The organism is Hyphomicrobium sp., from assembly GCF_036780825.1.
In the GTDB taxonomy this organism is placed as follows: Bacteria; Pseudomonadota; Alphaproteobacteria; order Rhizobiales; family Hyphomicrobiaceae; genus Hyphomicrobium_C.
In genome coordinates, this window is record NZ_DAIQCD010000007.1 from 75,080 (window position 1) to 117,661 (window position 42,582).

A 42,582-nucleotide genomic window follows, 5' to 3' on the forward strand; every position below is an offset into this window, starting at 1 on the left:
GTCGCGCCGGGCTGCCTACGGCTCGCGATCTTTCGCAAGCTTCTCGATGCGTTGCTGCATGACGGACAGCTGCGCCTTGAGCTCGTCGATTTCGCCCTTGCCACTCGCGCCCTCCTGTGCCGCATCGCGAGGTGTCGCCTCTCCCGCAGGCTGTTCGCCTTTCTTGGCTTGATTGGCAGCGGCTCCGCCAAAGGAAGTCCACATCGAGATCGCCTGCTCGAACATCGCCATGTTCTTGCGCGCCTGGTCCTGATAGGCCTCGAAAGCGGCCGCAGGATTGGAGAACGCCGTGGCGAACATGGAGCGGAATTTCTCCTGCTCCTTGACGAGGTTTTCGAGGCTGAATTGCAAATAGCTCGGCACCATGGTGCCGATGTTGTCATCATAGAAGCGTATGAGCTGGCGTAGGAACGGGATGGGAAGCAGCGTCTGGCCGCCCTCGCGGCTCTCCTGCTCGACGATGATCTGCGTGAGCACGGCGTGCGTGAGATCATCGCCCGACTTGGCATCGTAGACGACGAAATCTTTGTCGTTGCGAACCATCTGGGCCAGGTCGTCCAGCGTCACATACGTGCTGGTCTCGGTATTGTAGAGACGCCGGTTGGCGTACTTCTTGACGACGACCGCCTCTTTTTTATCGGGCTTGGCGTCTGATTTGTTGAGCATCGGCTGAGCCATCAAACTAACACCTCGTTGCGCTGCGGCATCGTAGCACAGGGGGGAGAGCGGCTGCCACACCTAACTGCACCGCCACTCGGCAATGCCCGCGTACTATGAGCCAATTGCGGGTGCTGATTACCTGCTGCTATCGTAATTCGGGGGTCACCCGCGCTTGATGCATATCAAAAATGGGTGGCGCACCTCGACGCCAGAACTCGTCCCTGATCGCCCCCGAGGAGGAAGCACGCATGAGTGCTGAGAACACCACAATCGTCATCGCTGGCGCAGCCAGAACACCTGTTGGCTCGTTCAACGGATCGCTTGCGAGCCTGCCCGCGCACGAGCTCGGCAAGGTCGCCATCTCAGCCGCTCTCGAGCGCGCGAGGATCGAGCCGGGCGATGTGTCCGAAGTCATCCTCGGTCAGATCCTGACTGCGGGGCACGGCCAGAACCCGGCCCGGCAAGCCGCCATCGCCGCCGGCATTCCCGTCGATACGCCGGCATGGGGCATGAACCAGATTTGCGGATCGGGCCTGCGGGCGGTGGCGCTTGGCATGCAGCAGATCCAGACCGGCTCCGCTGCCATCGTTGTCGCCGGCGGCCAGGAGAGCATGAGCCAAGCCAAGCATGCCGCGCATCTGCGCGACGGCACGAAGATGGGCGACGTCAAGTTCGTCGACACGATGGTCAAGGACGGCTTGTGGGATGCCTTCAACAACTACCACATGGGCACGACGGCAGAGAACGTAGCCCGTCAGTGGCAGATCAGCCGCGAGGAGCAGGACGCCTTCGCCGTAGCCTCGCAGAACAAAGCGGAGGCCGCGCGCAAGGCCGGCAAGTTCAAGGACGAGATCGCCCCCGTCACCGTGAAGGGGCGCAAGGGGGACACGGTCGTCGATGCCGATGAGTACATCAAGGAGGGCGTGACGCTCGAAAGCGTCGCCAAGCTGCGGCCTGCATTCGATCCGAAGGAAGGCAGCGTCACCGCCGCCAACGCCAGCGGCATCAACGATGGCGCCGCAGCAGTCGTCCTCATGACGGGCGACGAAGCAAAGAAGCGCGGCGTCACCCCGCTTGCGCGCATCGTCTCGTGGGCGCACGCCGGCGTCGATCCGTCCATCATGGGCACCGGCCCCATTCCGGCCTCGAAGAAAGCTCTGGAGAAGGCGGGCTGGTCCATCGACGACCTGGATCTCATCGAAGCCAACGAGGCGTTCGCGGCCCAGGCTATCAGCGTCAACAAAGGGCTCGGCTGGGATACCGGCAAGGTGAACGTCAACGGCGGGGCGATTGCCATCGGCCATCCCATCGGGGCTTCGGGCGCGCGCATCCTCGTGACGCTGCTCTACGAGATGCAGCGCCGTGACGCCAAGAAGGGGCTCGCCACACTCTGCATCGGCGGCGGCATGGGCGTTGCCATGTGCGTGGCTCGCGACTGACCCCGGGCCCTTTCCGGCACCCGGCTGGAAAGGGCTTTGCGCCTCGCTGCGAAGCGGGTGGCGTATCGACACAGCATCGTTTTGGCGGCTCGAACGGCACCCGCGGCACAGCTACTCACCCTACCGAACACAATTCAGAACCCGGCTCTAGGGAGTACAATCATGACGCGCGTTGCTTTGGTCACCGGAGGCACGCGTGGCATTGGCCACGCCATATCCATCGCGCTCAAAAACAAAGGCTATCGCGTCGCCGCCAACTATGCCGGCAACGACGCCGCCGCCCAGCAGTTCCAGGCCGAGACTGGCATTCCGGTCTACAAGTGGAATGTCGGCGACTACGACGCCTGCGCCAAGGGCGTCGCCGATGTCGTCAAGGCATTGGGACCGATCGACGTCCTGGTCAACAACGCCGGCATCACCCGCGATGCGATGTTGCATAAGATGACGCCCGAGCAGTGGCGCGAGGTGATCAACGTCGACCTCGATGCCGTCTTCAACATGAGCCGCCTCGTGATCGATTCGATGCGCGGCCGCAACTTCGGCCGCATCATCAACATCTCCTCGATCAATGGCCGCAAGGGCCAGATGGGCCAGACCAACTACTCGGCCGCCAAGGCTGGCATGCACGGCTTCACCAAGGCGCTAGCCTTCGAGACGGCCTCGAAGGGCATCACCGTCAACACGATCGCACCCGGCTACATCAACACCGAGATGGTTGCCGCCGTGCCGAAAGAGGTCCTCGAGACGAAGATCATCCCGCAGATCCCAGTCGGCCGTCTCGGCACCGCCGAGGAGATCGCCCGCGCCGTCGTCTTTGTGGCGGCCGACGACGCCGGCTTCATCACCGGCGCCTGCCTGGATGTGAACGGCGGGCACTACATCGCCCTTTGAGCGAGTCGTTCTCGTGCCGATGGAAGGCCGCGACGGGCAACCCTCGCGGCCATTTTTGTCGCCAATCGCCCCATGACGAGAGTGCTTGCGGAAAGAAGCACAAAAAACAAACACTGAGAGCCGTCCCGGATGCCACTTAAAGCGGAACGGCTCGAGGCGCCCAAAACGAAAAAAGCGCCCGGTAGAGGGGCGCTTTCCGTCTCTGTCTTGATGAGCTTTCCGCCTACGCCTTGAAGCGCGAGAGCGTCTCCACGGCGTGGTTTGCGAGCAGCCGCTCGGCATCATCCTTGGCAGCCGCGAGGTCCGCCTCGGCTTGCGCCAGTTCCTCGGATAGAAGGCCGCCGGTCAGCTCCCTCACGTCGTAGGCCTTCTCGGCCAGGATCGTCACCCGCTCAGGCTCGACCTGTGCGAACGCCTGGCGCACGAACACGCTCGACTTGGCGCCGTCGAGCAGCACCTCGACCACGCCGGGGCGCAGCGTCGAGATCAACGGCGAATGTCCAGGCAGAACCGTCATGTCGCCTTCCGAGCCCGGCAGCTGCACTTGCTCCGCCTCGCCCGAAAGCAGCACCTTCTCGGGGCTGACCAGCTCGAATGTGAACGTCTGAGCCATCGGCTTCCTGTCCTCGCTCTGCTTCCGGCAGGCCGGCCAACGGGCTCAGCGCCCCCCGGCTGCCGAAGCTTTACGCCTCGTCTTCGTCTTCTTCCTCGTCGTCTCCGACCTTTGCCTTCACCTCTTCAGGTGTTTGCAGGCCCTTCCCGCAGAATGGGCAGAAGAAGACCGGGTGATCGACCATCCCGGGCTCATCGTCCTCGAGCTCGACGAGCCCGACGGACATATAGAGGATCCCATCGTCGCCGACCGTGATAAGCGGCTCGAATTCCTCGCCGCTCATCGCGTCTGCAAGCTCCGTGCAGCACGATCCGAAGCCGTTCGCCTCGTCCGTCGTTTCCATCGTCATGCGATCTCCCGCTTCTTAGCCAGATTCACAATCTCATAGTGTGATTCGAGGCAGTTCATTGAGACGGAAGACGCACCCACGGAGCGCTGCCGCCTTATGCCGCTTCGGCGAGCTTCTCCGCCTTGGCGATCGCCTCGTCGATCGAGCCCACCATGTAGAAGGCCGGCTCGGGCAGATGGTCGTAATCGCCGTTGCAAAGCCCTTTGAAGCCCTTGATCGTATCGGCAAGCGACACGAGCTTGCCCGGCGAGCCGGTGAACACCTCGGCAACCGTGAACGGCTGCGACATGAAGCGCTCGATCTTCCGCGCGCGGGCCACCGTGAGCTTATCCTCTTCCGAAAGCTCGTCCATGCCGAGAATGGCGATGATGTCCTGCAGTGCCTTGTAGCGCTGAAGGATGGACTGCACCTGGCGCGCCACCTGGTAGTGCTCCTCGCCGACAATGCGCGGATCGAGCATACGCGAGGTCGAGTCGAGCGGATCCACAGCCGGATAGATGCCCTTCTCGGCGATGGCGCGTGAGAGCACCGTCGTCGCGTCCAAGTGGGCGAACGACGTGGCCGGCGCCGGGTCGGTGAGGTCGTCGGCCGGCACGTAAATCGCCTGCACCGACGTGATCGAGCCCTTCTGCGTTGTGGTGATCCGCTCCTGCAGCGCGCCCATGTCGGTCGCGAGCGTCGGCTGGTAGCCCACTGCCGACGGGATGCGGCCCAGAAGCGCCGAGACCTCAGAGCCCGCCTGCGTGAAGCGGAAGATGTTGTCGACGAAGAACAGCACGTCCTGGCCCTGGTCGCGGAAATGCTCGGCAACCGTGAGGCCGGTCAGCGCCACGCGGGCGCGCGCGCCCGGCGGCTCGTTCATCTGGCCATAGACCAGCGCGCACTTGGAGCCAGCGGCCGAGCCGTTGTTCTCCTTCGGGTTCACGTTGACCTTGGACTCGATCATCTCGTGATAGAGATCGTTGCCCTCGCGCGTGCGCTCGCCAACGCCGGCGAACACCGAATAGCCGCCGTGGGCCTTCGCGATGTTGTTGATCAGCTCCATGATGAGCACGGTCTTGCCGACGCCGGCGCCGCCGAAGAGGCCGATCTTGCCGCCCTTGGCGTACGGCGCCAGCAAGTCCACCACCTTGATGCCCGTGACCAGGATCTCCGCTTCCGTGGACTGCTCGGCAAACGTGGGCGCCGGCTGGTGGATCCCGCGTGCCGCCTGGGTGCCGATCGGACCCGCCTCGTCCACCGGCTCACCGATCACGTTCATGATGCGGCCCAGCGTCTCCTCGCCGACCGGAACCGAGATCGGCCCACCCGTGTCGCTGACGTCCTGTCCGCGCACAAGACCCTCGGTCGAGTCCATCGCGATGGTCCGCACCGTGTTCTCGCCGAGGTGCTGCGCCACCTCGAGCACAAGGCGGTTGCCCTGGTTCGTGGTTTCGAGAGCATTGAGAATCTCCGGCAGATGCCCGTCGAATTGGACGTCGACGACGGCGCCCATCACCTGGCGAACCTTACCAACCTTGCTTGCCATTTTTCTCTCCAGCCAAAATGCTCAGGCGACTGACAGGGACACGGGAATATTCCCGCGCGTCGCCTTTGAATACGGGCACATCTGATGGGCTTCAGCGACGAGGGCCTCGAGAGCGGCCTTATCCGCGCCGGGAAGCGAAACCTTGAGATCGACGGCCAGCGAGAAGCCGTCGTCGGTGTTGAGCGTGACGTCCGCGGTCACGCGCGCGGCCTGGCCGTCGAGCCCGTGCTTTTTGGCGAGCACGAGAATCGCCTGTCCGAAGCAAGCCGAGTAACCGAGCGCGAAGAGCTGCTCCGGATTATGACCCTGGCCCGAGCCTCCGAGCTCCTTGGGCAGCGCCATGGCGAGTGCCAGGCTGCCGCCATCGAGGATTGCGCGGCCATCCCGGCCGCCCGTCGTCGTTGCTGTCGCTTTGTAGGCCATGGGTCTCTCCTCAACGCTGAAACGATTAGAGGGCCTCGGCACCGGAGATGATCTCGATCAGCTCCTTGGTGATGTTCGCCTGCCGCTGACGGTTGTACTGCACGGTGAGCTTGTTGATCATCTCACCCGCGTTCCGCGTTGCGTTGTCCATGGCGCTCATGCGTGCGCCCTGCTCGGAAGCGGCGTTCTCGAGCAGACCGCGGAAGATCTGAGTCGCGATATTGCGGGTGAGCAGATAGCCGAGGATCGTCTCCTCATCCGGCTCGTACTCGACCACCGCCCGCGCGCCGCCGTTCTCGGCCGCTGCGTCGTCACCTTCCGGCAGCTTCGCCGGAATGAGCTGCAGGGCCGTCGGCGTCTGCGCGATCACGCTCTTGAATTCGGAGAAGTAGAGCGTCGCCACGTCGAACTCGCCCGCCTCGAACATTGCGAGCACCTTGTCGGCGACCTCTTCCGCGTTCGAGAAGCCGATCCGGCGCGCGCCGCGCAGATCCAGGCGCTCGATGATATGCTGCCCGAGATCGCGCCGCAGGTTGTCCGCACCCTTGCGCCCGACGGTCAGGATCTTGACCGTCTTACCCTGGCCGAGAAGGCGCAGTGCGTCAGCGCGCGCGAGCTTGGCGATGTTCGAGTTGAAGCCGCCGCAAAGGCCGCGCTCCGCTGTCATCACGATCAGGAGATGCACCTGATCGCGTCCCGTACCCACCAGCAGCGGCGAGGCGTTCTCGCGGATCGCCCGCCCGCCGAGTGCCGACAGCACAGCGTCCATGCGCACGGCATAGGGACGAGCAGCCGTGGCTGCCTCCTGCGCGCGCCTGAGCTTCGCCGCGGCCACCATTTGCATGGCCTTGGTGATCTTGCGCGTCGCCGTCACCGACGAGATGCGGTTCTTGAGATCCTTCAAGCTCGGCATTCGAGCATCCTCAGAATTCGGCCCCAGCCCGCGCCCCGGAAGGGCGATACCGGCTGAGGAAGAGAGGCTACGGCAGGCGCCGCATTCCCTCTACCCCTGACTCTTCCCCACACCCTGCCGAAGCCAGGCTTCGCCCACGGCGAGGAGGAAAGCGCATTAAGCGACGAAGCTTTTCGCAAACGTATCGAGGAACGCGACGAGCTTCTTTTCCGTTTCATCCGAAACGGCCTTGTCCGTGGCGATGGCGGATAGAATCGACTTCTCGTCCCGCAACGCCGTAAGCAGGCTGGCTTCGAACTTCCCGACCGCCGAGACCGGCAGAGGATCGAGATAGCCGCGCGTTCCGGCGAAGATCACCGAAACCTGCTCTTCCATCTTGAGCGGCGAGAACTGCGGCTGCTTCAGAAGCTCCGTCAGACGTGCGCCGCGGGCGAGCAGCCTCTGCGTCGCCGCATCGAGGTCCGAACCGAACTGAGCGAAGGCGGCCATCTCGCGATACTGGGCGAGCTCACCCTTAATCTTGCCGGCAACCTGCTTCATCGCCTTGGTCTGCGCCGAGGAGCCCACGCGCGACACCGAGAGGCCGACGTTCACAGCCGGACGGATGCCTTGGTAGAAGAGGTCCGTCTCAAGGAAGATCTGGCCGTCGGTGATGGAGATCACGTTCGTCGGAATGTAGGCCGACACGTCGTTGGCCTGCGTCTCAATCACGGGCAGGGCCGTGAGCGAGCCATTGCCCGACGCGTCACCGAGCTTCGCAGCCCGCTCAAGCAGACGGGAGTGGAGATAGAACACGTCACCCGGATAGGCTTCGCGGCCCGGCGGACGGCGCAGCAGCAGCGACATCTGGCGATAGGCGACGGCCTGCTTCGAGAGATCGTCGTACGCGATCACGGCGTGCATGCCATTGTCGCGGAAGTATTCGCCCATGGTGCAGCCGGTGAACGGCGCGAGGTACTGCATGGGCGCCGGGTCGGAGGCCGTGGCGGCGACGACGATCGAGTACTCGAGCGCGCCGCGCTCTTCCAGCACCTTCACGAACTGGGCGACGGTGGAGCGCTTCTGGCCGACAGCCACATAGACGCAATAGAGCTTGGCGCTCTCGTCGTTGCCGGCGTTGATCGGCTTCTGGTTGAGGAAGGTATCGAGAATGATGGCGGTCTTGCCGGTCTGGCGGTCGCCGATGATGAGCTCGCGCTGACCGCGCCCGATCGGAATCAGGGCGTCCACAGCCTTGAGGCCCGTGGCCATCGGCTCGTGCACCGACTTGCGCGGCAGGATGCCCGGCGCCTTCACGTCGACGCGCATGCGCGTGTCGGACTGGATCGGGCCCTTGCCGTCGATCGGATTGCCGAGGCCGTCCACAACGCGGCCGAGAAGGCCTTTGCCAACCGGAACCTCAACGATGGCGCCGGTGCGCTTCACCGTATCGCCTTCCTTGATGGTCCGGTCGTCGCCGAACACCACGACGCCGACGTTATCGGCTTCGAGGTTCAGCGCCATGCCGCGGATGCCGCCCGGGAACTCCACCATCTCGCCGGCCTGCACATTGTCCAGACCGTAGACGCGCGCGATGCCGTCACCCACCGACAGCACCTGCCCGATCTCGGAGACTTCGGCTTCCTTACCGAAATTCTTGATCTGATCTTTCAGGATCGAGGTGATCTCTGCAGCCCGGATGTCCATCACTTGACCTCGTCTCTAGGGGCGTTTGTCTCTATATTCTGATCTCTGGAGCACACCCTGGTGCGCCCACTGTCGTTGTGTCAGGGCGCGTCAGCCCGAAGCGCCCGTCAGGCGCCTCCCTTGAGCGCCATGCTGAGATTGGCGAGCTTCGTCCGGAGCGACGAATCGACCATGCGGCTTCCGAGCTTCACGATCAGCCCGCCGATCAGCGAGGGGTCGACCTTGGTGGCAAGCTTTACCTCCTTGCCGACCGTCTCGCGGAGCGCTGCCTTGAGGGCCTCGGCTTGGGCATCTGTCAGCGCGTGCGCGCTCGCCACCTCGGCCGTCACCTCGCCGCGCGCCTTGGCCGCGAGAGCAAGAAAGGCCCGAATCATGCCGGGCGCTGCAAAAAGCCGCCGGTTGCGTGCCACAAGCGAAAAGAAATTCTTCGCGAGCTCCCCCATCGCCGCCTTGTCGAGCACGCTTGCGAGCGCACGCGCCTGCTCCTCCGCGGCGATCACGGGGCTTTTAACGAGGCGCTGAAAATCCGCGCTCATGTCGTAAAGTTGCTGGAATTTGGCAAGATCCTGCTCGATCTCCGCGACCTTGTTCTGCTCGATAGCAAGATCGAACAGGGCTGCCGCATAGCGCCCCGCCACACCGGCTACGATTGGTTCTTCTGTCGCCACGTCAGGAACTCTCGCGCGCTCAAGGGGTTGAATGGAGCCCGCGGCCGAAGCCACAGCTTGAATTGTCAGGGAGACGCGGACGAAGGCGGACGCACCGCCAGCACATGGCTGGCACGTGCGCTCCCCCGGCCGGAACCCGCGGTTCTGTATCATGTGCGTCACTGCGCATCAACCGGCCTCGAAAGGGCCGGAACGCCGCATTCCGCGGCCATTCATCACCCCGCCCCGCACGATGCGGACAAAAACCATGGAACCTGAAGCGGCATCGGTGGGATTCGAGATGTGGAGCCCCCACATGGTAGCCAAGGCTGGGTGGTCACGCGGGAAGCCGAGGAACATGAGCAAACAGGAGTATTGAGGATGAGAAGCACCAGATTGCTTGCCCTCGCTGCATTGGCCGCCCTGCCATTTACGGCAACGGCAGCAAGCGCCGCGCCGGCAAGCCCTAACACGGGTAATGCCTTGTCGCAGATCGACACCCGCGCTCCCGTGATCGACGTTCGCAGCAGGGGCGGCGGCGGAGGCGGCGGGGCTATGCGCGGCGGAGGCGGATTTCGCGGTGGCGCGATGCGCGGCGGCGGTGGCTTCCGCGGCAGCGCCATGCGTGGAGGCAGCTTCAGAGCCTATCGCGGCGGCGGTCCTCGCGTCGGCATGAGGCGCGGCGGTCCCCGCGTCGCCGGATTCCGCGGCCGCGGACCGGGCCCGGCCTACCGTGGACGCCATTGGCGCGGCGGCCATGGGCATCACTGGCGCGGCCATCGCGGGTTCTATCCGGCCTGGTACGGTGTGCCGTACTTCTATGATTACGGGCCCGATTATTACTACGACGACGTCTACTATGACGATGCGGGTTACGCTGGATACGACGACGATGCCGTTGCACGCTGCGCGGCTCGCTACAAATCCTTCGACCCCGCAAGCGGGACCTTCCTGCACGTGAGCGGCGAGCGCCGCCGCTGCCCGTATCTTTAGAGCCTAATCGTTTGTGGCGGGTGCGGGCACGCACCCGCTGAGAACATGAAACAGTCTCTCAAACAACGATCTAGAGCACGTTCGCGCCGCAAAGACGGGTTCATCAGCGAACGTGCTCTAGAGTGCTTTCGGGTTATCGACTACCTATAGGAAGTTGTAAGGATCCACATCTATGGTGAGCCGCAGGTCCCCCACGATCTTCGGCAGCGCCTCACCCCACGCCTTGAGATAGCTCTGGATGTTCCTGTCACGGGGCGCCTTGACGAGCAGCCGCCAGCGGTGCCGGCCGCGCACGACGGCGATGGGCGCCTCTGCCGGACCCAGTACTTCGATGTGCTCGTCCCGCGGCGCGCGCCTGGCCACTTCCCGCGCATAGGCCTCAGCGAGATCCCTGTCACGCGCCGACACGACCAGGGCAGCGAGCCTCCCGAAAGGAGGCAGGAGGCCCCTGCGGCGCATCTCGATCTCCCGGTCGAGAAAGCTCTCCCGATCCCCCGTAACGATGGCTTCCATCACCGGATGCTCGGGCATGTGCGTCTGAATGAAGCCGCGTCCCTTAGTGAGCGCGCGCCCCGCGCGCCCCGTCACCTGATGGAGAAGCTGAAAGGTCCGCTCGCCGGCACGCGGATCAGCACCCATCGACAGCCCGAGATCGCCATCCACGATCCCGACGGTCGCAAGCAGCGGAAAGTTGTGTCCCTTCGCGACGATCTGCGTGCCAATGATGATGTCGACCTCACCGGTCTCGATCGATCCGATGATCCGGCGCATTTCCTCGAGCCCCGGAATGAGATCCGACGAGAGAAGCGCCACGCGCGCCTCGGGAAAGCGCTCGCGAACCTCCTCCGCGACACGCTCGACGCCCGGGCCGCACGCCACCAGCGTCCCTTCCTCACTGCACTTGGGGCAGGTCTCCGGGATCGGCAGCGAGAAGCCGCAGTGATGGCAGTTGAGGCGCCGGCGAAACCGGTGTTCGACGAGCCAGGCGGTGCATTGCGGACATTCGAAACGATGCCCGCAGCTTCGGCATAGCGTCAGCGGCGCATAGCCTCGCCGATTGAGGAACAGGAGCGACTGCTGCTGCTCGGCAAGCGTTGCCGTTACCGCCTCCACCAAGACCGGAGACAGCCATTGCCCCTTCTCCGGCGGATACACCCTGAGATCGATCGGCTTGACGTCGGGCAGCTCCGCTCCGGTGAACCGCCCCGGCAGCACGACGTGCCTGTAGCGTCCGTTGCGCGCGTTGACATGGCTTTCGATGGAGGGCGTCGCCGACGCGAGCACGACCGGAAACTTGCCGAGGCTGCCGCGCACGACGCTGAGATCGCGCGCCTGGTAATGCACACGGTCGTCCTGCTTGAAGCCTGCGTCGTGCTCTTCGTCCACGACGATCATTCCGAGATCGCGATAGGGGAGGAACAGCGCCGAGCGCGCCCCCACAACGACGCGCGCCTCCCCCGTTGCCACGGCACGCCAGACCCGACCGCGCTCGGCCGGCGATAGCGCCGAATGCCATTCGGCCGGCTGGCAACCGAAGCGGGCCACGAACCGGCTCATGAACTGCCCTGTGAGCGCGATCTCGGGCAGCATGATCATCGCCTGCCGTCCGCGCTTCAGCGTCTCCGCGACGGCCTCGAAATAGACTTCCGTCTTGCCCGAGCCCGTCACACCGTCGAGAAGCGATACCGAGAAACCTCCGCCATGCACCGCGGAAATGAGGGCATGCACCGCCTCCGCCTGGGCCGGGGTGAAATCCGTATCGCGATGTGCTGGATCGGGCTCCGGAAACCGCCGCTCGGGAATGACCACATCCACGAGACAGCCCGCTGCGACGAGCCCGTCCACCACGCCCGTGCTGCACGCCGCCTCGGCCGCAAGCGCCGATTTGGCTCGGATCCGCCCATCCTGCGCGATATCGAGCGCCCGCCGTCGCGCCGGGGTCATGCGCGCAGGCTCCGGCGCGCCCGCAACGGCACGGACCCCGAAGCGCGGCTTTGCCGGCTCGAATGCCGCCTGGGCGCTCATCATCATGCGCACCACCATGCCGAGCGGCGCCAGCGTGTAGCCGGCGATCCATTCGGCAAACCTCAGCCCTTCGAGCGGCAGCGCGGGCACATCGAGGCGCTCCGCCAGCGCCTTCATCTTCTTTGGATCGACGGGCCGCGCCCCGGCCCCGATTGGCTCGTCCCAGACGACGCCGATGCGTGTCTGCGCACCGAATGGCACCAGGACGAACGCCCCCGGCTCGATGGCAACCGTGGGCGGCACCAGATAGTCGTAGGTCTGGCTGAGCGGGGCACCCGGCATCAGCACCGGCGCGACCGCTCGCGTGGCGCTTTCACCCTTTTCATTAAGGCCAAGAAGGCTATCCAAGTGGGCCGTTACCGGATTAGAAGCTACCAATCACACGCGAGTGTCAGCATAGACATGAGGATAGGGCGAGCTGACGGCCGCCGTGTGATCCCCTATGCATGAGGCTCCCATCTGCGGGGAGCGCGAAGGACCGAGAATGAAGTTTTTTGTCGATACTGCCGATATCAACGAAATCAAGGAGCTGGCGGCAACCGGGCTCCTCGATGGCGTCACCACCAACCCCTCGCTGATTGCAAAATCCGGCCGGGAGTTCAAGGAGACGATCGCCGAGATCTGCGCCGTCGTGTCCGGCCCCGTGTCGGCCGAGGTGGCCGCAACCGACTACGACGGCATGATGCGGGAAGCCGGCGTGCTGCGGAAGATCGCCCGCAACGTGGCGATTAAGGTGCCCCTGACCCTCGATGGCCTCAAGGCGTGCAAGGCGCTCTCCTCAGACGGCGCCATGGTCAACGTCACACTCTGCTTCTCGGCCAACCAAGCTCTGCTGGCGGCGAAGGCCGGTGCCACGTTCGTCTCGCCATTCATCGGCCGCCTCGACGACATCGGCTTGAACGGGATGGACCTCATCCGAGAGATCCGCACCATCTACGATAACTACCAGGACCTCGAAACCGACATCCTTGCCGCCTCGATCCGCACCGTGAACCACGTCAAGGATGCGGCGCTGATCGGTGCCGACGTCGCCACGATCCCGCCCGCGATCCTGAAAGCGCTGGTCAAGCACCCGCTGACGGACACCGGCCTCGCCCAATTCGTCGCCGACTGGAAGAAAACCGGCCAGACGATCTGAGGGCATCGAGCTGGGCGGACCTCTTAGAGTGCTTCCGAAAAAGTGGAACCGGTCATGGCGAAGCCGTGCAAGCAAGGTGTCCGACAAGAAGCACGAAGAAATAAAAACTTAGAGCCGTTTCCCGTTTCCACATAAACCGAAACGGCCCTAAGCCCCGCACAGGGGCTGACGAAGCCAGTCCTGTTTAGAAAAACGTAAGCTGCTGCTGCGGCGCACGCATACGACAAAAGAAGGCGAGCGGCCCGGGCTGGCCCTCTCGCCTTTTCATCCGCACCGGACGAATGCGCGGCCAAGATCGCTTCGGACACTCGCCCGAAGCCGGATCCTCGGCGCACTGAAACTTTAGATCTGCTCTTTGAGATCCTTGGCTGCGCGGAAGGCCACCTTCTTGCTCGCCTTGATCTTGATCGCCTCGCCCGTCGCCGGGTTGCGGCCCATGCGCGCCGGACGCTTGCGAACCTGCAGGATGCCGAGACCGCCAATGCGAATGCGATCACCCTTCTTGAGGTGCTTCGCGATCATCGACACCATGTCCTCGAGCACGGCGTTGGCCTGCTTCTTCGAAAGATCATGCGCTTCCGAAAGAGCCGTACCGAGATGGCGCAGCGTGACGGTATTCACGGCTGCTGCCGACTTTGCTGCCGCAGCGGTTTTTGTCGCGGCGGCTTTTGTTGCAGTGGCGGTCTTTGCCGCTGCGGCGGGCTTCGCTGCTTTCGTAGCTTTCGTGGCCTTCGCAGCTTTCGTGGCTTTGGCTGCCTTCGGAGCAGCTTTGGTTACGGTCTTAGCCATGTGTATTTCCCCAGAGAAAGAATCAGAATCAATGACCGCGAAAACATACAATAGCGAGTGAAGTTTCGCGGCTACGGAACCAGAAAGGCTATGTTTTTTCGACTCGCATAGGAGTTTAAGTCACGCTTGCACCCGCAACGGAGCGTCATTCCTGCGATAGCGCCTGCGGTGAGTGCGCCGCACGCGCCTGGCAACGGCCATCAGGTTGCATAGCGCCGCCTGCTTGCCCTCGCAATCAGTCGAACGCTGAGAATGCTGGTTTGTACGCATGAATCCGGGCTTAAAGCGCTGCGGCCGAGCTCCGGAACAACGAAAAGCACCGTCTTTACGCGCTTTTTGAGCCTCACATCGAGCCGCTTCGATAGAACGTAAAGTGTCGCAGCACGCCAACCATGGGCGCGCAAATCATCTACGATAGAGGAATGTGGCCGTTCCCTCGCATTACGCTTCATCCGGACAAACAAAGGGCGGGCGTTCGTTTGCAACGTAAAACGGGCCTTCGACGCAGCACGGATTGTTCCCATGACTAAGGACGCGATCGCACGTTTGCTCAACGCCGAGGGTGAGCTGCCGCTTGCGGATGATCTCGTTCGCGCCGCCGCGGCTTGGTTCGATTACCTCACACACGAGCGCGCAGCTTCGCCCGCTAGTGTCGCGTCCTACGAGCGCGATCTCCGTCAGTTCCTGGAATTTCTCGCGCGCGATCTCGGCCATCCGCCATGCCTGGCCGATCTCGCCCGCATCGATGTGAAGGTTGTCCGCCGCTTTCTGGCGGCGCGGCGCCGAAAGAGAATCGCAAGCCGCTCGCTCGCGCGCACCGTCTCCGCGCTCCGCACGTTCTACCGCTGGCTCGAAGCGACGGGAAAGGTTTCAAACCGCGCACTGACGCAAGTCGCGATGCCACGCCTGCCGCACACAGTGCCGAAGCCGCTGACAGTGGACAAGGCGGCCGCCCTCGTCAGCGACGAGGCTCAGGCGGATGACTGGATCGACGCCCGCGACGTCGCCGTGATGCTGCTGCTTTATGGTGCCGGCCTGCGCATCTCGGAAGCGCTGAGCCTCCTGCGTCGCGACGCACCGATCCCGGGCCGCGACGTTCTTCGCATCGTGGGCAAAGGCGGCAAGGAGCGTCTGGTTCCAGTGCTGCCGGTAACCCAGCGCGCCGTGGAACGCTATCTCGCCCACTGCCCTTATCCGCTTACACCCGAGACACCGTTGTTCGTAGGCGCCAAGGGCGGTCCGCTTTCCCCTCGCATCATTCAGCTCAGGATCGCGCGCATGCGCGATGAGCTGTCGCTGCCGGAAACCGCGACGCCGCACGCGCTACGCCACTCGTTTGCGACACATCTCCTGGCCGCGGGCGCAGATCTTCGCCAGATTCAGGAGCTTCTCGGGCATGCGTCCCTCTCGACGACGCAGGTCTATACCGAGGTCGACCGCGAGCGCATCCTCGCCGTCTACGACAAAGCGCATCCTCGCGCCTGATCGGATCCTTCGCGCATCGCGCATGCGATTGACGGCGCTGACAACGCAAAACGCCTGAGGCTCTCCCGCAATTAAGATAAAGCGGAAGCGCCTCAGGCGATGTTATAGGCTCACGCCGGCCAGCCCGCTTACATGTGGAGCGCGCGCTTGGCGACGGAGAGCGCCGCCTCCTTCACCGTCTCAGACAGTGTCGGATGAGCGTGACACGTGCGTGCCAAGTCCTCGGCCGAGCCGCCGAACTCCATGATCACCACGGCTTCGGCAATCAGCTCGCTCGCGTTCGCGCCGATGATGTGCACGCCAAGGATACGGTCCGTCTCCTTGTGCGCCAGCACCTTGACGAAGCCGTCGGTGGTCTTGTTGACCTTGGCGCGGCCGTTGGCCAGGAACGGGAATTTGCCGATGTTGTAGGGAATTTCGGCGGCCTTCAGCTCCTCTTCCGTCTTGCCAACGGAAGCAACCTCGGGCGCCGTGTAGATCACGCTCGGGATCAGGTCCGGATTCACGTGCCCGGTCTGCCCGGCCAGGATCTCCGCCACCGCGACGCCCTCATCCTCGGCCTTGTGCGCGAGCATCGGCCCAGGAATGACATCACCGATGGCATAGATGCCGGTGACGTTGGTCTCAAACTGCCCGTTGACGAGGATCCGGCCCTTGCCGTCGCGTACGACACCCACCTCGTCGAGGCCGAGCCCGTCCGTATACGGCACGCGCCCGATGGACACCAGAACCGCATCGGTCGTGACGCGCTCCTGCTCACCGCCCTCCGCCGGCTCGAGGGTCACCTCGAGAGCGCCGTCCTTGCGCTCGACGCCAACCACCTTCGTTGCGAGACGGAAGGAGAAGCCCTGCTTGGTGTAGATGCGCTGCAGCGACTTCGCCACGTCGCCATCCATGCCGGGCAGGATGCGGTCGAGATACTCCACCACCGTCACGGAGGAGCCGAGCCGGCGCCAGACGGACCCGAGCTCGAGCCCGATCACGCCCGCACCGACGACGAGCAGCCGCTCCGGCGCCTTTTCGAACGACAGCGCCCCCGTCGAGGATACGACGTCACGCTCGTTGATCTCGACGCCCGGAAGATTGGCGACGTCCGAGCCGGTAGCGATGACGATCGCACGCGCCTCCACGACCTGCCGCGCGCCATCCTCTCCCGTCACCTCGACCTGTCCGGCCTTGAGGATGCGGCCGGTGCCGTGGAACGTAGCAATCTTGTTCTTCTTCATGAGGAACGCGACGCCGTCGACGTTCCCTTTCACGCCGTCGTCCTTGAACTGCAGCATGCGTCCGAGATCGAGCTCCGGCGCCACCTTGATCCCGAGCTTCTCGAAATCGCGTCCGGCCTCTTCATAAAGCTGGGAGGCATGCAGCAGCGCCTTGGACGGAATGCATCCGACGTTGAGGCAGGTGCCACCGAACGTTGCCCGCTTCTCGACGAGTGCGGTCTTGAGACCGAGCTGGGAAGCGCGGATCGCGCACACATAGCCACCCGGGCCGCTTCCTATCACGATGAGATCGTACGAATCCGCCATCTGCTTCCTTCCACAAAAAAGCCCATGTCCTCCCACGGCCCGTGGGGGGACGCAAATTCTGCCGGAGTGGAGTAACCCAGCCCTTCAAGACATTGAAGGGGGAAATCGCACCCTTATAGCTCTAGGATGAATCGCTGCGGATCCTCGAGGCACTCCTTCACGCGCACGAGGAACGTCACCGCTTCCTTCCCGTCAACTAAGCGGTGATCGTAAGAGAGAGCCAGATACATCATGGGCCGTGCGACGATCTCGCCATTTTTAACCACGGGCCGCTCCTCGATCCGGTGCATGCCGAGGATGCCGGACTGCGGCGCGTTGATGATTGGCGTAGAGAGCATCGAACCATAGACACCCCCATTCGAGATCGTAAAAGTGCCGCCCTGCAGCTCGGCAATGGAAAGCTTCCCGTCACGCGCGCGCTTGCCGAAGTCGGCGATCTGGGCCTCGATTTCGGCGATCGACATACGGTCCGCCTCGCGGATCACCGGCACCACGAGCCCGCGGTCCGTCCCGACCGCAACGCCGATATGGTAATAGTTTTTGAATATGATCTCGTCGCCGTCGATCTCGGCGTTGACGGCCGGGATCTCGCGCAGGGCCTGGATGCAAGCCTTGACGAAGAATCCCATGAAGCCGAGCTTCACGCCGTGCCGGCGCTCGAACAGCTCCTTGTACTGCGCCCGAAGCGCGATCACCGCCGACATATCGACATCGTTGAACGTCGTCAGCATCGCCGCCGTATTCTGCGCCTCCTTGAGACGCAGCGCGATGGTCTGCCGCAGGCGCGTCATGCGCACGCGTTCCTCGCCGCCGGCTTCGCCCAGTCCGACCGGCGTGCGCGGTTCGGATGGAACTTCCCGTGTGCGCTGCGCGACAGCAATCTGGGCCGGCGCAGCAGACGGTTCAGGTGTCGGCCTCTCGCGCCCCGGCTCGGGCTCGATCGTTTGCGGCGATGACGCCGCCTTCGTAATGGCGGCCACGACGTCCTCCTTGAGCACTTGCCCATGCCGGCCGGTTCCCGTCACCTCGTCGGCACCGAACCCCGCATCTGCGAGGCGTTTTCGCGCCGCGGGACTAGGAGGCACGCCTTGCTCAGCCGCGGCCGGCTCGGTGGAACGAGGCTCAGGGGCGGGAGGCTCTGGTGCTCGCGCCGGAGCGCGCTTGCCTCCACTTGCGGATGTTCGCGCCGGGCTCTCTGCTTTTTTTGCGGCAGGCTTCGCGCGCGCATCGCCCTCCGCCAGCGCGCCAAGCACGGCGCCGATCGCAACCGTGGCACCCTGATCGGCCAGGATTTCGGAAAGCCGCCCGGCCGAGGGTGCCGGCACCTCGACAGTAACCTTGTCCGTTTCGAGCTCCACCAGAGGCTCGTCGGCCTTCACCGCATCGCCGGGCCGCTTCAGCCATTTGCCGACGGTGGCCTCAGTCACCGATTCCCCAAGTGTCGGCACGCGGATCTCAATCGTCATCTTCGTCCTGCCTTTTGCTCGCCTGCAGCCGTCACATCGATCCCGTCGCCATGACACGCTCCCTCATCCGCTCAGCGCGTCGGCCACGAGGGCCTTCTGCTCGTGGATGTGCTTGCTCATGAGCCCCGTCGCCGTGGAAGCGGAGGCCGAGCGGCCCGCATAGCGCACCCGCCGGCCGGCCGGCTCGGCGCGATCCAGCACCCAGTTGATGTTCGGCTCGATGTACGTCCAGGCGCCCATGTTCCTCGGCTCTTCCTGACACCAGACAACGTCGGCGTTCGGAAAGCGCCCGAGTTCATGAAGGAGAGCCCGCGCCGGAAACGGATAGAGCTGTTCGAGCCGCAGGATATAGGTGTCATGCCGCTCTTCCGCATCACGCGCCTCGGCGAGGTCGTAGTAGACCTTGCCCGAGCACAGCACGACGCGTTTGATCTCGGCGTCTGTTTTGCGCTGATCGTCCCAGAGGATGCGATGGAATCCCGTCCCCGGTCCCATCTCATCGAGGCGCGAGACAACGCGCTTGTGCCTGAGAAGCGATTTCGGCGTCATCAGGATCAGCGGCTTGCGGAACTGGCGATGAAGCTGGCGCCGCAGGATATGAAAATAGTTCGCCGGCGTCGTGCAGTTGGCGACCTGCCAGTTGTCCTCCGCCGAAAGCTGGAGGAAGCGCTCGAGCCGCGCCGAGGAATGCTCGGGACCTTGCCCCTCGTAGCCGTGCGGCAGGAGGCAGACGAGGCCCGACATACGCAGCCACTTGCGCTCGCCCGACGAGATGAACTGGTCGAACACGACCTGCGCGCCGTTGGCAAAGTCGCCGAACTGCGCTTCCCAAGCGACGAGAGCGTTCGGCTCGGCCAGCGAATAGCCATACTCGAACCCGAGCACCGCCTCCTCCGAAAGCATCGAGTTGATGACCTCAAAGCGGGCCTGATCGGGCGAGATATATCTCAGCGGCGTGTAGCGGCGCTCCGTTTCCTGGTCGATCAGCACCGCATGGCGCTGCGAGAAGGTGCCGCGCTCACAATCCTGGCCGGAGAGGCGCACCGGAAAGCCCTCGCTGACGAGCGTGCCGAAGGCGAGGTGCTCGGCCATCGCCCAGTCGATACCCTCGCCCTTGGCGATCATCTCGCGGCGGCGCTCGAGCAGGCGCAGGATCGTCTTGTGCGCCTTGAAGTCGGAAGGGATCACCGTCAGGCGCCGCCCTACCTCACGCAACATCGCGATCGGGGCGCCCGTATTGGCGCGCCACTCGTCATCACCTGCGAGACCGAGCTTGCTCCAACGCCCGTCGAGCCAATCGGCCTTGTTGGGCTTATAGGATTCGGCGGCGATCAACTCCGCGTCGAGGAACGAGCGGAACTCGCCCTTCATGGCTTCGACGTCGTCGGGCGTGACGACGCCTTCCTCCACAAGCTGGTCCGAGTAGATCTGCACCACCGTCGGATGCTTGCGGATCCGGTTGTACATGATCGGCTGCGTGAATGCCGGCTCGTCCGCCTCGTTGTGGCCGAAACGGCGATAGCAGAACATGTCGATGACCACCGGCTTCTGGAACTTCTGCCGGAACTCGGTCGCGATCTTGGCCACGTGCACGACAGCTTCGGGATCGTCCCCGTTGACGTGAAAGATCGGCGCCTCGATCACCCGCGCCACATCCGAGCAATAGGGCGACGAGCGCGAATGGCGCGGATCGGTGGTGAAGCCGATCTGGTTGTTGATGATGAAGTGGACGGCACCGCCCGTGCGATGCCCTTTGAGCCCCGATAGCCCGAAGCACTCAGCAACGACACCCTGCCCCGCGAACGCCGCGTCGCCGTGCAGGAGCAGCGGCATCACCACCGTGCGGTCATCCACCTCGCATCCATGCTGGTCCTGCTTGGCGCGCGCCTTTCCGAGCACCACGGGATCGACGATCTCGAGATGCGAGGGATTGGCCGTGAGCGACAGGTGCACGTTGTTGTCGTCGAACTGCCGGTCGGACGAGGCGCCGAGGTGATACTTGACGTCTCCGGAGCCCTCGACGTCATCGGGCTTCCACGATCCGCCCTTGAACTCGTTGAAGATCGCCCGGAACGGCTTCCCCATAACGTTCGAGAGCACGTTGAGGCGCCCGCGGTGCGCCATGCCAATGACGATCTCTTTGACGCCGAGCTGCCCGCCCCGCTTGATGATCTGCTCGAGCGCCGGGATCATGGCCTCGCCGCCATCGAGCCCGAAGCGCTTGGTGCCCGTATATTTGAGATCGGCGAAACGCTCGAACGCCTCCGCCTCGATGAGCTTCTTGAGAATGGCCTTCTTGCCCATCTCGGTGAAGCGGATGTCCTTCTCCTCGCCTTCGATGCGATGCTGGATCCAGGACTTCTGCTCAGGCGACGTGATGTGCATGAACTGGTAGCCGATCTTGCGGCAGTACGTCCGTCGCAGGATCCGCAGCACCTGCCGGATCGTCGCCGTGTCGAGCCCGAGGTAGCGGTCGAGAAAGATGGGCCGGTCGAAATCCGCGTCCGTGAAGCCATAGGTTTCGGGCCGAAGCTCGCGGTGCATCGCGCGCTCGCTGAGCGCTAGGGGGTCGAGATCCGCTGCCAGATGCCCCATGACGCGATAGGCGCGGATCAGCATGATTGCCCGCACGCTGTCCTGGATCGCCCGCAGCGATACGGCAGGCGAAAGCTCGATACCCCCGCGATGGGCCTTGGCGTTCAGCCGGTCTCGCAGCCCGTGCTCGACCTCGTCGTAATCTCCTGTGAGGGCGGCAACAAGTTCGTTCGGCGCGCCCTGAAGCGCGGAAAGCGGCAACGCCCAGGAGGGCTCGGGAGCGCCCGCCTCTCGGTCCGAAGCATTGCCGCTACCATCGCGCAGGCTTTCGAAAAAAAGCCGCCACTCGTCGCTAACGGATCCCGGATTCTGCGTGTATTGGCTTTGCAGCTCTTCGATGTAGGGCGCGTTGACGCCGTACAGGAAAGACGTCCTGAGAAGCTGCTCGTTGCGAGCCTGCCGCGACATATGAAACCCCGCCTTAGCTGCCGGCGACGGTTGCCGGCGATGAGGTGACCCTCGCCCGCGAATTGGGCGATTTTCCCGCGCTGTCGACGACGCTTATATATAAGGAGTGTTCCTAGCCCTTTAACACTTTCGTCAGGGTGGTTCCGAGCGACGCCGGACTATCGGCGATGGCAATGCCCGCCCGCCGCATGGCTTCCACTTTATCCTCTGCGCGACCCTGGCCACCCGAGATGATGGCGCCCGCGTGTCCCATGCGCCGTCCGGGAGGCGCCGTCATGCCCGCGATGAAACCGGCCATCGGCTTCTTGCGTCCCTTCTTGGCCTCGCCAATCAGAAACGCGGCGGCCTCTTCCTCCGCCGATCCGCCGATCTCTCCGATCATAATGATCGAATGGGTATCGGGGTCTGCCAGGAACAGCTCCAGCACGTCGATGAACTCGGTGCCCTTGACCGGGTCGCCACCGATACCGACCGCGGTCGACTGTCCGAGCCCGGCGTCCGTCGTCTGCTTCACCGCTTCGTAAGTGAGCGTGCCTGAGCGCGACACGATGCCGACCGTGCCCTTCTTGAAGATGCTGCCCGGCATGATGCCGATCTTGCACGCTTTCGGCGTCAGCAGGCCGGGGCAGTTGGGACCGATTAGCCGCGACTTGGACCCGGAAAGCGCCCGCTTCACCCTGACCATGTCAAGAACCGGGATACCCTCGGTAATGCATACGATGAGCGGGATCTCGGCATCGATCGCCTCGAGAATGGCATCGGCCGCGAACGCGGGCGGCACGTAGATGGCGGTCGCAGTGGCGCCCGTCTTGGCCTTGGCCTCGCCCACGGTGTTGAAGAGCGGCAGGTCCGCAAGCTCGGGATCGGCCGGCCTGGTGCCGCCCTTGCCCGGTGTGACGCCCCCCACGACCTTGGTGCCGTAGCTCCGTGCCTGCTTGGTATGAAATGTCCCCTGGCTGCCTGTCAGGCCCTGGCAGATGGTGACGGTGGAAGCATCGACGAGAATGGCCATATCGTCTCTCTTATCCCGGCAGTTCGAACGATAGCGGAAGCGCTCGTTGCGGGGCGCCTAGGCGGCGGCCCTGATAGCGGTTGTGATCTTCGAGGCAGCGTCCGCGAGGTCGTCCGCCGGCACGATCTTGAGACCGCTCTTGGCCAGGATCTCCTTCCCGACATCGACGTTCGTGCCTTCGAGGCGCACGACGAGCGGCACGGTGATCGCCATCTCGCGGGCGGCGGCGATGATGCCTTCCGCGATGATGTCGCACCGCATGATGCCACCGAAGATGTTGACCAGGATGCCCCGCACGGACGGATCCGAAAGGATGATTTTGAAAGCCGCCTCTACCTTTTCCTTCGAGGCGCCCCCGCCCACGTCGAGGAAGTTGGCCGGCTCGGCCCCGTAGAGCTTGATGATGTCCATGGTCGCCATGGCGAGACCCGCCCCGTTGACCATGCAGCCGATCGTTCCGTCCAGCTTGACGTAGGACAGCTCGTGCTTGGCGGCCTCGATCTCCATCGGATCTTCCTCGGTCTCGTCACGGAGCGCGAGAATGTCGGGATGGCGGAAGAGGGCATTGCCGTCGAAGCTCACCTTGGCGTCAAGGCAGACGAGCTGTCCCTCCGCAGTGACGACGAGCGGGTTGATCTCAAGCAGGCTCACATCTTTTTCGTTGAGGAAGCGATAGAGCCCGGCGACAAGCTTGGCGCAGGCCTTGATCTCGTCGCCCTTGAGGCCGAGCGCGTAGGCGATCTTGCGAGCGTGAAAGGGCTGCAGCCCCGTCGCCGGATCGACGGATAGCGTCAGGATTTTTTCCGGCGTTTCGTGGGCAACTTTCTCAATATCCATGCCCCCTTCGGTGGAGGCGATAAAGGCGACACGCGAGCTGGCTCTGTCGACGAGCGCCGAGAGATAGAGCTCTCGCGCGATGTTCACCGATTCCTGGATGTAGAGGCGTTGGACGGTCCGCCCGGTCGGGCCGGTCTGTACGGTGACGAGCGTGCGCCCGAGCATCTCGTCGGCGAGCTTCCGGACCACTGCTGGCGTCTTTGCAAACCGCACGCCGCCCTTGTCGCCGGCCTCCGGCTCCTTGAAGCGCCCCTTGCCGCGCCCGCCGGCGTGGATCTGCGCTTTGACGACGATGGTCGGCGTCGCGAGCCGCTTCGCCGCGGCTTCGGCCTCGTCCGGCGTGAAGGCGGCAAAGCCCTTGCCGACGTCAACACCGTACGTGGCAAGAAGCTCCTTAGCCTGATGCTCATGAATATTCATGGTAGCGCGTAATCCCCTCCCGGCTAAAAGCAAATTGGGGACGCGTCAGGAAGGGCGCACGGCCAGGGGGCGGCCGCACTTGCAGAAAGGAACCCGTCCGTACCCCGCGTCGGCTCGTGCAGCGGGGCGCCGTCAGGCGCCGAGCTGCGGGTTGATCTTTGTACAGGCATCGACCAGACCCTTTACGGATTCGATCGACTTCATGAGCATCGAGCGCTCCTGAGAGTTGAGGTCGATTTCGACCACACGCTCGACACCGCCCTCGCCGATGATCACCGGCACGCCCACATAAAGGCCCTTAACACCGTACTCGCCGTTGAGGTACGCGGCGCATGGCAGCACACGCTTCTTATCCTTGAGGAAGCTCTCCGCCATGGCGATGGCGGAGGCGGCAGGCGCATAGTAGGCGGAGCCCGTTTTGAGCAGGCCGACGATCTCGCCGCCGCCCTTGCGCGTGCGGTCAACGATCTGGTCCAGCCGTTCCTGGCGGATCCAGCCCATCTTGACGAGATCGGGCAGCGGGATGCCGCCGACCGACGAATAGCGGACGAGCGGCACCATATCGTCGCCATGCCCGCCGAGCACGAACGCCGAGACGTCCTCGACCGAGACGCGAAACTCCTCAGCCAGGAAGTGCCGGAACCGCGCCGTATCCAGGACACCGGCCATGCCGACCACCATGTTGCGCGGCAGGCCCGAGGCCTTCTGCAGTGCCCAGACCATGGCGTCGAGCGGGTTGGTGACGCAGATCACGAAGGCGTTGGGCGCATATTTGCGGATGCCCGCCCCCACCTGCTCCATGACCTTGATGTTGATGCCGATGAGATCGTCGCGGCTCATGCCCGGCTTACGCGGCACGCCGGCCGTCACGATACAGACACTCGCACCTTCGATATCGGCATAGGCATTGGTGCCCTTGAGCACCGCATCGAAGCCCTCCACGGCACCGGACTGAGCGATATCGAGCGCCTTGCCCTGCGGCAGCCCCTCGGCGATATCGAAAATGACGACGTCACCCAGCTCCTTGAGGCCGATGAGGTGGGCGAGCGTGCCGCCGATCATACCGCCGCCGATCAATGCGATCTTCGTGCGCGCCATGAAACCGTTCTCCCTGGAGGCTGCGGCCCGAATGAGCCTTGCATCGTTGAGGTGAGTTTATTGCACCTATGGCTCCAGGGCCGGCCCACCTCCGGCACGAGGAAACTCCGGCTTTCGTAAAGCCAAACGGATAGGCGCTCAAGTGCGCGGGATGGCTGCGGCGCCCCTCTGCAACCAAAGCAGCCATCCGATTGCCCGGCGGCACCCGGACAGCGCATGCGCTCACTCCTGCGCCAGAGGCTGCCCGCTGGCCTCGAGATACGCCTCGCTCCGCATTTCCATCAGGCGTGAGACCGTCCGCGCGAAGACGGCAGCGCCGTCTCCCTTGGGATAAAGCCCATCCGGCTCCGCCTCGGCCGAAGCGATGAGGCAGTTCCGGTTGTCATAGAGCGTATCTATGAGATGGACGAACCGCAGCGCCTCATTGCGCTGGTCCGGCCTCAGCACCGGGATACCTTCGAGCACGATGGTATGGAATGCGCGCGCGATGTGCATGTAATCGGGCGCGCCCAGCGGCTTTCCGCAAAGATCGTCGAAGGTGAAGCGCGCCACGCCCGTGGACGCCAGCGGCACCGGCACCTGCCGTCCCTTGACCTCGAGCACAGCCGGTGCGCCGGGATTATGCCCGGTGAGCCGCCGCCAATGCGCCTCGATCTCCGCCGCCGCATGGGCATCACAGGGGCTGAAATAGATTTGCCGGCCCGTAAGCTTGTCGAACCGGAAATCCTTGGCCGCATTCAGCTCCACGGCGTCCATATGGCTCTCGATCAGATCGATGAACGGCAGGAAGAGCTCGCGATTGAGTCCGTTCCAATAGAGCCGGCCAGGCGGCACGTTGGAGGTGGCCACTATCACCATGCCGCGTGCAAAAAGCGACTTGAATAGTCGCGAGAGGATCATCGCATCCGCGATATCGGTGATTTGCAGCTCGTCGAGGCAGAGAAGCCCCGTCGCCGCCGCGATCTCGGTCGCAACGAACGGGATCGGATCGCCGTCAGTGGTGGCGCGCCCCCGCTGGATCCGCTCATGCACGTTGGCCATGAACTCGTGAAAATGGACCCGCCTTTTGGGCGCGAAGTGAACGTCTTCGTAAAAGAGGTCCATCAGCATCGTCTTGCCGCGCCCCACGGCGCCATGGATGTAGACGCCGTGCGGTGGCGCGTGCCGCGGCTTGAAAAAACCAGGAAGGAACCCGTTGCGCCTGCCCCCGCTCCATTCTGCAAGCTCGTGCTCCAGACGGACGAGGCGCAGAACCGCGGAATACTGGGCCGGATCCGGCTCGATCTTCCCGAGCGCGACCTGCCGCTCGTACCGATCCAGCATCGATCCTGTCATGCGTGCCACCCGAGCGCTTCCGGAAAAGTGGGAGCCGGTTTTCGACACAACGCACGATCACACGAAAGTCTAGCGCCGTTCCCCGGTCCCGCTTAAGCCGGAACGGCTCTCGTCTCCCGCTTCCGAAGTTCTCCAGTGATGGCGACGCAGCTCCCTTGCCGACGCGTTCACCCGGTGCGGGCCTCCGGCGGATACCCGCACCTGTGCACGCGCGGCAAAAACGCTTCGGCTGGCTCGACGCCATCCCACCGTCTCATTGTGCAGCGCAATATTAGCACCCATATACGCTCGGGCAACCGGCATTGATCGCCTGTTCGCCGGATCGTGACGGTCGCGGATATTTCTTCGCGCAACACGCGGCGGGGCGGGCCTGCGGCCCACATGGAGGGCAGTCGCTATGAACGAGGGCACGCAGGTATCCGGCACATTCCGCAAGCTCTGGCCGCACGAGCAGGATCTCTTTCGCGATCATCTCATGCGCCTGGACCGGACCAACCGCCTCATGCGCTTTGCGCACGGAGTCTCGGACTCGTTCATCGAGGATTACGCGCGGCAGATGACGGACGCCGGCTCCACGGTCTTCGCCTATATCGAAGATGGGCAGGTCCGTGCCGTCGCCGAGCTGAAGAAACTGGGCGACACTTGGGGACGGGAAGCCGAAGCCGCCTTCTCGGTCGAAACTGCGTACCAGGACCACGGTCTCGGCACAGAGCTGATGGGCCGCGTCATCCGCGCTGCGCGCAATCGCGGCGTCCACCTTCTTTATATGAGCTGCCTCGCCTCTAACGCACGCATGCAGGCCATTGCCCGCAAGCACGACGCAACGCTGCGCTTCGAGCCCGGCGAGGTGATCGGCGAGATCGTCCCGCGTGAGCCGAGCTACTTCTCGCTCCTCGCCGAGGCCGTGGAGGACCGTGTGGGCTTCATGATGGCCGTGCTCGATCTGCAGAGACGCATCGTCAAGGCCGCTTGATCTCCCCACTAGCGTGCCTCGCACCGGCGCGCTGCTCGAGGGACCGGCGGGGTTGCATGCCATGCTCTCGTCAAGCGCACGGCCGCGCGCTCCTCACACATGATGCAGACATTGGAACCGGAAAGTGCGCGCACCCGACGCGTGCGTTCACCCGCACGCACGGTCGAAGCGCATGCGGCGAGGTCCGTTTCGATCCCATTTGCACCGCGCGTCCCTCATACGGAGTCGAGAGTGATCGCATAGAGTCTTAGAATATCGATGAAATTGTTGAATCCACGCCACACTTCCCATTGAATGAGAATAAATCGACGAGCTGAATCCATTTTGGATGTCAACAAAATGATCGAACTTGCGCATGATTTTTTTGTTCCGAAATGATTCGGACTCTAGAGGGAGAGATACTATGGCAAAAGTTGTGAAGAAGGCTCCGGCCAGAAAGGCTGCGAAGAAGCCGACCGCGCGCAAGGTTGCGAAGCCCGCCGCGCGGAAGATCGTGCGCAAGGCAGCGACCCGCACCACGGCGGCTCGTGGTACGACGGCGGCACGCGGCACGGCTCGCAAGGCGACCGCGGCCCGTAAGACGACCGCTGCTCGCAAGCCGGCGGCCACTCGCGCCACGACGGCCGCACGCAAGACGACTGCACCCCGTGCGACGGCCGCTCGCAAGGTGACGGCAACCCGCGCGACGACCGCACGGAAGGCGACGGCCGCGCGCGCAACGACCGCTCGCAAGACCACGGCTCGCAAGGCAACGACCGCCGCTCGCAAGACGACCGTCCGCAAGGCGGCGCCTCGCAAGGCCGCGGCTCGCAAGGCGGCTAAGCCTGCGGCCAAGAAGCGCCGAGCTGCGTAACGGCACGGACCGCCCCACCCCCGCTCCTGTCTGGGCAACAGGACGGGCGTCGGCGGAGTCTCATTGAGACGGTTTCCGACTTGAAGACCGGTGGCAGCGAGAGGCGCCATCGGTCTTGTCGTTTCTGGCTCCCGGCAGAGAAGGCTTTCACCGGCCGCCATCTCGTCTTGAGCCAGATTTCATCGATCTCTGCGGCACCTCTTGCGACCCGCACGCGTGCCGCTCGCCGGCGAGCGGCACGGCTAGGGCCGTTCCGGTTGAGGCGGCATCGGGGAACGGCTCTAAGTATTTATTTTATCGTGCTTCTTCTCGGAAAACCGGTTCCCACTCTTCCAGAAGCACTCTAGCGAAAGTGCTTCGAGAGCTTGAGGCCTTGCGCCTGATAATGGCTTCCGAGATCGCGGCCATAAAGCGACTCCGGCGCTTCCGTCATCCGCTCGTAGACGAGACGCCCAACGATCTGCCCATCCTCCAGGATGAATGGAACCGCGTGCGAGCGCACTTCCAGCACCACGCGCGAGCCGGCCCCGCCCGCTGCCGAATGTCCAAAACCGGGATCCATGAAGCCGGCATAATGCACGCGGAACTCGCCGACCAAGGGGTTGAACGGCATCATCTCCGCCGCATGCGTCGGCGGGATGTGCACCGCTTCTTTTGAGGCGAGAATGTAGAACTGGTCCGGATCGAGGATCAGCCCCCGCTTCGCGTCCGCAGTCACGGGCTCCCAGTAATCCGGAATCGCGCACGCGCCCGCCGCATCGATGTCCACCACGCCGGTATGGCGTTTGGCGCGATAGCCCACCGGCCCCTCGCCATCGCTCGGCAGATCGACCGAAAGCGCGATCCCGTCGTGAATATCCGTCGACGCACCGGACACGAGACTCTCGCGTGCCTGAAGCTCGCGAAGCTCATCGTCCGTCTCACGCGGGTCGCCTTGCCGGAATCTCAGCTGCGAGAGCTTCGAGCCGCGGCGCACGACGATCGGAAACGTCTGCGGGCAGATCTCGGCGTAGAGCGGACCGTGATAGCCCGCCGGTATGAGGTCGAAAGCCGGCACCCCGTCAGCGATTACCCGCGTAAACACATCAAGCCGTCCGGTAGAGCTTTTCGGATTGGCCGAGGCCGCGATCTCCTGAGGCAGCGCCAAGCTCTCGAGCAACGGCACCACGTAGACGCATCCCGTCTCGAGCACGGCGCCGTCCGCGATGTCGAACGCATGCAGCTTGAGATCATCGAGCCGTTCCGCAACGCTCGCACCGGGGCCCGGCAGGAAGCTCGCCCGCACGCGATACGCGCGTGGCCCGAGCCTTAGATCCACGCTCGCCGGCTGCAACTGGCCTGGCTCCAGCGGCTCATTACTCTTGAGCACTCCGGCAGCGATCAGCTCCCGGATCGCTTGCACTGGCAGTATGCCGGCCGGTGCCGCGCAATCGCCCCGCGCGTTCGCGCCCGGCGCAATGGAATTCGGCGCTTGAGACATCGGGGTTAGCTCCTCCGGCATTCCGAAAACAAGCATAGTCGACGACGTGGGCACCGGTCCGCCGCGAGTTCCTGCGGGCAAGCGAAAAGCGACAGCGCTCCGATCCAAGTCACTCCGATCGCAACGCTCTAGACGAAGCACCCCTTGACGCCAAGAGGCGGGAGGGTCTAATCCCGCTGTCATCCTGCTTGCGGGATCGTGGTGATTTGGCCGGCCGGCTTGCAGCCACGTTAAACAACTCGCTAAAGAGGGCCCATGCGCGCGACCCGGCAACTGGTCCGCCCTGGCTCATGGAAGCGGGGAGGACTGCCGGGTTTTTTGTTGGCTGCTCGGATCATTTCGGAGATGCCGTTCGAACCCGCGCCAGCAATATCGTACACGGGCGATGCCCCGAACGCGCAAGGAGTTCCATTATGGGAAGCAGCGATAAGAAGACGATCAGCGCCGATCCCGCGAGCTGGAGTCCCGAGACCCAGCTCGTCCATGGTGGGTCCCTGCGCTCCCAATACGGCGAGACCTCGGAAGCGTTGTTCCTAACGCAGGGCTTCGTCTACGGGTCCGCCGAGCAGGCGGAGGCGCGCTTCAAGAATGAGGATCCGGGCTTCCAATATTCGCGCTTCGACAATCCGACGGTCAGCATGTTCGAGGAGCGCATGCGCCTTCTCGAGGGCGCCGAGATGGCCCGCGCCATGGCCACCGGCATGGCCGCCGTCACGGCAAGCCTGCTTTCGTTTCTGAAGGCCGGCGATCACGTCGTCGCCGCCCGTTCGATGTTCGGCTCCTGCCGCTACATCGTCGAGACGTTGTGCCCGCGCTTCGGCATCTCCATGTCGCTGATCGACGGCCGGGATATCGACGCCTGGAAAACGGCCGTTCGCCCGAACACGAAAGGCTTCTTCTTCGAGACGCCGGCCAACCCGACGCTCGATCTCGTCGACATCGCAGCCGTGTCGGAGATCGCCCGCCAGCACGGCATCATCACGGTCGTCGATAATGTGTTCGCAACACCGCTTCTGCAGCGCCCGCTCGCTCACGGCGCCGATGTGGTGGTCTATTCCGCGACCAAGCACATCGACGGCCAGGGTCGGTGTCTCGGCGGCGTCGTGCTCGGCTCGCAGCAGTTCCTGACCGACCACTTGCAGGATTTCATTCGCCAGACGGGGCCGTCGCTCTCCCCCTTCAACGCGTGGGTCATGCTGAAGAGCCTCGAGACGCTGCCGATCCGCGTCAAAGCCCAGAGCGCGACCGCAGCTCGCATCGCCGACCGGCTTGCCGAGACCCCGGGCGTGTCGCGTGTGATCTACTGCGGCCGGGACGATCACCCCCAGGCCGCCATCGCACGAAAGCAGATGACCGGCGGCGGCCAGATGATCGCGTTCGAGGTGGACGGCGGCAAGGACGCCGCCTTCCGGTTGCAGAACGCGCTCAAGATCATCAAGATCTCGAACAACCTGGGCGATGCCAAGAGCATCATCACTCATCCTCCGACGACCACGCACTTCCGGATCGGCCCGGAAGCCCGGGCCCAGCTCGGGATCACGGATGGCATGCTGCGCCTGTCCGTCGGCCTCGAGAGCGAGGAAGACCTTCTTGCCGACCTCGACGCGGCGGTCGCGGCAGCCCGCGGCTGAGGTGGACTTGGAAAGCGCGTGGGCACGTCACGCCCACCCACGCTTTCCTCTCGGCCCCGCCGGCCCGCTGCAGGCCGTCTTAACCCTTTCACCATAAGGAGGAGACCAGCCCGGCTTTCGAGCTAGAGCCTGATCGTTTGAGGTGGATGCGGACACGCATTCGCCGAGAACGTGAATCAGTCTCTCAAATAAAGACTTAGAGCGCGTTCACGTCGCGCAATCCGATTCCGATAAGAGGAACGCGCTCTAACCTCGGCGCAAAGATCCTTGGCGCTTTTCGCGCCACGCCATGGTAATGCTCGGAAAAACAGTAACGGACAGCTTTGTGACGGATGACATCCCATACGAGCAGGTGACGCACGGCGTTCGCATCCGCGTCTCCCCCGAGTATTCGGAAGAGCAATCCTCTCCCGAGGAGAGCTACTTCTTCTGGATCTACACGATCGAGATCACTAACGAAAGCGAGCACTCCGTTCAGCTCAAGAGCCGCGTCTGGCGCATTACCGACGCCTACGGCAAGACCGACGAAGTGCGCGGCCCGGGCGTGATAGGCCAGAAGCCGGTGATCCCGCCTGGCCAGTCCTTCACCTACTCGTCGGGCTGTCCCCTTTCGACGCCATCGGGCATCATGGTCGGCAGCTATCAGATGGTCGACGAGGACGGCCGGCTGTTCGATGTCGCCATTCCCGCCTTCTCGCTCGATAGCCCCTATGCGACCCGCAGCGTGAACTGATTCGAATGCCCACTGTAGAGACGTCCTCCGCCATCGAGATTCTGGCGCGCCTCGTCGCCTTCGACACGACGAGCCATAAGTCCAATCGCACGCTCATCGCCTACGTCGCAGACTATCTGGCGAGCTACGGTGTCGCCTCGCATCTCGTCCCGACGAAAGATGGCGAAAAGGCCTCGCTGTTCGCCAGCATCGGCCCCGAGGGCGTGCCCGGCATCGGCCTTTCGGGCCATACGGACGTCGTGCCCGCCGATCCCGCCGCTTGGAGCAGCGATCCCTTCTCCATGGTGAAGGCCGATGGCCGCCTCTATGGACGCGGCACCGCCGACATGAAAGGCTATCTCGCCTGCGTCCTGGCGATGGTGCCGGAGTGGACGCGCCGCCAGCTCAAGGTGCCGATGCACATCCTCTTCTCGTACGACGAGGAGGTGGGCTGCACCGGCGTGCGCCCGATGATCGCCGAACTCGGTGGCCGCCTTCCGAAACCGCGCGCCGTGATCGTTGGCGAGCCGACGTCCATGGCGGTTGTCGATGCCCACAAGGGTCCCGTGCGCTGGCACGTGGAGGTCATCGGCCGCGCGGCGCACTCGAGCATGGCGCACCTCGGCGCCAATGCGATCACCGCCGCCGCCCGCCTCATCAGCAAGCTCGCCGAGATCGAGGCGGAGCTTTCAGCTCTACCGCCGGATCCCCGCTTCACGCCGCCCCACCCCACGCTGCAGGTGACGGAGATCGCCGGCGGCATTGCGAGCAACATCGTTCCGGCCGCGTGCCACTTCGGCTTCGAGGTGCGGGCTCTACCGGGCCTCGATGCCGACGCCATCGAGCGCCGCCTTACCGAATTCGCCCAAACGGACTGCCTGCCCGCCTTGCGCCGCGTCGCCCCTGAGGCGGACGTGATCATCCGCCAGACGAACCGCGTGCCGCCGTTTGCGGCCGATTCGTCATCCGACATCGTCGCGCTGGCCTTGAAGCTTGCCGGCGAGAACGCCACCGAGGCCGTCTCGTATGCCACCGAAGCCGGGCTTTTCCAGGCAGCCGGTGTGCCCTCCGTCGTCTGCGGGCCGGGAGACATCGCCCAGGCCCACACTGCCGACGAATGGATCGCGATTTCGGAGATCGAGCGCTGCCTGGCCTTTCTGAGCCGCCTGGCAGATTGGGCTGAGACGTAACGCACAACGGCATCGCTGCCAGGTGTTGCGCATACGCGGTTAGCATCGCGTCTCACCATTGGAGCAGAGCAAGCCGGCGGGCACCCTCATGCTTCGTCATGGGGGCGCCGACATCAGCGAGGCGTCCGCCAATAAAAAAAGGCCGCTTGGGGTGCGGCCTTTAAAGTTTTGTTTTTAGTGGAGAGTGCTTCGGATATCCAAACGCTTCGGACTAATCACTGTCGCCAGCCTGGTGACTGAAAGCTGCCGGCGCAACGCGGACGCAACTTCGGGGACACGGAGAGAAACGCCGGACCGGCCTGCTCGTGGCCCACCCGACGACACGGCAAAACGATGGGACGCGGACAACTGACCAAGCCAAGCAGCCTGAGGCTTTGACCCGTCCATTTGCGGAATGCGGACGGCCAGCTCCCCAGGCTCCCCGGAGCTTGCAAAATTTTCGGATCGAGACTGTCCCGCCGCCGAACGGAGCTCCGGACGCTCGGACACATGCCCCCGGCTGCCGCCGGCGAGTGCACCCGATGCGACCTCGAGCTTGCTTCGTTCGGCTTTGAGCTTATCCCTCAGCCTTCGGATGGTGGAGGGATCGGAGACGCCGAGAGCCTTGATGGCTGTGGTCGGCTTCAGCTCCGGATCTGCATCCATCAGCTCAGCGATTCGGCGCAGCTGTGCGCGATCATCGAGCCCGCTGCCTCTCGGTCGGCCGCGGCGGCCATTTCTAGAAGGCATAATCCGGCGTCCATTCATCACGATTCGATTGCGATGAATCTTGATAAATTTCAGACGGCCTTGCCAAGGAGAAAAATGAGCAACGACAAATAGAAGCAAGGTTGTATTGAGAAATGTTGCGAAAAAGATTCCCTTCGCACACTGACGCGCGTCGCGTTTCAAAAAAGGGAGATCTCCGCCTTCGGGGCGGGCCTATTCAATGAAGCCGCGCATGCGCGCGAGATGAGCGAGCTTGACTTCCGGCCTAGCGCCCATCTGCCCGATGATCTCCGCGGCCGCGAAACTGCCGATCTGGCCTGCGGTCTTAAGATCGCACCCTCGCGCGAGCCCGAACAGGAAACCCGCCGCGTAGAGGTCTCCCGCGCCGGTGGTATCCACCACCTTGGCCACGGGCTCGGCCGAAACGAGAACCGGCGTGCCTTCGGATACGATCACGGATCCCTTCTCGCTGCGCGTCAGCACGGCGAGCCGGGTGTCGCGCGCCACGTGCCGCACGGCCTCGTCGAAGCTCGTGGTCTCGTAGAGGGCCAGGATCTCGCTTTCGTTGGCGAACAGGATGCCGATGCCGGAACGGATGAGCGCCAGGAACTCGCTTCTGTGCCTGTTGACGCAGAACGAATCCGAGAGCGTAAGCGCAACGCGCCGCCCACCGCTGTTCGCAATCGCGACCGCCTGCCGGAAGGCCGCCTTGGCCTCCTCGCGATCAAACAGATAGCCCTCGAGATAGATGATGTTGGATCTGCGGATGACGTCGGGATCCACCTCGCCCTGGTCGAGATCGGTGCTGATCCCCAGGAAGGTGTTCATTGTCCGCTGCCCGTCCGGGGTGACGAGAATGAGCGAGCGCGACGTGGCCCGGTCAGTGTCCACCACGGCCGGGGTGTTGAAGGCGACCCCCGCGGCGCGGATATCGTGGCGGAAGATGCGGCCGAACTCGTCTTCGCTCACCTTGCCGATAAAGGCCCCGCGGCCTCCGAGCGACGCGATACCGACCGCCGTATTGGCGGCCGACCCTCCGGAGATTTCGATCGCCGGACCCATGTCGCTGTAGATGGCGGCAATCGTCTCGGTATCGACGAGCCGCATGTGTCCCTTGGGGGCGCCGTGCCGGTCTAGAAAGCTGTCATCGCAGCGCCCGATGATGTCGACGATCGCGTTTCCGATCGCGACCACGTCGAATTGCGTGCCTGACATAGTCTGGATCTCCCTCCCCGTGCGCAAACCGCGCACTATAGGCATCGAGGCAGGAGACGCAACGCACGTGTCCACGGCACCGGACAGCCGTCTTCCCTACCGGGATCGCGCTGCCGAGCTTCCCTCTCTCGCCATCATGGCGAGCGCGATGAGGAGCCGCTCCGCCAGCGCGCCTTCCAGGGGACCGGCGAGCCGAGCGGACCGCGCCGCCGCCGTAATGCGCCGCAGCGCTTCCGACAGCCGCACAGCACTCCACAGGCGGCATTGCTCCGCGAAGGCGTTTTTCTGCTTGAAGTGCAGCGGCGGCCGCATCTGGCGTAACGCATCGTCGAGCGTGCGGCCCCGCTCCATTGCCGCCCGCACGCGATGTAGCCGCTGAAAATGGCGCTGCGTGGCGGCGATGATCGTCTGCGCGCTTTCGCCGGCCGACACGGCGCGCCCACACTCCGCAACCGCGCGCTGCACAAGACCCGATGCGGCCGCGAACGTCACGCGCTCGACAGCAAGCTCCGAAACATCACCGACGACGGCCTCTACGTCGTCGACGCCGATCTCCGCCTTCGGTCCCGCATAGAGGAGAAGCTTCTCGATCTCGCCGCGCGAGAGCGCCCGATCCGCACCGAGACGCTCGACAAGCGCTTCCCGTGCTTCCGGCGTGATCGTGGCGCCGGCGTCCCGCACCATGTCGCGGATGAGGTTATCGAGATCCTGCACTGCATCCGCATAGCAGGCCACCGCGGCCGTCACCGGCGATTTCTCGAACAGCGAGCGCAGAGCCTCGTCCGGCTTGAGATTTCCCGCTTCGACGATGAGCACGCCTTCGAGCGCGGCCCCCTCGACGAGCGGCCGCAGAGCCGCCGCCGTCACCCGCCGGCTAGCCACGGTACGGACGATCTTCGGTCCCCCGAACATCGGCACTGTCCCGAGTTCGACAGCGAGCCGCTCTATGCCTCCTTCGAGATCGGCATCATCGAGCCGGATTACCTCGCCCGGCGGATCGAACCGGGCCGCCACCGCCTTGGCCAGCGCTTGCGCCCGCTCGCTGATGAGCCCCGCGTCCGCCCCGAAAAACAGGACAGCCCGGATCTTTGGATCGGGTGATGACAGAAAGGCCTGGGCCTGATGCGCCTTAACCGCGACCATGGGCGGACGCGCGCCTAGGCCGCGTTGGAGAGGTGCGCCGAAAGCCTGGCCTTGAGATCCTCGGCGATCACCTTCGCCGCGCGATCCTCCGCATCTTCACGCGCGCGCACATTGGAGAAGATCGACTTGTTGCGCTCGAAGCTCGCGCGGCCGTAGCTCGTGCCCGAGAGCAGGACAGCCCGATCGGAAATGCGGACGAGTTGGAACTTGGCTTCGACGTTGTAGATCTGACCGCGGGATTCACCATCCAGCTTGACCAGCGTCGAGGTCACGCTCTCGCGGATCGCCACCTCGAGGCGCGTGTCGGGCTCGATCGCCTCGCCGCCGCCGCCGGTGGCATGAAAGATGAGCTCGTTACGGATTTGCTGGCCAACGCGACCCGGAATGGACGCCACTGAAACGCGCGCCAGCCGCTCGTCGGCCTGCGCGCCGCCGAACGCCGACGAGCCGTAAAGGGGACGAAACCCGCCATTGCCGCATCCGGCCAGCACCGGTGCGACAAGCACGGCCGTGAGCAGCAGCCGCGACATGGCCCGCCACCCGCCTGCCGCGCGGCTCAAATGGCTTTTGGTGCCGCCGCTCGAACGCATGATCCCGCCTGCCTCAACCCGCGACCGCTTCGAGCCTTATGAATCCGAAGGACGAAACCAGCCTCGCCACCTTTGGAGTCAGCACGCTCTAGCCAACCACGTTCACGATTCTTTGCGGCACGACGATGATCTTTTTCGGCTCACGCCCATCGAGCGCCCGCACCACCGGCTCGAGCTTCAGGGCCGCGGCCTTGATCTCGTCTTCCGCAGCATCGCGCGCAATGAGAAGCTCATCGCGGCGCTTGCCATTCACCTGTACGGCAATGGTGATCTTATCGTCAACGAGCAACCCGGCATCGACCGCCGGCCAGGGCTGATTGGCCAGCAACGTGTTGTATCCGAGCCGCGCCCAGCACTCCTCACCGAGGTGAGGCATCATCGGGCCGATCATCTGCACGAAGAGCTCGCCGGCCTCCCGCAGCGCCCAGGCCATGCCCTCGCTTTCTTTATTGGCTCCAGCCTTCGCCACCGCTGCCGAGATGGCGTTCGCGAACTCGTAGATCTGCGCGACGGCCACGTTGAAGCGCAGGGCTTCGAAGCTGTGCGCCACCGCATGGACCGACTTGTGGGCGGCGCGCCGGAGCGCCAGGGCCTCGACTGAGAATGCCGCAGGTTGAGGCGCCCCTGGGCCTGCCGCCTTCCCGGCAACATCCTCGACCAGGCGCCAGACCCGCTGCACGAAGCGCCCGGCACCCTGAATGCCAGCCTCCGTCCACACCACGTCGCGCTCCGGCGGGCTATCCGAGAGCATGAACCAGCGGGCGCAGTCCGCGCCCCAGCTCTCGATGATGTCGTCCGGATCGACGAGGTTCTTCTTCGACTTCGACATCTTCTCGATGGACCCGATCATGGCCGGCTTGCCAGTGGCCGCCTCTACGGCCCGCCGCGCGCCGCCTTCGCCTTCGAGGAGCACCTCGCTCGGCAGCAGCCAGCCCCCGCCTTCGGACTTATAGGTCTCGTGCGTCACCATCCCCTGCGTGAACAGCGCCGCGAACGGCTCGCGCAGGTGCTTTGCCCCGTGGCCGGTATCCGAAATGGCCCGGAAGAAGAAGCGCGAGTAGAGAAGATGCAGAATCGCGTGCTCGATGCCTCCGATGTACTGGTCGACGGGCAGCCAGTAATCCGCCCATTCGGCCTCGATCGGCTCCGCTGCATGAGGCGCCGTGAAGCGCGCGAAATACCAGGAGCTATCAACGAACGTATCCATCGTGTCCGTTTCGCGCTCCGCGGGCTGTCCGCACTTGGGGCAATCCACGTGCTTCCAGGTCGGATGCCGGTCGAGGGGGTTGCCCGGCTTATCGAAGCTCGCATCGTCCGGCAGCCTGACGGGCAGATCCTGGGCCGGCACCGGAACGATGCCGCAGCTCTTGCAATGGATGATCGGAAACGGGCAGCCCCAATAGCGCTGCCGCGAGATTCCCCAGTCGCGCAGCCGGTAGTTCACCTTGCGCCGGCCGACGGGCTTCCCCGCGAGAGAAAGCTCCTCGAGCCGCTTCGCCGCCGCCTCAAAGGCCTCCTCCGTCGAGAGCCCATCGAGAAAGCGCGAGTTGATCATCGTCCCGTCGCCATCAACGGCCTCATCGTCAACCGTGAACCCGTCAGCGTTCGCGCCCGGCGGCAGAATGACGGGAATGACCGGAAGCCCATAGGCGCGCGCGAAATCGAGGTCGCGCTGGTCGCCGGCGGGACAGCCGAAAATGGCGCCGGTGCCGTAGTCCATGAGGACGAAGTTCGCCACATAGACCGGCACCTGCCACTCGGGATCGAACGGATGCACCGCCCGAATGCCGGTGTCGAAGCCGCGCTTCTCGGCGCTTTCGAGATCAGCGACCGAGGTGCCCATGCGCCGGCATTCGTCGCAGAATGCCGCCAGCTCGGGATTGCGGGCTGCCGCCGCTTTGGCCAGCGGATGATCCGGCGCGATGGCCATGAACGAGGCGCCGAACAGCGTATCGGGCCGGGTCGTGTAGATCTCGAGCTCGGAATGCCCTTCCGGTGCCGACGTGGCATCGAGCGCCCATCGCACCAGCATGCCTTCCGAGCGCCCGATCCAGTTCGCCTGCATCAGGCGCACCTTCTCCGGCCACTTGTCGAGCGTGCCGAGCGCTTCGAGAAGCTCATCGGAATAGGCGGTGATCTTGAAGAACCACTGCGTCAGCTCCCGCTGCTCGACGAGCGCGCCCGAGCGCCAGCCCCGCCCATCGATCACCTGCTCGTTGGCGAGCACCGTATGGTCCACCGGATCCCAGTTGACCTTGGAGCTCTTCCGATAGGCGAGACCCTTCTCGAAAAGGTCGAGGAAGAGCGTCTGCTGGTGCTTGTAGTAATCGGGGCTGCAGGTGGCGATCTCCCGGCTCCAGTCGAGCGAGAGTCCCATAGAACGGAGCTGCCCCTTCATCGTCTCGATGTTGGCATAGGTCCATTCGGCAGGATGCGTCTTGCGCTCGATGGCCGCGTTCTCTGCCGGCATGCCGAACGCATCCCAGCCCATCGGATGCAGCACGTTGAAGCCCTGGGCCCGCTTGAAGCGCGCCACCACGTCTCCCATGGCGTAGTTGCGCACATGCCCCATGTGGATACGCCCCGAAGGATACGGGAACATCTCGAGGACATAGCACTTGGGCCGGCTGCGATCGTCGGAGGCTCGGAAGATCTGGCCCTCGTCCCAGATCTTCTGCCAGTGCTTCTCGCGTGCAGGCGCGTTGTACCGTTCGGTGGGCATGGGAGCGTTTCGTGCTTTCGGTGTTCAGGTTGGGCGCGTACTAAGCCCCAAAGGGCCGTGCGGTTCAAGGCGACGACGGGGAGAAAATCGCGCGCCGGCAGGGGATGCGGCGGAGCGCGCCGAGCGCTCCGAAATTGCCATCCCACGGCCCGAGTGACGGCGACAAAAGCGACATCTACCATGTTAGATGTTGATATGATTGGGCTTTGCCGTCACACCCTGCTGAGGACGCTCCGCACTGGACAGGGGCATCCTGCCGCAAGGATCGTCACGTCGCTTTCTGCCGCTGCCGGGCGAGAGCCCGGTGTCCGGCCGACCGAATGGAAAACCGATGACCGCTACCGCCGCACAGTCTCCCGCCGCCGCCATCGCCGACATCGAGCAGCGCATCGCCGCCGCAGCGCGCGAGGCGGGGCGCGATCCATCGGCCGCGCACCTGATCGCGGTCACCAAGACCTTCGATGCCGACGCCATCATCCCCGCTCTCGAAGCCGGCCATCGCCTATTCGGCGAGAACCGCGTGCAGGAGGCAAAAGCCAAGTGGCCAGCACTGCGCGAGCGCTATCCGGACCTTGCCCTGCACCTCATCGGCCCCTTGCAGTCCAACAAGACTCGCGAGGCCGTCGCCCTGTTCGACGCTATCCATACCGTTGATCGCCCGAAGATCGCGCGCGCCATCGCCGAGGAGCAGAAGCACCAGGGCAAGCGCCTCAAGCTTTTTATTCAGGTCAACACCGGAGAAGAGCCGCAGAAGGCGGGCATTCCCCCCAAGGAGGCCGCCGCTTTCCTCGCCCACTGCCGGGACGAATTGGGTCTGGAGATCGCCGGCCTCATGTGCATTCCTCCCCAGGAGGAGGAGGCTGCCGTTCATTTCGCGTTCCTGGCGAAGCTCGCGGGCGATCTCGGCCTTTCCGAGCTCAGCATGGGCATGAGCGGCGACTTCGAGACGGCGGCGGCTTTCGGCGCCACCTACGTTCGCGTCGGCTCCGCCATCTTCGGTGCCCGCTGAGCCTCGATAATCTTCTCGCAGCTTATCCACTGCTCGCGCAACCCGCGCCGCCCGGGTTGCAACGGCCGATGCTAGCCTTTGGCCGGTGATTCGCTTTTGTAGCTCCTGCCCAGGAGCAGAGAGGCCGGCATGACAGCAACTGCCCTCAAAGTGGCCGAGATCGAGGCCGACGCCGCTGCCGCCGATGCTGCGCGCGACGCCCGTGCCGAAGTTCTGGAAAAAGCCGCCGCGAAATCCCGCACGCAGCCCGCGCGCCGCAAAGCGCCGCGGAAGCGCGCTTCCGACGGCTGGCATCGCTTTGTCGTCGACATCTGGATCACCGACTTCAACTTCACCGAATTCGGCATCTACAAGCGCTCGCGCAACCGCGCCAAATCCCGCCAGTTCACGACCGACATGGATATCTTCGGCGAGATTACCGAGGACGGAAAGCGCACCGGGGTCTTCGGATATCGCGAGGACGCCTGGAAGAAGGCCGAGGGGATGGACAAGCGGCTCGTCTTCAAGCTGTTCACCGAAAGCTTGAACTGGCGCGCCACCATGGACCTGATGGTCGGGCGCTCCCTGCAGCAGACCATCGGCGCCCGCGGCCTACCGGTGATGACCTACTCCATCAACACCAGCGACGATAAGTACATCATCTATCTCGAGCGCTCGGCAAGCAAATGGCCGTTCATGCCAGAGAATTTCTCGTTCTTCATCGTCGATAGCTCCGGGACGCCCGAGTTTTACCGCCTGAAGCGGGCCTTCATAAACCTCGGCGGCGATTACGCGCTGATCAATCAGCACGGGGAAACCGTCGGCTATCTCGACGGCCGGGTGTTCTCGATCGGCGGCAAGTGGAAAGGCCAGGTACGGGCCGGTGCCGACAAGCGCCTTCTCACCGTGCTGAAGCTATTCGGCGCCATGATGATCTTCAACGGCGACTGCCGTCGCCACATGCGGCGCCTTTATAAAGGCATGCTCGCCGGCAAGGTGACGCCGAAGCTCGACCGCCAAGAGGCCGATCTTTACATGAACCCCCGCCGCGTCCGCTGAGCCGGCTTAACGCCGCCGCAGCGTGAGCAGCGGACGCCTCCTGCTCAATGGAGCGTATTGGAGGCCGAAGGCGTCGTCACGGGCACGTCCTTTCCGGTCGCCTCGCTGGCGACCGGGCCGCCGAACTCCGCGAGCCATCCGTCGATCTCCCGCAGCTCTTCGACGAACATAGAGAGCCGCCCCGAGATCTTGTCGATGAAGTGCTCGGCCAGCGTCGGATCCGCCGTCATCAGCGCCAGCATCTCGGAGCGCGTGATCCTGAGCGCCCGGACTGGCGTGCGCGCCACCACGGTGGACGTACACTCCGTCTCGATCAGCATGGTCATCTCGGCAATAAGCGCACCGGCCGGGATCGCTTCGTTACCGCCGGCCTCGAGCCCCGGACCTTCCGTGCGCACCGCCTCTCCCGAAACCAGAAGCACCGCCGCGTCGGCTTCGTCATGCGCCGCCACGATCACGTCGCCGGGCTTGTAGACGATGCGATCTGCGCGCCGCGCGATCTCGGAAAGCTGCAGCGGCTTCAGCCCCTGGAACAGGGGCACGTTGAGGAGTGGAAGCACGAGCGCATCGGTGGCCATTGCCAGATCCCCGCCATCAAACTTGGTCGAGGGGAAAGCTCATGCGATTCGGCCTTTCGGTCCAGGCTCGGCGCGAGGGGCTGTTGATTGCGCTCGAACAAGCTGTTCAAGACATCAGCCGGTAGCCGCCGGTCTCGGTCACGAGGATCTCCGCATTCGACGGATCCTTCTCGATCTTCTGCCTCAGCCGGTAGATGTGCGTCTCGAGCGTGTGCGTGGTGACGCTGGCGTGGTAGCCCCACACCTCGTGCAGCAGCGTCTCGCGCGAGACCACCTTGTCCCCCGTCCGGTAGAGAAACTTGAGGATCGCCGTCTCCTTCTCGGTCAGGCGGATCTTGCCGCCCTTCTCGTCGATCATCAGCTTGGAGGCCGGCTTGAACGTGTAGGGCCCGATGGTGAATATCGCGTCCTCGCTCTGCTCGTGCTGGCGGAGCTGGGCGCGGATGCGCGCCAGCAGC

At 64.2% G+C, this 42,582-nt stretch carries 38 protein-coding genes and 1 riboswitch; of the genes, 13 read left to right on the plus strand and 25 right to left on the minus strand.

From position 1 onward, the window contains the following. Positions 1-15: 15 nt before the first annotated feature. Positions 16-678: a polyhydroxyalkanoate synthesis repressor PhaR gene (phaR, locus tag V7P99_RS05155; RefSeq protein ID WP_333793718.1), complete on the minus strand. Its 663-nt coding sequence runs from the start codon at positions 676-678 to the stop codon at positions 16-18. Positions 679-908: 230 nt separating this feature from the next. Here phaR and V7P99_RS05160 point away from each other — a divergent pair, with 230 nt between their 5' ends. Both V7P99_RS05160 and phbB read left to right on the plus strand, forming a co-directional pair. After that, entirely contained in the window at positions 909-2,099 is a 1,191-nt protein-coding gene (locus tag V7P99_RS05160; RefSeq protein ID WP_333793719.1) for an acetyl-CoA C-acetyltransferase, read from the plus strand. Positions 2,100-2,261: 162 nt separating this feature from the next. Next, a complete protein-coding gene (gene phbB, locus V7P99_RS05165; RefSeq protein ID WP_333793720.1) occupies positions 2,262-2,990 on the plus strand; it encodes an acetoacetyl-CoA reductase in 729 nt (242 codons plus the stop codon). 223 nt (positions 2,991-3,213) lie between these two features. On the opposite strand, the gene atpC is transcribed toward phbB, so the two are convergent. The 7 genes from atpC to V7P99_RS05200 all read right to left on the minus strand — a co-directional run bounded on the left by atpC (position 3,214) and on the right by V7P99_RS05200 (position 9,170). After that, positions 3,214-3,603 carry an ATP synthase F1 subunit epsilon gene (gene atpC, locus V7P99_RS05170; protein WP_333793721.1) on the minus strand — a complete coding sequence of 130 codons (390 nt, stop codon included), beginning with the start codon at positions 3,601-3,603 and terminating at the stop codon, positions 3,214-3,216. A 70-nt stretch (positions 3,604-3,673) separates the two neighbouring features. After that, positions 3,674-3,952 carry a hypothetical protein gene (locus V7P99_RS05175; RefSeq protein WP_333793722.1) on the minus strand — a complete coding sequence of 93 codons (279 nt, stop codon included), beginning with the start codon at positions 3,950-3,952 and terminating at the stop codon, positions 3,674-3,676. Positions 3,953-4,046: 94 nt separating this feature from the next. Next, positions 4,047-5,480: a F0F1 ATP synthase subunit beta gene (atpD, locus tag V7P99_RS05180; RefSeq protein WP_333793723.1), complete on the minus strand. Its 1,434-nt coding sequence runs from the start codon at positions 5,478-5,480 to the stop codon at positions 4,047-4,049. 21 nt (positions 5,481-5,501) lie between these two features. Further along, positions 5,502-5,903 carry an organic hydroperoxide resistance protein gene (locus tag V7P99_RS05185; protein ID WP_333793724.1) on the minus strand — a complete coding sequence of 134 codons (402 nt, stop codon included), beginning with the start codon at positions 5,901-5,903 and terminating at the stop codon, positions 5,502-5,504. Positions 5,904-5,928: 25 nt separating this feature from the next. Continuing rightward, the gene (locus tag V7P99_RS05190) at positions 5,929-6,816 is read right to left on the minus strand and encodes a F0F1 ATP synthase subunit gamma (protein ID WP_333793725.1); all 888 of its coding nucleotides are present in this window, start codon (positions 6,814-6,816) and stop codon (positions 5,929-5,931) included. Positions 6,817-6,972: 156 nt separating this feature from the next. Next, positions 6,973-8,502 (minus strand): F0F1 ATP synthase subunit alpha, encoded by a 1,530-nt coding sequence (gene atpA, locus V7P99_RS05195; protein WP_333793726.1) that lies wholly within the window; start codon positions 8,500-8,502, stop codon positions 6,973-6,975. 107 nt (positions 8,503-8,609) lie between these two features. Further along, positions 8,610-9,170 carry a F0F1 ATP synthase subunit delta gene (locus V7P99_RS05200; RefSeq protein WP_333793727.1) on the minus strand — a complete coding sequence of 187 codons (561 nt, stop codon included), beginning with the start codon at positions 9,168-9,170 and terminating at the stop codon, positions 8,610-8,612. A 360-nt stretch (positions 9,171-9,530) separates the two neighbouring features. Here V7P99_RS05200 and V7P99_RS05205 point away from each other — a divergent pair, with 360 nt between their 5' ends. After that, positions 9,531-10,142 (plus strand): BA14K family protein, encoded by a 612-nt coding sequence (locus V7P99_RS05205; RefSeq protein WP_333793728.1) that lies wholly within the window; start codon positions 9,531-9,533, stop codon positions 10,140-10,142. 144 nt (positions 10,143-10,286) lie between these two features. Here the strand turns inward: V7P99_RS05205 and V7P99_RS05210 are convergent, their stop codons facing one another. Further along, positions 10,287-12,515 (minus strand): primosomal protein N', encoded by a 2,229-nt coding sequence (locus tag V7P99_RS05210; RefSeq protein WP_333793729.1) that lies wholly within the window; start codon positions 12,513-12,515, stop codon positions 10,287-10,289. 136 nt (positions 12,516-12,651) lie between these two features. Here V7P99_RS05210 and fsa point away from each other — a divergent pair, with 136 nt between their 5' ends. After that, positions 12,652-13,305 carry a fructose-6-phosphate aldolase gene (gene fsa / locus V7P99_RS05215; protein WP_333793730.1) on the plus strand — a complete coding sequence of 218 codons (654 nt, stop codon included), beginning with the start codon at positions 12,652-12,654 and terminating at the stop codon, positions 13,303-13,305. A 342-nt stretch (positions 13,306-13,647) separates the two neighbouring features. Here the strand turns inward: fsa and V7P99_RS05220 are convergent, their stop codons facing one another. Beyond that, the gene (locus V7P99_RS05220; protein ID WP_333793731.1) at positions 13,648-13,926 is read right to left on the minus strand and encodes an HU family DNA-binding protein; all 279 of its coding nucleotides are present in this window, start codon (positions 13,924-13,926) and stop codon (positions 13,648-13,650) included. Here V7P99_RS05220 and V7P99_RS05225 point away from each other — a divergent pair. Continuing rightward, on the plus strand, positions 13,913-14,155 hold the full coding sequence (locus V7P99_RS05225; RefSeq protein ID WP_333793732.1) for a hypothetical protein: 243 nt from the start codon (positions 13,913-13,915) through the stop codon (positions 14,153-14,155). The two genes, V7P99_RS05220 and V7P99_RS05225, sit on opposite strands and share 14 nt — an antisense overlap. Before the next feature lie 461 nt (positions 14,156-14,616). Continuing rightward, on the plus strand, positions 14,617-15,579 hold the full coding sequence (locus V7P99_RS05230; RefSeq protein ID WP_333793733.1) for a tyrosine recombinase XerC: 963 nt from the start codon (positions 14,617-14,619) through the stop codon (positions 15,577-15,579). Between the two features lie 128 nt (positions 15,580-15,707). Here V7P99_RS05230 and lpdA read toward each other — a convergent pair whose 3' ends face one another. From lpdA to zapE, 7 genes are all read right to left on the minus strand, one after another. After that, positions 15,708-17,111, minus strand: coding sequence for a dihydrolipoyl dehydrogenase (gene lpdA, locus V7P99_RS05235; protein WP_333793734.1), 1,404 nt, complete (start codon positions 17,109-17,111; stop codon positions 15,708-15,710). Positions 17,112-17,224: 113 nt separating this feature from the next. Then, the gene (gene odhB, locus V7P99_RS05240; protein WP_333793735.1) at positions 17,225-18,577 is read right to left on the minus strand and encodes a 2-oxoglutarate dehydrogenase complex dihydrolipoyllysine-residue succinyltransferase; all 1,353 of its coding nucleotides are present in this window, start codon (positions 18,575-18,577) and stop codon (positions 17,225-17,227) included. Between the two features lie 63 nt (positions 18,578-18,640). After that, on the minus strand, positions 18,641-21,580 hold the full coding sequence (locus V7P99_RS05245) for a 2-oxoglutarate dehydrogenase E1 component (protein ID WP_333793736.1): 2,940 nt from the start codon (positions 21,578-21,580) through the stop codon (positions 18,641-18,643). 112 nt (positions 21,581-21,692) lie between these two features. Then, complete coding sequence (sucD, locus tag V7P99_RS05250; protein WP_333793737.1) at positions 21,693-22,592, minus strand: succinate--CoA ligase subunit alpha; 900 nt, start codon at positions 22,590-22,592, stop codon at positions 21,693-21,695. Between the two features lie 57 nt (positions 22,593-22,649). Then, positions 22,650-23,849: an ADP-forming succinate--CoA ligase subunit beta gene (sucC, locus tag V7P99_RS05255; RefSeq protein ID WP_333793738.1), complete on the minus strand. Its 1,200-nt coding sequence runs from the start codon at positions 23,847-23,849 to the stop codon at positions 22,650-22,652. A gap of 132 nt (positions 23,850-23,981) precedes the next feature. After that, on the minus strand, positions 23,982-24,947 hold the full coding sequence (gene mdh, locus V7P99_RS05260) for a malate dehydrogenase (protein WP_333793739.1): 966 nt from the start codon (positions 24,945-24,947) through the stop codon (positions 23,982-23,984). Positions 24,948-25,169: 222 nt separating this feature from the next. Beyond that, complete coding sequence (gene zapE, locus V7P99_RS05265; protein WP_333793740.1) at positions 25,170-26,282, minus strand: cell division protein ZapE; 1,113 nt, start codon at positions 26,280-26,282, stop codon at positions 25,170-25,172. 397 nt (positions 26,283-26,679) lie between these two features. Between zapE and V7P99_RS05270 the strand changes: the two genes are divergently transcribed. Beyond that, a complete protein-coding gene (locus V7P99_RS05270; protein ID WP_333793741.1) occupies positions 26,680-27,255 on the plus strand; it encodes a GNAT family N-acetyltransferase in 576 nt (191 codons plus the stop codon). Between the two features lie 403 nt (positions 27,256-27,658). Further along, positions 27,659-28,108, plus strand: coding sequence for a hypothetical protein (locus V7P99_RS05275; RefSeq protein ID WP_333793742.1), 450 nt, complete (start codon positions 27,659-27,661; stop codon positions 28,106-28,108). A gap of 343 nt (positions 28,109-28,451) precedes the next feature. Here V7P99_RS05275 and V7P99_RS05280 read toward each other — a convergent pair whose 3' ends face one another. Next, a complete protein-coding gene (locus tag V7P99_RS05280) occupies positions 28,452-29,588 on the minus strand; it encodes a 2'-deoxycytidine 5'-triphosphate deaminase (protein ID WP_333793743.1) in 1,137 nt (378 codons plus the stop codon). Positions 29,589-29,776: 188 nt separating this feature from the next. Continuing rightward, positions 29,777-29,855, plus strand: a riboswitch (SAM riboswitch). 146 nt (positions 29,856-30,001) lie between these two features. On the opposite strand from V7P99_RS05280, the gene V7P99_RS05285 reads away from it, so the two are divergent. From V7P99_RS05285 to argE, 3 genes are all read left to right on the plus strand, one after another. Continuing rightward, positions 30,002-31,219 (plus strand): O-succinylhomoserine sulfhydrylase, encoded by a 1,218-nt coding sequence (locus tag V7P99_RS05285; RefSeq protein WP_333793744.1) that lies wholly within the window; start codon positions 30,002-30,004, stop codon positions 31,217-31,219. A gap of 325 nt (positions 31,220-31,544) precedes the next feature. Then, entirely contained in the window at positions 31,545-31,952 is a 408-nt protein-coding gene (gene apaG / locus V7P99_RS05290) for a Co2+/Mg2+ efflux protein ApaG (protein ID WP_333793745.1), read from the plus strand. Between the two features lie 5 nt (positions 31,953-31,957). After that, complete coding sequence (gene argE / locus V7P99_RS05295; protein ID WP_333793746.1) at positions 31,958-33,121, plus strand: acetylornithine deacetylase; 1,164 nt, start codon at positions 31,958-31,960, stop codon at positions 33,119-33,121. A 174-nt stretch (positions 33,122-33,295) separates the two neighbouring features. On the opposite strand, the gene V7P99_RS05300 is transcribed toward argE, so the two are convergent. From V7P99_RS05300 to leuS, 5 genes are all read right to left on the minus strand, one after another. Next, the gene (locus V7P99_RS05300; RefSeq protein ID WP_333793747.1) at positions 33,296-34,012 is read right to left on the minus strand and encodes a hypothetical protein; all 717 of its coding nucleotides are present in this window, start codon (positions 34,010-34,012) and stop codon (positions 33,296-33,298) included. Between the two features lie 30 nt (positions 34,013-34,042). Then, positions 34,043-35,044 carry an adenosine kinase gene (locus tag V7P99_RS05305; RefSeq protein ID WP_333793748.1) on the minus strand — a complete coding sequence of 334 codons (1,002 nt, stop codon included), beginning with the start codon at positions 35,042-35,044 and terminating at the stop codon, positions 34,043-34,045. Between the two features lie 96 nt (positions 35,045-35,140). Continuing rightward, complete coding sequence (holA, locus tag V7P99_RS05310) at positions 35,141-36,187, minus strand: DNA polymerase III subunit delta (protein ID WP_333793749.1); 1,047 nt, start codon at positions 36,185-36,187, stop codon at positions 35,141-35,143. 14 nt (positions 36,188-36,201) lie between these two features. Further along, a complete protein-coding gene (gene lptE / locus V7P99_RS05315) occupies positions 36,202-36,717 on the minus strand; it encodes an LPS assembly lipoprotein LptE (RefSeq protein ID WP_333793750.1) in 516 nt (171 codons plus the stop codon). Between the two features lie 148 nt (positions 36,718-36,865). Next, positions 36,866-39,499, minus strand: a complete 2,634-nt coding sequence (gene leuS / locus V7P99_RS05320) for a leucine--tRNA ligase (protein WP_333793751.1) — start codon at positions 39,497-39,499, stop codon at positions 36,866-36,868. A gap of 331 nt (positions 39,500-39,830) precedes the next feature. Here leuS and V7P99_RS05325 point away from each other — a divergent pair, with 331 nt between their 5' ends. Continuing rightward, complete coding sequence (locus tag V7P99_RS05325; protein ID WP_333793752.1) at positions 39,831-40,508, plus strand: YggS family pyridoxal phosphate-dependent enzyme; 678 nt, start codon at positions 39,831-39,833, stop codon at positions 40,506-40,508. Between the two features lie 129 nt (positions 40,509-40,637). Continuing rightward, positions 40,638-41,546, plus strand: a complete 909-nt coding sequence (locus V7P99_RS05330; RefSeq protein ID WP_333793753.1) for a hypothetical protein — start codon at positions 40,638-40,640, stop codon at positions 41,544-41,546. Between the two features lie 44 nt (positions 41,547-41,590). Here the strand turns inward: V7P99_RS05330 and V7P99_RS05335 are convergent, their stop codons facing one another. Both V7P99_RS05335 and V7P99_RS05340 read right to left on the minus strand, forming a co-directional pair. Next, entirely contained in the window at positions 41,591-42,124 is a 534-nt protein-coding gene (locus tag V7P99_RS05335; protein WP_333793754.1) for a Crp/Fnr family transcriptional regulator, read from the minus strand. Between the two features lie 106 nt (positions 42,125-42,230). Further along, positions 42,231-42,582, minus strand: a 352-nt coding sequence (locus tag V7P99_RS05340) for a winged helix-turn-helix domain-containing protein (RefSeq protein WP_333793755.1), incomplete at its 5' end; no start/stop codon positions are given.

Bases quoted from the DNA above. Each gene is read 5' to 3' on its own strand.
- phaR (WP_333793718.1), bottom strand. From the start codon at position 678: ATGGCTCAGCCGATGCTCAACAAATCAGACGCCAAGCCCGATAAAAAA.
- V7P99_RS05160 (WP_333793719.1), top strand. From the start codon at position 909: ATGAGTGCTGAGAACACCACAATCGTCATCGCTGGCGCAGCCAGAACA.
- phbB (WP_333793720.1), top strand. From the start codon at position 2,262: ATGACGCGCGTTGCTTTGGTCACCGGAGGCACGCGTGGCATTGGCCAC.
- atpC (WP_333793721.1), bottom strand. From the start codon at position 3,603: ATGGCTCAGACGTTCACATTCGAGCTGGTCAGCCCCGAGAAGGTGCTG.
- V7P99_RS05175 (WP_333793722.1), bottom strand. From the start codon at position 3,952: ATGACGATGGAAACGACGGACGAGGCGAACGGCTTCGGATCGTGCTGC.
- atpD (WP_333793723.1), bottom strand. From the start codon at position 5,480: ATGGCAAGCAAGGTTGGTAAGGTTCGCCAGGTGATGGGCGCCGTCGTC.
- V7P99_RS05185 (WP_333793724.1), bottom strand. From the start codon at position 5,903: ATGGCCTACAAAGCGACAGCAACGACGACGGGCGGCCGGGATGGCCGC.
- V7P99_RS05190 (WP_333793725.1), bottom strand. From the start codon at position 6,816: ATGCCGAGCTTGAAGGATCTCAAGAACCGCATCTCGTCGGTGACGGCG.
- atpA (WP_333793726.1), bottom strand. From the start codon at position 8,502: ATGGACATCCGGGCTGCAGAGATCACCTCGATCCTGAAAGATCAGATC.
- V7P99_RS05205 (WP_333793728.1), top strand. From the start codon at position 9,531: ATGAGAAGCACCAGATTGCTTGCCCTCGCTGCATTGGCCGCCCTGCCA.
- fsa (WP_333793730.1), top strand. From the start codon at position 12,652: ATGAAGTTTTTTGTCGATACTGCCGATATCAACGAAATCAAGGAGCTG.
- V7P99_RS05230 (WP_333793733.1), top strand. From the start codon at position 14,617: ATGACTAAGGACGCGATCGCACGTTTGCTCAACGCCGAGGGTGAGCTG.
- lpdA (WP_333793734.1), bottom strand. From the start codon at position 17,111: ATGGCGGATTCGTACGATCTCATCGTGATAGGAAGCGGCCCGGGTGGC.
- odhB (WP_333793735.1), bottom strand. From the start codon at position 18,577: ATGACGATTGAGATCCGCGTGCCGACACTTGGGGAATCGGTGACTGAG.
- V7P99_RS05245 (WP_333793736.1), bottom strand. From the start codon at position 21,580: ATGTCGCGGCAGGCTCGCAACGAGCAGCTTCTCAGGACGTCTTTCCTG.
- sucD (WP_333793737.1), bottom strand. From the start codon at position 22,592: ATGGCCATTCTCGTCGATGCTTCCACCGTCACCATCTGCCAGGGCCTG.
- sucC (WP_333793738.1), bottom strand. From the start codon at position 23,849: ATGAATATTCATGAGCATCAGGCTAAGGAGCTTCTTGCCACGTACGGT.
- mdh (WP_333793739.1), bottom strand. From the start codon at position 24,947: ATGGCGCGCACGAAGATCGCATTGATCGGCGGCGGTATGATCGGCGGC.
- zapE (WP_333793740.1), bottom strand. From the start codon at position 26,282: ATGACAGGATCGATGCTGGATCGGTACGAGCGGCAGGTCGCGCTCGGG.
- V7P99_RS05270 (WP_333793741.1), top strand. From the start codon at position 26,680: ATGAACGAGGGCACGCAGGTATCCGGCACATTCCGCAAGCTCTGGCCG.
- V7P99_RS05275 (WP_333793742.1), top strand. From the start codon at position 27,659: ATGGCAAAAGTTGTGAAGAAGGCTCCGGCCAGAAAGGCTGCGAAGAAG.
- V7P99_RS05280 (WP_333793743.1), bottom strand. From the start codon at position 29,588: ATGTCTCAAGCGCCGAATTCCATTGCGCCGGGCGCGAACGCGCGGGGC.
- V7P99_RS05285 (WP_333793744.1), top strand. From the start codon at position 30,002: ATGGGAAGCAGCGATAAGAAGACGATCAGCGCCGATCCCGCGAGCTGG.
- argE (WP_333793746.1), top strand. From the start codon at position 31,958: ATGCCCACTGTAGAGACGTCCTCCGCCATCGAGATTCTGGCGCGCCTC.
- V7P99_RS05305 (WP_333793748.1), bottom strand. From the start codon at position 35,044: ATGTCAGGCACGCAATTCGACGTGGTCGCGATCGGAAACGCGATCGTC.
- holA (WP_333793749.1), bottom strand. From the start codon at position 36,187: ATGGTCGCGGTTAAGGCGCATCAGGCCCAGGCCTTTCTGTCATCACCC.
- lptE (WP_333793750.1), bottom strand. From the start codon at position 36,717: ATGTCGCGGCTGCTGCTCACGGCCGTGCTTGTCGCACCGGTGCTGGCC.
- leuS (WP_333793751.1), bottom strand. From the start codon at position 39,499: ATGCCCACCGAACGGTACAACGCGCCTGCACGCGAGAAGCACTGGCAG.
- V7P99_RS05325 (WP_333793752.1), top strand. From the start codon at position 39,831: ATGACCGCTACCGCCGCACAGTCTCCCGCCGCCGCCATCGCCGACATC.
- V7P99_RS05330 (WP_333793753.1), top strand. From the start codon at position 40,638: ATGACAGCAACTGCCCTCAAAGTGGCCGAGATCGAGGCCGACGCCGCT.
- V7P99_RS05335 (WP_333793754.1), bottom strand. From the start codon at position 42,124: ATGGCCACCGATGCGCTCGTGCTTCCACTCCTCAACGTGCCCCTGTTC.